The organism is Clostridium sp. D43t1_170807_H7, assembly GCF_015555905.1.
Lineage (GTDB): Bacteria > Bacillota > Clostridia > Clostridiales > Clostridiaceae > Clostridium.
In genome coordinates, this window is record NZ_JADNLK010000023.1 from 1 (window position 1) to 43,292 (window position 43,292).

Annotated in this window: 36 protein-coding genes; 5 read left to right on the forward strand and 31 right to left on the reverse strand. The window is 26.9% G+C overall.

Going from position 1 to position 43,292, the window contains the following annotated elements; translation table 11 throughout:
* Positions 1–86 precede the first annotated feature (86 nt).
* The 7 genes from I2E98_RS12795 to I2E98_RS12825 form a co-directional block, all read right to left on the reverse strand.
* Complete coding sequence (locus I2E98_RS12795) at positions 87–884, reverse strand: GTP pyrophosphokinase family protein (protein ID WP_195469286.1); 798 nt, start codon at positions 882–884, stop codon at positions 87–89.
* 150 nt (positions 885–1,034) lie between these two features.
* Positions 1,035–1,724 (reverse strand): metallophosphoesterase, encoded by a 690-nt coding sequence (locus I2E98_RS12800; protein WP_195469287.1) that lies wholly within the window; start codon positions 1,722–1,724, stop codon positions 1,035–1,037.
* A gap of 239 nt (positions 1,725–1,963) precedes the next feature.
* Positions 1,964–3,184, reverse strand: coding sequence for a tyrosine--tRNA ligase (gene tyrS, locus I2E98_RS12805; protein ID WP_195469288.1), 1,221 nt, complete (start codon positions 3,182–3,184; stop codon positions 1,964–1,966).
* Between the two features lie 232 nt (positions 3,185–3,416).
* Positions 3,417–3,830: a hypothetical protein gene (locus tag I2E98_RS12810; RefSeq protein WP_195469289.1), complete on the reverse strand. Its 414-nt coding sequence runs from the start codon at positions 3,828–3,830 to the stop codon at positions 3,417–3,419.
* A 182-nt stretch (positions 3,831–4,012) separates the two neighbouring features.
* Complete coding sequence (locus tag I2E98_RS12815) at positions 4,013–5,158, reverse strand: RNA-binding domain-containing protein (RefSeq protein ID WP_195469290.1); 1,146 nt, start codon at positions 5,156–5,158, stop codon at positions 4,013–4,015.
* 247 nt (positions 5,159–5,405) lie between these two features.
* Complete coding sequence (locus tag I2E98_RS12820; RefSeq protein ID WP_195469291.1) at positions 5,406–6,533, reverse strand: Ger(x)C family spore germination protein; 1,128 nt, start codon at positions 6,531–6,533, stop codon at positions 5,406–5,408.
* On the reverse strand, positions 6,520–7,941 hold the full coding sequence (locus I2E98_RS12825) for a spore germination protein (RefSeq protein WP_195469292.1): 1,422 nt from the start codon (positions 7,939–7,941) through the stop codon (positions 6,520–6,522). The genes I2E98_RS12820 and I2E98_RS12825 overlap by 14 nt, the downstream gene beginning before the upstream one ends.
* 103 nt (positions 7,942–8,044) lie before the next feature.
* Between I2E98_RS12825 and I2E98_RS12830 the strand changes: the two genes are divergently transcribed.
* The gene (locus I2E98_RS12830; RefSeq protein ID WP_195469293.1) at positions 8,045–9,115 is read left to right on the forward strand and encodes an endospore germination permease; all 1,071 of its coding nucleotides are present in this window, start codon (positions 8,045–8,047) and stop codon (positions 9,113–9,115) included.
* Positions 9,116–9,285: 170 nt separating this feature from the next.
* Entirely contained in the window at positions 9,286–9,450 is a 165-nt protein-coding gene (locus I2E98_RS12835) for a zinc-ribbon domain-containing protein (protein WP_133016848.1), read from the forward strand.
* Positions 9,451–9,530: 80 nt separating this feature from the next.
* Here I2E98_RS12835 and I2E98_RS12840 read toward each other — a convergent pair whose 3' ends face one another.
* Positions 9,531–10,217 (reverse strand): sugar phosphate nucleotidyltransferase, encoded by a 687-nt coding sequence (locus I2E98_RS12840; RefSeq protein ID WP_195469294.1) that lies wholly within the window; start codon positions 10,215–10,217, stop codon positions 9,531–9,533.
* Between the two features lie 234 nt (positions 10,218–10,451).
* On the opposite strand from I2E98_RS12840, the gene trpS reads away from it, so the two are divergent.
* Both trpS and I2E98_RS12850 read left to right on the forward strand, forming a co-directional pair.
* Entirely contained in the window at positions 10,452–11,450 is a 999-nt protein-coding gene (gene trpS, locus I2E98_RS12845) for a tryptophan--tRNA ligase (protein WP_195469320.1), read from the forward strand.
* Positions 11,451–11,956: 506 nt separating this feature from the next.
* Positions 11,957–12,784, forward strand: a complete 828-nt coding sequence (locus tag I2E98_RS12850; RefSeq protein WP_207737621.1) for an O-antigen ligase family protein — start codon at positions 11,957–11,959, stop codon at positions 12,782–12,784.
* Positions 12,785–12,904: 120 nt separating this feature from the next.
* Here the strand turns inward: I2E98_RS12850 and galU are convergent, their stop codons facing one another.
* From galU to I2E98_RS12950, 20 genes are all read right to left on the reverse strand, one after another.
* Positions 12,905–13,774 carry a UTP--glucose-1-phosphate uridylyltransferase GalU gene (gene galU / locus I2E98_RS12855; RefSeq protein ID WP_195469296.1) on the reverse strand — a complete coding sequence of 290 codons (870 nt, stop codon included), beginning with the start codon at positions 13,772–13,774 and terminating at the stop codon, positions 12,905–12,907.
* A gap of 86 nt (positions 13,775–13,860) precedes the next feature.
* Positions 13,861–14,910, reverse strand: a complete 1,050-nt coding sequence (locus I2E98_RS12860) for an alcohol dehydrogenase catalytic domain-containing protein (RefSeq protein ID WP_195469297.1) — start codon at positions 14,908–14,910, stop codon at positions 13,861–13,863.
* A 4-nt stretch (positions 14,911–14,914) separates the two neighbouring features.
* Positions 14,915–15,616: a 2-C-methyl-D-erythritol 4-phosphate cytidylyltransferase gene (gene ispD / locus I2E98_RS12865; RefSeq protein WP_195469298.1), complete on the reverse strand. Its 702-nt coding sequence runs from the start codon at positions 15,614–15,616 to the stop codon at positions 14,915–14,917.
* Between the two features lie 26 nt (positions 15,617–15,642).
* On the reverse strand, positions 15,643–16,782 hold the full coding sequence (locus I2E98_RS12870; RefSeq protein ID WP_195469299.1) for a CDP-glycerol glycerophosphotransferase family protein: 1,140 nt from the start codon (positions 16,780–16,782) through the stop codon (positions 15,643–15,645).
* Between the two features lie 32 nt (positions 16,783–16,814).
* On the reverse strand, positions 16,815–17,906 hold the full coding sequence (locus tag I2E98_RS12875; RefSeq protein ID WP_195469300.1) for an EpsG family protein: 1,092 nt from the start codon (positions 17,904–17,906) through the stop codon (positions 16,815–16,817).
* A 13-nt stretch (positions 17,907–17,919) separates the two neighbouring features.
* The gene (locus I2E98_RS12880) at positions 17,920–19,044 is read right to left on the reverse strand and encodes a glycosyltransferase family 1 protein (RefSeq protein ID WP_195469301.1); all 1,125 of its coding nucleotides are present in this window, start codon (positions 19,042–19,044) and stop codon (positions 17,920–17,922) included.
* A gap of 75 nt (positions 19,045–19,119) precedes the next feature.
* Positions 19,120–20,220 (reverse strand): glycosyltransferase, encoded by a 1,101-nt coding sequence (locus I2E98_RS12885; RefSeq protein ID WP_195469302.1) that lies wholly within the window; start codon positions 20,218–20,220, stop codon positions 19,120–19,122.
* A 1-nt stretch (position 20,221) separates the two neighbouring features.
* The gene (gene wecB / locus I2E98_RS12890) at positions 20,222–21,346 is read right to left on the reverse strand and encodes a UDP-N-acetylglucosamine 2-epimerase (non-hydrolyzing) (protein WP_195469303.1); all 1,125 of its coding nucleotides are present in this window, start codon (positions 21,344–21,346) and stop codon (positions 20,222–20,224) included.
* A gap of 3 nt (positions 21,347–21,349) precedes the next feature.
* Positions 21,350–22,459 (reverse strand): NAD-dependent epimerase/dehydratase family protein, encoded by a 1,110-nt coding sequence (locus tag I2E98_RS12895; RefSeq protein ID WP_195469304.1) that lies wholly within the window; start codon positions 22,457–22,459, stop codon positions 21,350–21,352.
* 13 nt (positions 22,460–22,472) lie between these two features.
* Positions 22,473–23,534 (reverse strand): polysaccharide biosynthesis protein, encoded by a 1,062-nt coding sequence (locus tag I2E98_RS12900; protein WP_195469305.1) that lies wholly within the window; start codon positions 23,532–23,534, stop codon positions 22,473–22,475.
* Between the two features lie 16 nt (positions 23,535–23,550).
* A complete protein-coding gene (locus I2E98_RS12905; RefSeq protein WP_195469306.1) occupies positions 23,551–24,747 on the reverse strand; it encodes a glycosyltransferase family 4 protein in 1,197 nt (398 codons plus the stop codon).
* A gap of 2 nt (positions 24,748–24,749) precedes the next feature.
* On the reverse strand, positions 24,750–25,646 hold the full coding sequence (locus tag I2E98_RS12910) for an NAD-dependent epimerase/dehydratase family protein (protein ID WP_195469307.1): 897 nt from the start codon (positions 25,644–25,646) through the stop codon (positions 24,750–24,752).
* 24 nt (positions 25,647–25,670) lie between these two features.
* Positions 25,671–26,240: a sugar transferase gene (locus I2E98_RS12915; protein WP_195469308.1), complete on the reverse strand. Its 570-nt coding sequence runs from the start codon at positions 26,238–26,240 to the stop codon at positions 25,671–25,673.
* A 4-nt stretch (positions 26,241–26,244) separates the two neighbouring features.
* Positions 26,245–28,140, reverse strand: coding sequence for a nucleoside-diphosphate sugar epimerase/dehydratase (locus I2E98_RS12920; protein ID WP_195469309.1), 1,896 nt, complete (start codon positions 28,138–28,140; stop codon positions 26,245–26,247).
* Between the two features lie 42 nt (positions 28,141–28,182).
* The gene (locus I2E98_RS12925) at positions 28,183–29,385 is read right to left on the reverse strand and encodes a hypothetical protein (RefSeq protein WP_195469310.1); all 1,203 of its coding nucleotides are present in this window, start codon (positions 29,383–29,385) and stop codon (positions 28,183–28,185) included.
* A 183-nt stretch (positions 29,386–29,568) separates the two neighbouring features.
* Positions 29,569–31,041: an oligosaccharide flippase family protein gene (locus tag I2E98_RS12930; protein WP_195469311.1), complete on the reverse strand. Its 1,473-nt coding sequence runs from the start codon at positions 31,039–31,041 to the stop codon at positions 29,569–29,571.
* A 2-nt stretch (positions 31,042–31,043) separates the two neighbouring features.
* Positions 31,044–31,859 carry a LicD family protein gene (locus I2E98_RS12935; RefSeq protein WP_195469312.1) on the reverse strand — a complete coding sequence of 272 codons (816 nt, stop codon included), beginning with the start codon at positions 31,857–31,859 and terminating at the stop codon, positions 31,044–31,046.
* Between the two features lie 104 nt (positions 31,860–31,963).
* Positions 31,964–34,618: a glucosaminidase domain-containing protein gene (locus I2E98_RS12940; RefSeq protein ID WP_195469313.1), complete on the reverse strand. Its 2,655-nt coding sequence runs from the start codon at positions 34,616–34,618 to the stop codon at positions 31,964–31,966.
* 12 nt (positions 34,619–34,630) lie between these two features.
* The gene (locus tag I2E98_RS12945; protein ID WP_195469314.1) at positions 34,631–36,430 is read right to left on the reverse strand and encodes an N-acetylmuramoyl-L-alanine amidase; all 1,800 of its coding nucleotides are present in this window, start codon (positions 36,428–36,430) and stop codon (positions 34,631–34,633) included.
* A gap of 175 nt (positions 36,431–36,605) precedes the next feature.
* Complete coding sequence (locus I2E98_RS12950; RefSeq protein WP_195469315.1) at positions 36,606–38,081, reverse strand: flippase; 1,476 nt, start codon at positions 38,079–38,081, stop codon at positions 36,606–36,608.
* Between the two features lie 318 nt (positions 38,082–38,399).
* Between I2E98_RS12950 and brnQ the strand changes: the two genes are divergently transcribed.
* Entirely contained in the window at positions 38,400–39,680 is a 1,281-nt protein-coding gene (gene brnQ, locus I2E98_RS12955) for a branched-chain amino acid transport system II carrier protein (protein ID WP_195469316.1), read from the forward strand.
* 46 nt (positions 39,681–39,726) lie between these two features.
* Here brnQ and I2E98_RS12960 read toward each other — a convergent pair whose 3' ends face one another.
* From I2E98_RS12960 to I2E98_RS12970, 3 genes are all read right to left on the reverse strand, one after another.
* Positions 39,727–40,662, reverse strand: a complete 936-nt coding sequence (locus I2E98_RS12960) for a DMT family transporter (protein ID WP_195469317.1) — start codon at positions 40,660–40,662, stop codon at positions 39,727–39,729.
* 3 nt (positions 40,663–40,665) lie between these two features.
* Positions 40,666–42,519, reverse strand: coding sequence for a phosphocholine cytidylyltransferase/choline kinase family protein (locus tag I2E98_RS12965; RefSeq protein WP_195469318.1), 1,854 nt, complete (start codon positions 42,517–42,519; stop codon positions 40,666–40,668).
* A 137-nt stretch (positions 42,520–42,656) separates the two neighbouring features.
* Positions 42,657–43,292: GDP-mannose 4,6-dehydratase (locus I2E98_RS12970; protein ID WP_195469319.1), on the reverse strand; the 636-nt coding region annotated here is incomplete at its 5' end.

Genomic DNA, 43,292 nt, shown 5'->3' on the forward strand with positions numbered 1-43,292 from the left:
AACTTCACTTCTTATTTTTTCCATATAAACTTTTAATAATCACTTAATCCAGCCGTCGCTTTTAGCGATTTAGTTCTATTATTCAATTATTCGCTTTCTTTGTAGCGTATAATATCTTTCTTTATGCTGCTTAAAAGATTATTTAACTCCCAGACTTCACCTTCATCTACAAGCTTATTTAACATAACCTGATATCTACTTGCTTCTGCTATTTTTCCTATGGACATTAAAGTCATTATATTGTTCATTATATTAGTTATTATATCTGACTTAACCTCAAATAATCTTTGGGCATCTTTTATTTCGTCCTTTATTTCTAGCATTTGCTCATCCAAATTAAATGCTGAATCTGCTGCTTCTTTTAATTTTTCTTGTATTTCTTTAGGAATATGCTGTTTATACTTATAATTTAAAGAATGCTCTATTGTAGCCCAGAAATTCATTGCTAGAGTTCTTATTTGAAACTCCGCTAATATATCCCTTGGCCCTTCTGCCATATAAACAGTATACTTAATAATCATATGGTAACTTCTATATCCACTTTGTTTAACATTTCTTACATAGTCTTTTTCATAAAGTATTTGCATATCTCGTCTTGCTCTAATAAGTTCAATAACTGTATCTATATCATCAACAAACTGGCACATTATTCTTATACCAGCTATATCCTCCATTTCCTGTCCTACTCTATCAAGAGGAATTCCAAACTTATTTGCTTTCTCTAAAAGACTTGAAACTTCCTTAACTCTTCCTGTAACAAACTCAATTGGAGAATATTCATTTCTTTTTCTATATTCTTTTCTTATACTCTTTAGTTTAACCTTAAGCTCATCTACCGCTTGTTCATAAGGCATAAGGAAACTCTTCCAATTTTGCATTGCCATAAAACATCACCCTTATATTTAGTACAAATACATTATATCAAAAACACCAAAAACTGTAACTAAAAATCACATAATTGCAATTTCAAATTTTTGTTTTAAAAGTATAATATCTATATAATCTATATATTTTATATCTTAATTTATATCTCTTTAATCTAATATTTTAATAGGATCAAAATCAATAAAATCACATGAAGTCATTATATATTCTACTCCATTAATATCCCCTTCTATTGCTTTCACATTAGATGGTCCATGTAAGTGTCCATAAACAACTTTTTCAACTTTATATTCTTTGAAAATTTTCATAAACTCAGTTTCTTCATTTTCATTACCGAAAGGTGGATAATGAATCATTACAATAAATTTATTAAATCCAGCCTTTTTTGCTGAATCTAATGATAGTTTTATTCTTATTTGCTCTCTTGCATATATCTTTGCATCTTTAGAATTAAATTTATCACTACTCGGATCAATCCAACCCCTTGTTCCACAAATGGCATAATCATTATACACATAAAAATTATTTTGTACGAATTTCATATTATCATACATAGCATTTAATTTTGATATACTACTCCACCAATAATCATGATTTCCTTTACTTATAATTTTTTTACCTGGTAAATTGCTTATCCATTCTAAATCTACTTTACTATCCTCAGATTTCATAGACCAAGAAATATCTCCTGCAATTAATACTGTGTCTTCTTCTGTTACTTTATCTGTCCAATTTTTCTTTATCTTTTCATCATGGTTAATCCAATGGCCACCAAATATATCCATAGGCTTATCTGTACTTAATGCAAGATGTAAATCGGAAATAGCATATAAAGCCATAGTACTCCCCCTTATCTCATGTCAAAATTCATACATCTATATATTATAACCACATAATATAGTTTAAACAATTATAATATTTTATACTCCCTCACCGTAAGTGAATATATTACATGGATATAATAAACTTTTCTCAAAAATGACTGAATCAAAATTATTGAGCTACTCCTTGCCGAATATATAGTAAAATAAAGGGGCTGTCGCACTAAATAATTAGTGCGACAGCCCCTTTTATTATATTATTCAACAACTATCTTGTGGTAGTTCTTCTTTCCTCTTTTAATTAAAGCTGCTCCATCTTGTATATCTTCTTCAGTAAATAATCTTGCTACTTCTGTAACCTTTTCTCCATTTATAGAAAGACCACCTTGTTGGATTAATCTTCTTCCTTCAGCTTTTGAAGGAACTATCTTAGTTTCAGCAATAACATCAAGAACAGTTTTTCCAAAGCTTTCAGCTGTAACTGTAACTGTTGGAACATTACTCATATCAACTCCACCAGCAAATAATGCTTCTGCAGCTGATTTAGCTTTGTTTGCTTCCTCTTCACCATGAACAAGCTTAGTTACCTCATAAGCAAGAATTGCTTTTGCTTTATTTATTTCTGCACCTTCTAAGGCTCCAAGTCTTCTTACTTCATCCATAGGTAAGAATGTTAATAACGCTAAACATTTCTCAACATCAGCATCATCTACATTTCTCCAGTATTGATAGAAATCAAATGGCGATGTCTTTTCTGGATCTAACCATAATGCTCCACCAACTGTTTTACCCATCTTTTGACCTTGGCTGTTAGTTAATAATGTACAAGTCATTGCCATAGCTTGACCTTGAGCTTTTCTTCTAACTAATTCAACACCAGCGATCATATTTGACCATTGGTCATCTCCACCTAGTTCCATTTTACAGTTGTATTTTTGATTTAATACATAGAAATCATATCCTTGCATTAACATATAGTTAAATTCTAAGAATGATAATCCCTTTTCTAATCTTTGCTTGAAGCATTCAGCTGTTAACATTCTATTTACTGAGAAGTGAACTCCTACCTCTCTTAAGAAATCAACATAATTTAAGTTTAATAACCAATCTGCATTATTTACTAATATAGCTTTATCATCTGAGAAATCTATAAATTTCTCCATTTGCTTCTTTATGCAAGAAACATTATGTTCAATTTGCTCTTTTGTAAGCATAGATCTCATATCAGTTTTTCCTGATGGGTCTCCAACCATTGCAGTTCCTCCACCAAGTAAAGCTATTGGTCTATGACCAGCTTTTTGCATATGTGCCATAAACATCATTGCTATAAAGTGACCTACATGTAAACTATCAGCTGTTGGATCAAATCCTATATAAAAAGTTATTTTCTCCTTTTCTAACAATTCTCTTGTTTCTTCTTCATGAGTAAATTGCTTTATGTATCCACGATCTAATAACTCGTCTAAAACGTTAGCCATCTCCTTACCTCCTATAAAAATTCATATATTATTTAGTATATATTTATTACAACGTTTTATCAAGAAGATTTAATTTTCAAAGAATATATTATTTAAACTTCTCGAGAATCCATCTAAACTCTTTAAAACTAAAAAGCCGCCCATTTTGAAGTGTCCCTTGTCAAATAGACAGAGGCACTTCATTTCTGAGTAGCTTTAATTATAATTTATTTAAATTTAATTATTTTCAATCCTATGCTACGTATTCTTTAATACATGATGGTACTTCTTCAGCAGTATCAATATTAACATTAATATATACATTGATACCGAACCTATCTGTTAATCCAGCTATCTTTCTAAATAATTCTGTGGAATCCTTCATAGTGCACCTAACAATATTTGATAATCCATCAATATAGATATTTTCAATATCGTAATTGGATGAAATTATCCCACATAACATGCCATAAAAACTTTGACAATCATCAACTTTATATTCATTAGTATCAACAAACCTTATACCTCTTACTAACTGTAACATTGGTCTAGAATCATCATCAATATAAACGGCATCGCCTTTAGCACTTATTTGTTGGTGGTTGGCTAATTCTATTAACCTTTTTGTCTTTCCAGAGCCTCTTCTTGCACAAAAAACTTGAATCATTGGAACCACTCCTTCTTTTTTAATTATTTTTATAGTTAAGTATCTTCAAAATTTTGTTGAAGATATAAGTTAAACTTTTTACATATAATTTAAAATTCTAGTAACATACCTTTTAGCAAATTAAACTTTAACTAAACTTTCTACACCTTTCTTTAAAGTTATTATTAGCCATATAAATTTTATTATTCCATGCTTATAGGCAAAATAACCTTAAAACAATCATCTAATGTTGAGTTTATTAACCTTACCTTTCTTTTTCCTTTGAATGCTTCCTTTATTCTTACTAATCCATTACCATCATTAATAAATCTCTTACCTTCATCTAAAGATATTAATTTATCATAAATCCACATATTTCTCTTATTATATCCCATATCTCCAAACATATTACTCTTAGATACTAATTGTCCAGGACTTATAACTATGATTGAGTTCTTTGTTAATATTACTTCTATCAACTTATTTATAATTGAATACTCCCTATACATTACTGAATTCTTTACAGCTTCCATAACAGCAAAAACTGGATAGTCTTTTGGTAATAACGTATACATTTCTTTTTCAGTTTTATCTATCATATCTAATAGATTACCATTTATCATAATTGATCTAGGATAATTCTCATTTACTTTATTTATTATTCTTATTGCATTATTGGGAATACATATATTATTACTATCACAAAATACTAATAATCCACCAAAAGTACATCTAACTTTCCTATTTCTTTTGTCTAAATAAGTTATCCCTGCACTTTCTAGTAGAAACTTTTCATTTTCTCTATTAATCTCTATTCCTTTACTTTTGAAATACTTTTCTATTAGTTCCTTATTTAAAAACTCAGCACTACTATTTACTATTTTGCATGTTTCAACTGTTAATAGCTGATTTTCTTCAAATGCTGCCACTAGTTCTGATTTTCTCATAGTATCCGTAATAGACCCTCTTCTTATATGGAATGCTCCAGTTTCTTTTATCTGATAAGGTTTTTGTCCTCCATCAAATATTGTTATTATTCCAATATCAATTCCATCTAAATTTACAACCTCTACTGTTATTGGAATTGGTGGCTCACATCTTGAACTCACAACCTGTTGGATTTTTTCTTCATCTAATGCTTTAAGCTTATTAATTCCAACTAATCGTTTCGTTCTGTCTTCAACTCCTATTATTAGATACCCTCTTCCCCCTTTAGAATTTGCTATAGCACATACATCTTTTGCAAGTTCCTTCTTACCAGATTCTGATGAGATATCTATTTTTAGTTTGAAATCTAATTTAGTACCTTCCCTCTGTTGTATTAAAGATAGTAGCTTTTTCTTATTCATAATATTTTACCTTAAACTCTCTCTAAGATATAATATTCAACTTAAACTAAAACTGCTAATTTTAGCATTAAATTTTAGTAAAAACTTTATAGTAATATATTATATTTATAATAATAAAAAAAAGAACAAAGAAAATAATTTTATTATATATTTTCCTTTGTTCTTTAACACTTAGCAATTTTTAGTTTTATCTCTTTAATTTAATAATACTCTTCTATATTTCTTTTATCATTAATACTTTTAAATATTAAAGGCTATCCTTTGCAACTCCTGTTCCTTTTATAATTAATTTAGTATTAACTTCTAATTCAGTAACACTTAAAGGATTATCTATATTTTCATTTGGATAATACATTTCTGCTAATCTATCAATATCAAAAATATCTAGATTTTCTTCTTTATATTTATTAAATAAATATTCAGCATATCCATTTATATATGCTTCCTCATTTACTTTAATATAGTCTAATGCATTAGTATCTACTATCAATTCTCCTTGTATCTCACTTACTGATACCTCAAGATTAACATCCTTTATTAGTTTATATTTTCCATCTTGGAATTCTAACTTATCTTTCATGCTACTATCTAATATTTGTAATGTAATAAAATTTTCTTTACTTTGGGGATTGGTAATCTCTAAGGTTCCACTCTTTGCATTTCCCATCATAATGTTATAAATCAAACTATTTTCCATATCTATTCTCACTACTAAAACATTATCTTTAAAAACAGATGAACCTTGTATTTCAATCTTTTTATCTATAGCATTATCCTCTAATGATATTGATGTTAATAAGGCTGTGTTACTTCCCATTAAGATATTGCTTAAATAATAGTTTATATTTGAGCGTACAGCCCTAGAATTATACTTTGCCTTACCAACTAGATCATTTAAAAACAATCCTAAATACTCTTCATCTGTAGATACAGTCTTTAATAATTCATCTACATCACCATAATATACAAAGGCACTTGGCTTCATTGAAAATTCACTATTATTATTAATTAAATCTAAAAACTTTTTAATACCTTTTCTAGAAGCTTTTTCAGTAAAAATATAAGCCCTTGTTTGACTATAATCTAATTTAAAACTTGATGCCCTATTTATATCATTTATGGCTTCTAAAGCAGTTTTACCTTCACCTTTATAAATTATCCTTCGTCCTTTATCTGAACTATCGTTAGTGCTTCTATATGGCTTAATACAATCTAAATAAACTATTTCTTGACCTAAATCATCTACATCAAAAATAATACTTGTTGGAAATGTAACTTTATTAATATCATGATAATCGAAACAACCAGTTAAAAGTAATGGTAGAAGTAATAAACTTAATAATATCGAAATTTTTCTTCTTTTATTTTTTAGCATCCTTCTTACCCCCTGTTCCTATTATCTTTCTTGAAATTCTGTCTAATTTACCTCTAAAAAATACATCTCTAAATCTATATTCACTTAAGCTACCTAGAGGGAATAAGAATGGATATCCCACTGATTCTAACTCTGATATTTGAATAATATAAATTAATGATGCACATAAAAATCCTGGTATTCCAAGCAATGATGAAGATAACATTATTACTATTGACCAAAATGAAACAGCACCATATACCTTAGGAATTAAGAAATAACTTAATGTACTTACTGCAACTACTATTATTGTAATTCTTGATGCAATTCCAGCTCCTACTGCCGCATCACCTAAAATAAGAGCAGAAACTATACTCATTGCCCCACCTATTGGATGAGGTAACCTTAACCCAGCTTCCTTTATAAGTTGAAAAGCTATAATCATAACAAAGACTTCAACAACTGTTGGTAATGGCACACCAGCCCTTGATACTGCGAGCCTAAATACAAAAAGACTTGGTATCATTGAAAAATGATATGTAATAATTGCTACATAAAGTCCCGGTAAAAATGAAGCAACTAAGAAGGCAAACCATCTTAATATCCTATTAAAATTTGTATAGTATCTATTTATATAGTAATCATCTGGCATTTGAAAATTTTCTAAAAAGAAATATGGTACTGTAATTACAAATGGTGTACCATCTACTAAAATACCTATACGCCCTTCGAAAATCTTTGCTGCAACTTCATCTGGCTTTTCAGTATATCCTACCGTATCAAAAAATGAATGCTGATGCTTTAAATTTGCTTCTATATAATTTGAATCTAAAACAAATCTTAAATCTAAATTTTTAAGTTTATCCTTTACTTTATTAACTAACTCATCTGGTGCAATCCCCTTTATATAAGCAATTGCAACTGCTGTTTGTGACTCTTCTCCAACTACAACTGTTTCAAACTTTAAGTCTGGATTCTTAACACGCCTACGAATTAATGCAACATTATCTACTATAAGTTCATTAAATCCCTCTCTAGGTCCCTTTAATACAGCTTCAGTTTCTGGAACTCCTATACCTCTTCTTGGGAAATTTTTAACTTCACAAAATATAATTTCGTTAAAATCCTTTAAAATTAGTATTACATCTCCAGATAAAACATGCATAAGCGCATCATCTAAATCTGTTGCCATTCCTGTTGCACTTATATCAAGTACCTTCTCTAATAAATCATTTGGAGATTTTATACTTGTATTTTTTAATTCTCCGAATCCTCTTAATGGTAATATTAAGTATTCCATCATCCATTGACCATTACATAAGTCATCTATGAATACTAAAGTACCATCGCCTATTATTGTTTTGACATCTCTATATTTAACGTCAAAACATCCTTCAAATCGTTCTTTTACATAACTTAAATTATCCATTTGCATCACCTAAGAATATTATTCCTCTCACCATGTTTAATATTCATTTTTTTGAGAATAATAAAATAGACTTAGCATATTTTTAGAAGTTGGAGGAAAAGAAATGAATAAATTATCAGCAAAACACTTTATACTTTTTGTCTTTGGTGTTACATATATATCTTTTAAGACATATCCTTCTCTGTTTATTGCAGAAGGGGGAAGAGACACATGGCTATATACATTAATTATTTATTTAATTTTCTTTGCATTTGCCATGTACTTAATTTATGTTATGGATTCTCGAAAAGTTTATAATATAAATGAAGTTTTTACACAGGGCTTATCTAAACCTTTAGGTAACATATTTTTATTTTTGTTTGCCCTTGGTTTATTTCTAGCTGCCCTTGAGTCTGCAGCAGTAGAAACTAATATAGTTAAATCTTGCTTTTTCCTTGAAACTCCTAGTTGGTATATAATTATATTTTTTCTTCTACCATCAGTTTTTTTAATAGGAAAAAGTATAGGTTCATTTTTAATTTTTGTAATAATTCTTGTATCTTCATTAGGTGTTAATACTTTTATCTTATCTGCAATTACTGAAAAGTATAAGGATATAAAGTATATTATGCCTGTTTTTGCAGGTAACATAGCAGGTGAATTTTTATCAACATTTTTATTAGTTCTAGGTTCACTTTCTGCTTTTGTTATTGCTTTACCATATTTAAGATATTTGAATACAGGAAAAAATTTAAGAAAACATAGCTTTATAGCTTTAGGTATACTAGGTGCTATATGTATTTATATTCTTATTGGAATACTATCTACATTTGGACCTCTTAGAGCTGCTAATCTCTTTTATCCTGAATTTGTTCAAAGTCAGAGAGTTCAACTTTGTGGCTTCTTGGAGTTTGGAGATTTCTTTTTCTTATATCAAACAGTTGCTGGCTTTTTCTTAAAATATGCAATTGCAACCTATGGAGTATATATAATTTATAAAAAACATATAAAAAATCATAAATACTTTACTACAGTTTATACTCTAGCAATATTTATATTTGGAACATTTTTATCAAGAAATAATTACATTCTATTTTATATTCTTAAATATTATCAATATATTAATTTAGTATTATTTGTGGCTGTTCCAATTATTGCATTTACTACCTTTAGCTTAAGATATAAGAAAAAATAACTTTCTTTCAAAGTATGTTTGTTGCATTTTTACCAAATTATGCTATAATAATAGTGTAATAAAAATCATTAGGAAATTCTATGATAATATCATTAAAGTACCCCTTTTCCTTAGGTGTATAGTTAGTAGTTATCAAGATTCACCCTATGGATTTTAAGGAGGTATATGAAATGGAAGATAAGAAGATTATCTGCAAAGACTGTGGGAAGGAATTTATATTTACTGTAGGAGAACAAGAATTCTACAAAGAAAAAGGGTTTGAAAATGATCCTGTTAGATGTCCTGATTGCAGAAGAGCTAGAAAAGCTCAAAAGATGAATAGAGAAAGAAGATAATTCTTTTGAATTAGTAAGGAGCTGCGTTGCAGCTCCTTTTTTATGTTATCTTTTATTTGAAAATGGCAATATATTATATCTTATTTATTCTCGACAATACTTTTTACCATATTAAGCTCTTCTATATTATCTATTTCATAAATATCATCATCATTTATTTCTTCAATTCTTACATCTAAATCTTTTAAATTATTCTTAACTATGTCATCCCAATAAAGATTTGTAAAATCACCTGTTTTAAGAGCTTCTTCTATTCTATCCTTAATTAGAATTCCATCATTCTTGCTCCAATAAGAAACACCACATAAAATAAAACCATCACCATTAATTATTTCTATATCATTAACCTTTTTATTTTCATCAAAACATAATTTCCATTCATTTTTAACATTTCTTTTATATGCTGAAAAATAAGTAGATTTATTGATATCAGTTACAATAAAATTTCTATTGATATAAACATCAGCATCTATTACATATGAATCAGCTAAATATTCTCTCACAAGATACATGCTATATATATTGTTATATATATCATACTTATCATTAAAAACTAATTTTACACCATACTTTTCCTTAAGATATTTAAATTTCTCATTTAAATATCCTGTAACAACTATTATCTCATTTATTCCTTTTTCTTTTAAAAACTCAACTTGTCTCTCTAATAATGGCTTTCCATTTACCTCAATTAAAGATTTTGGCGTTTCTAAGGTTAATGGTCTTAATCTTGTTCCCATTCCAGCTGCTAATAATATTGCTCTCATTTATCTCCACTCCTAAATATTTATAATAAAATTTAATTTTCCATATATTAATTTACTTAATATTACTATAATATCTATATAAATTCAAATACTCTAATAATTAAGTAAATTTGCATTTATACTATTTTAAAGTATATAATATAGATATAACTTACATAAAGAAATTTATATTTAATTTATATATTATACTTAAAACGTTTATATAAAAGAGAAGAGGTGCTATCTTTGGATAATATATTAGATAAAAAGAAAATTATTTTCAGCGGTATTCAACCTTCTGGAAATTTAACCTTAGGAAATTATTTAGGAGCATTAAAAAACTGGGTTAAACTTCAAGATGAATACGATTGTTTCTTCTGTGTTGTTGATTTACATGCCATAACAGTTAAACAAGTTCCTGCTGATTTAAGAAAGAGAACTTTAGAAGTATTAGCTATTTATATAGCTTGTGGAATTGATCCAGATAAAAATACATTATTTATTCAATCACATGTACCAGCTCATTCAGAAGGTGCTTGGCTTTTAACATGCAACACTTATATGGGTGAACTTTCAAGAATGACTCAATTTAAAGATAAGTCTCAAAAACATGGTGATTCTATTCCTGCAGGATTATTTACTTATCCAGTACTTATGGCTGCAGATATATTATTATATAATACAGACTTGGTTCCAGTTGGAAGTGACCAAAAGCAACACTTAGAATTAGCTAGAGATTTAGCTAATAGATTTAATAATGCTTATAGTCCAACATTCAAGGTTCCAGACCCATACATTCCACCAGTTGGCGCAAAAGTCATGAGCTTACAAGATCCAACTAAGAAAATGTCAAAATCAGATGATAATCCAAATAGCTATATCTTAATTATGGATCCACCTGAAGTTATAAGAAAAAAAATAGCTAGAGCTGTTACTGATAGCATTGGTGTTGTTAACTACTCCGATGAACAACCAGGAGTTAAAAACTTACTTGATATTCTAATTGCAATTAAAGGATATAGTAAAGAAGAAGTTGTAGCTCTATATGAAGGAAAAGGATATGCAGATTTAAAGAAGGATGTTGCAGATGCAATTGTAGATGAGTTATCTCCTATTCAAGAAAAAGTTAATAGCTTACTTAAAGATAAGAAAGCTTTAGAAGAAATTTATAAATTAGGTGCAGAAAAGGCAAATTATGCTGCAATTAAAACTCTAAGAAAAATGCAAAAGAAAATTGGACTTATACCAAGATAGAAATACTTAACTTTAACTTAAGGGCTGTTGCATAAAATTAAATTATATTAATGAATATGTAACAGCCTTATATTTTTAATATAATGAGGTTATTTATGAAAATATATATTAAAATAATTCAGATTATAACATTATTATTTATAATGTTAAATCCATTAATATTGAGCTCTAGTAAATTTAATACAGATCTCTTAATTTACTTGCTTATAATGATTCAATTTATTGGATTTTTATTTTTTAAATCTGAACAAAAAAGAATCTTTAACTTAATTAAAACAATATATTCTCAAAAAATACTCTTTAGCCTAATAATATTAAACATAATATTATATCTATCTACTTTAATTGCATATGATAAAAGGCTAAGTATTACTCATAGCATACGGTTTTCACTATACATATTTATTTTCTATACTATTTCTTATATATGTATAAATAAAAATAATATACGACTATTCATAAATAGTTTCTTAGTTACTAATTTAGTAATTACATATTATTCGTTAATGGAAATTAAATCACTTTATAGTGCTGGTTTGACTATTAGTAGAGATAATAGAATTGCATCACTTTTAGAAAATTCAAATAACTTAGGAATTTTTTCATTAATGTGTTTATTTATTTCATTAATGTTACTTATAGATTCAAAGAAAATATTCCTAAAAATATTTTATGGACTTATATTTGCTTGTAGTTCATTTAATATAATAGTATGTCAATCACGTAATGCAATTTTAGGAATAATTATAGGTATAGCAATAATTACAGTTATTTATAATAAAAAATTATTATATTTATATATATTATCACCATTATTATTACTTATACCTCAAATAAGAATACTAGCATTAACTCTTTTATCACTTACTCCTGATAGCTCAAGATATAAAATTTGGAAAACAACAGCATTAATGATAAAAGACCATCCTCTATTTGGAATAGGGTATGAAAATTATTCAGTTTTATATCTTGATTATGTAAATAAATCAAAAGAAACCCTTACTACTATGGAGGGATATGGTTGGGTGGCACAACATCCTCATAACATGTTTTTAAAATTTCAAGTAGAAACAGGAATTTTAGGAAGTATTTCATTATTAATCTTCCTAACAATAACATCTATTGTACTATTTAAATATATCAATAATAAAAACAATAAAATAAATAAATTAATACTATCTATATTTATTGTATTTATTACTTTTAATTTATTAAGTATTTTTGATTGTTATTATAGTGCACAAAAATTATCAACAGCAATATTTATTATTTTAGGTTTTGGTATGTCTCTAATAAATATATATAATAAAAATAGTTTTTCATATTCTAATTAAACTATGTTAATTATACACATCATATAAGTAAAAAATCATGCAAATACTAGATATGTTTTATCTAGACATGCATGATTTTTTATTTATATAATTTCTTAAAGATTTATATAAATAACTTTATTATTTTTGCCATGGTTCAGTCCTTAGATATTCTATAAATTCTTCTCTTAATTCCGGTCTCTTTAACGCAAACTCAATAGTTGCTTCTAAAAATCCTAGTTTATCTCCAACATCATATCTTTTTCCATCAAAATTATAAGCATACATGGCTTCATTAGCAATTAATGTTTGAAGGGCATCAGTTAATTGAATTTCATTTGCCTTACCAGGCTTAGTATTTTCTAATATCTCAAAAATTTTAGGTGTTATTATATATCTACCTAAAATAGCTATATTACTTGGTGCTTCTTCTAATGATGGCTTTTCAATTAACTTCTTAACTTTATATACCTTATCTTCAATATGAAGGCCATCAATTATACCATACTTGTTAACATTTTCAGAATCTACAGTTTGAACACCTAATATTGTTGTCTTATACTCATTAAAACAATTTATTAATTGCTTTAAACAAGGAACCTCACTATCAACAACATCATCACCTAACATAACTGCAAAAGGTTCATTACCTACGAAAGACTTTGCACAATGAATAGCATGACCTAATCCTCTAGGTTCCTTTTGCCTTATATAATAAATATCTACCATATCAGATATCCTTTTAACTACTTCTAACATTTCTTGCTTTCCTGCTTTTTCAAGTTCCATTTCTAATTCAACAGACTTATCAAAATGATCCTCTATAGACTTTTTATTTCTACCTGTTATTATTAATATTTCTTCAATCCCAGATTCTACTGCTTCTTCAATTATATATTGAATTGTAGGCTTATCAACTATAGGTAGCATTTCCTTTGGCTGAGCTTTAGTAGCCGGTAAAAACCTTGTACCAAGTCCAGCTGCAGGTATAATTGCCTTTCTTACTTTCATACAATACCCTCCCTAATTATTATTATGTATTACTATTATACTATTCTTTACATATAATTAAATTAATAATATTTTTTATATTAATTTTATAAATTAAATCTTAAAATACTTTTACCTAGTTTTCTATTTTTATTTGCTTCTTCAAAAGCATTATAATAATCTACAATATTTCTTATTTCAACTTTTTCAGTTATTAATTCCTTGATTTTACTTCTAAACTCATGATTTTCTAAAAGCTTTATAGACTTTTCAAAATCCTTTTTAGTACTTCTTGTACTACCTGTTATAGTTAAACCCTTTTCTAAGATTTTTCTAGTATTAATTAATATATCATTTTCAGATACACCAGTTAATACTATCTTTCCTCCAATTTTAATACAATCTATAATTTGATTAATTGCAAAGCTTGATGAATCTCCACCAACACATTCGAATGCCATATCAATATTAGTTCTTTTTATTTGTTTTTCATCAACTATATCATATTTTAAATCAGTAGGAAATTTATCTATCTTCTCAATATTTTTTCCAACTATAACTAGTTTGCATTTTGGATATAAAATTCTTATACTACTTGCAAGAATATATCCTAAAATACCATCCCCCCAAATAGCAATAGTACTATGCTCTTCAATTTCTATTCTTCTTATTGCAGCCATAGCAACAGATATTAACTCTGAAAATACAGCTACTTCTAATATTTCTTCATCATCAGGTATTTTTACTAAACTATTTGTTGGATATGATATTATTTCAGTTGAAAAACCATCTGAATTACTTGATGCAAACTTAGCACTTGGGCAGTAATTTTCTCCTAATGAATCATCCTTGCAAAAATCACTTTCACAAGTATCACATTTTTTTACTACATTAGGTACTAATACAACTTTATCTCCTACATTAAAGCTGCCATCTTCACATCTTATTATAGTTCCAGTTGCTTCATGTAATAATCTCATTGGATATTTAAGTCCTAATAATCTTGAATCTCTATTTCCTAGATAATACCTTAAGTCTGCCTTACATATGCAGCCATTATCAATTTTAATAATAGAATGTCCCTCTTTATACCTTACTTGCTCTATATCCACCTCAAACCTCTTAGGCGATACTATCTTAAAGCCTCTAGTTAACATTAAATTACCTCGCTTTACCTATTTTTACTACAGATTTCAATAAAAGTAAGTCTTCAAATGTAGTTACCTTAAAATTAAGCTTATCCCCATTAACTAAATGAACATCGTGATTTAACTTTAATACTAATTGACAATCATCAGTTGCATCAATAGTATTATTATTTATTGAAAACTCATGAGCCTCTTTAATTAATGAATACTTGAAGCTTTGTGGAGTTTGACCTAGATATAACTCACTTCTTACAGGTACACTATCAATTGTACTATCATTAGTACTTCTTATAATTGTGTCTGCTGAAGGTATTACTGTATCAACAGCTCCATATTCCTTTGCTCCCACTATGTTATCATTAATTATTCGTTGTGATATTAATGGTCTTGCTGCATCATGAATTATTAATATATCTTCATCTGTACATACATCTTCTAATGCTTTTATTGCTCTATATGTTGATTCTTGTCTTGTATTTCCACCTGAAATAATCCATTTAACTTTATTAACACCAAATTGTCTTATCCAAATATTTAAATCTTCTTTCCATTCATCTTTACATACAACAGCAATACTATCTATTTCACTATTTAAATCAAAGCTTTCTAATGTATGTATTATAAGTGGTTTCCCATATATATCAATAAATTGTTTTGGAATATCGCTCCCCATTCTCGTTCCACTACCACCGGCTAAAATAACTCCAATATTCATTTTATATCCTCCTACAATCACTTACTTTATTTATTTTCTCCACTAAATAATAATTTATATACTCTTTCCGTTGATCTTCCATCTTTATAATCATCATAATCCTGCATAAAATTCTCTAATCTTTCAGAAGCGTCTTTTAATATTTCCTTATTTTTTATTGCTTCTGCAAGTTCATCTGTACTATATAAAATTGGTCCTGGAACATAAGAGTCATATTCCTTATAAAACCCTCCCCAATTTTTAATATATTCATCTTTATCATATGCATAAAATAATACTGGTTTATTCTTTTGGAATCCAAAATCATAAAATACTGATGAATAATCAGTAATCAATATATCTGATATAACTAATAATTCTTGAATATCATCATAATATGAAACATCATAAACAAATTCTTTTAACTTATCATCAATCTGTATCTTTTCACTAATAAAATAATGACTTTTTATAAGTAATATATATTCATCATTTAACTCTTTATATAGCTTATTAACATCTAATTTAAAATCAAATTCCTTTTCTGCTGCTCTATGTGTTGGTGCATAAAGAATAATTTTTTTATTTTGAGGAAATATATCTTTGTATTTATTTTTTATTCTTCTTAACTTATCTTCATCATAAAAAATATCATTTCTAGGTAGACCATATGGATAAATTTTATTTTCATCTATACATAATGCTCCTGAATAAATACTTTTAATATTTTCTGATGAACATACTAAATAAGTAATATTATTACCATCATTTTTTAAATCTTCTAATCCTTCCTTTGGTCTTTTTATATCAGCTCCAAATTTTTTAAAAACACCAACTCCATGCCATATCATCATATAAATTTGGTTTTTCTTTGGCGCAATATGTCTATTTCTATGTGAGTTAGTTACCCAATACTTTGATGTTGCATTATAATAAAAATACTTAAGTGTATTTCTTTTTACAATTATTAAGTTATCCCCTGTTATTGGACACTCTTCCTTATTATAAACCCATACATATTGCATATCATTTCTTTTAGTTTTCATATATTCATATAAAACTTTTATACTATCCGAATATTTTTCTCCATGAAATGATTCAAAAAATATTCTATTTTCTCTAACCTTAGTTCCCTTTAATAAAGTAAATATACACTTCTTATATAAATAAGCTATATCGATTTTCATTTTAATTACTCCTTATAATAATAATTTAATTATCATTTAAATCCAAAACTCTCATTACTACTAAATATACTTTTATATGGTGTATATGGCTGATTTGAACTGTTTCCATGCTTTATAGGTCCCATCATAGTATTTATTGATAATAAAATTACTGTTGCGAATATAGCTAACTTTAATGGCTTTCTTTCAGTTCTTCTTATGATTATAGCAAATAAAAATACTTGCATAAAGTATAATCCCATGGAACCTCTTCCTCCTATTATATCTACACTAGAGAAAAATCCCATTACTAATATAGATAAAAAATAACCATTTAAAAATACTAACGCCTTTTTATCTTTTATATTCTTTCTTTTAAAGAACTCAACGAACAATACTAAAAATATAATTCTTTTTATTAAAGACATAGTTAAATTACTTTGATTACTATTTAAATAATAATTTAATTTATATGATATAGTTCCTAATGGTAACATAGCCAATAATCTAAAAATTATAGTAGTTATTTTAAACATAGAAAATAATAGTGCAACAAAGGATGCTCCATAAATTACTTTTCTATCAAATTCTATATAACTTAAGAAATATAGTGGAATTGTAACTACAATAGTTATATGGAAGAGAGATCCACATAAAATTACTATTAAAAATTTCTTTAAATCTCTATTAATAATATATTTAACACTAAGTAACATAAACATGATAGCAATTCCTTGTCTAATTACCCCCATGTCAAACATAATAAATACACTTGTAAAATACATTATTAAACTTAATAATCCATCTTCACTATATTCACATATTAATTTTATTTTCATAGGTATAGCTATAAGTGCACTTATAAATATAACAACAGTAAAAGAATAGCTAATAACATTTAACAAATAATATCCCCATTCAACATTACTAGATCCTTGTGGTACCTTATCTATAGTAATTAAATTAAATATTCTTTTGTAGTTTTCATAATCATAACCTATTCCATCTCTAAATGCTGCAAGTAAAAATAATATACTACCTATTACTATTAAATACATAGTACTTAAATATTTATATTTATAATTAGTTAATATATTAATATACTCACATAATATTAATAATATTAATATTGAAAAATATATCATTTACTGTTCCCCTTTATTTACTCTTGTTTGTATAAATGTTCATAAGCATTTTAATATTATCATTTAAATAATATCCCTTTACTTTTAATTGTTCTTTTATTTTCTCCTTATTAGTTTCTCTTGTCATAGTATTATTTATTATTTCATTAACCCACTTCTCTGCAGACCCATCAATACTTAAGAATTTTACTAATTTTAATCCTAAGTCAACATCTTGAGATATCTTATTAGAAATTATGCAAGGTAATCCCGTACTTTGAGCTTCTACTAATACAACTGGTAATCCTTCAAAAAGAGATGGAAATATTAATAAGTCCATAATATTAAGCCATATATTTATATTACTTTGTAATCCTAAGTATAAAATATTATTTTCTAAGCCTTCATTTTTAATTGAATTTAATATCTCTTCTTTTAGTTCACCATCTCCAATAAATAAAAACTTAAAATCATCATTTTTTTTCTTTAAATCCTTTAATATCTCAACTATAAACTTATGGTTCTTTTGTATATTAAATCTTCCTATATGTCCTAATATTAATTTATTATTTAAATCATATTTGTCCTTTAATGCCTTAATTTCATTATTCATTTCTTCATCCTTAGGTTTAAACTTTTCTATATCTACAGCATTGTTTATAACCTTAAATTTCGCATTTTTTCCAAAGACAAATTTACCTGCTTCTTTTCCACATGCTAATAAGTTAGTTGAACACCTATGCATTAAATTTCTTAATACGGCTGTTTCTGTTTTTCTTTTTAATGTTTGTTCTGTTACATCCTCTGTATTATGTGCATGGCAAACAATAGTCTTTACTCCTGCAAGTTTTGCTGCTAAAGCTACCAATCCACCATGATAATTCATATGAGAATGAACAACATCGTAAGGACCATTTTCCTTTATACACTTATATATTGCTTTAAAATGATTTAAATTTCCTACTTTTGCTCTCGGTGGTACATATATTATTTTTCCACCCATACTTTCAATTTCATCATCATATGCACAACGATGTTCCTGCATAGTTGTAAAATCAAACTGGACCTCATTTTTATCTATATTCCTATACCAGTTCATTATTACAGATTCTGTTCCGCCTCTTTCCATTCCTCCATGAACTTGTAAGACTTTAACCATATGCATCCTCCTAAATTTCTATATAATTAATTTAAAGCACCAATAGGAATTCCCCCTGGTGCTATTAAAATTATATTATATAGATTTATTAATTAAATTAAAAAATTCATCCCATGTTTCTTGTACTAATTTATCATTATTTAAACTTACTTCTGTCTTATCAAAATTAATCATATTATTAGCCCACTCTTGATAATTATCATAAGTTATGAATTTTACATTAGAGTAACTTTTAAGTACCTCTCTTGAATACTTACAGTCTGAAACTAATATTCTTTTTCCAAACTTTGCTGCTTCAATTAATGGTAAACCAAAAGTTTCAATATAACTTGGAAACAATACACAATTACAACTTTTATAATATTGTAATACTTTGTCATATGTCAATGTAGATTTAAATTCTACTACATCTAAAAGCCCATTTTCCTTACAGTAATTATAAGAGTTAGAGTTTTCATCTAATGTAAATATTACTTTTATATTATTAATTTTATCTTCATAATTTTTCTTAATGTAATTTAAAGCTTCTAATATTATTCTATGATTTTTATATTTATATTCATCTGCTGGATAAAAATAAGTATATTTCTTATTATCTAATGATAACTTTTCTATATCATTTACATTAAATTGCTTTAACTTTGGTTTAGATATTATAATTTTATCCTTACTTATTCCCTTTTCAATTAAAGCTTCTTTCATCCAGTTTGTTTGAACTGAAATATACATATCTTTCTTAATTGAATTATGAATTAAATGCTTATAAACATTTGTATAAAACCATAATTTTCTCTCATCAGATTTAAATAAGTTCCACTTAGAATATTCAGAATAAGGCAATGATTGATGTAAATATATTATTTGTGGAACTCCTTTATAACTTACAGCTATATTTTGTAATGATATTACTAAATCTGGCTTTATATTATTCTTCTTTGCCCAAGCCTTCATTCCAAACTTATCCCACTTCATTCTATCTAACATTTGACGACCTTTAATATCATCAATAATTTTTATATATTCACATTCATATTCTTTTAAGTCTGCCGTCACAAAAAAATAATATATTTTACTTTCATCTCTTCTTTGCTTTATTTCTTCTAAAAACTGTTTTAGAACAGTTAAAGCTCCACCATTAATAGCTGCTGTATTGTTCACAAAGATTACTTTTTTCATATTATTTTCTCCAAATAAATCTGTTGATTACATCAGTATATCCTTGAACTATGTTAACAACCTTAGTTGAAACATTTATATCTGTATAATCATGAACTTTTACAGTATCTTCACCTAAAGCTTTTTGCTTAGTTATTACTTCTATTGCTTGAGTAATTGAATCAAATGTAATTCCACCTAATATTACAGAACCTTTGTCAATTGCTTCTGGTCTTTCAGTACTAGTTCTAATAGATACAGCTGCAAATCCCATTATATTTGATTCCTCAGCTAAAGATCCGCTATCTGAAAGCACACAGAATGATTCCTTTTGAAGCTTATTATAATCATAAAAACCAAAAGGTTTTAATTGTCTAATATTTTTATGAAATTTTATATTCATAGCTTCTATTCTCTTCCAACTTCTTGGATGAGTTGAATAAATAACTGGCATATCATACTTTTCTGCTATTGCATTTAAGGCATCTGTTAAGCTCTTAAAGTTAACATCATTATCAATGTTTTCCTCTCTATGGGCACTTACTAATATGAATTTACCTTTTTCAAGATTTAACTCTTCTAACACCTTACTATTATCAATTTTATCCATATATTTATGGAATACCTCTGGTAATGGTGATCCAGTTACAAAAGTATATTCTTTTCTCATTCCTTCAGATAATAAATATCTTCTTGCATGTTCAGTGTAAGCTAAATTTACATCTGAAGTAACATCTACTATTCTTCTATTAATTTCTTCAGGTACATTCTGATCAAAGCATCTATTTCCTGCTTCCATATGGAATACTGGAATTTTTAATCTCTTTGCTGCAATAGCACTTAAGCAGGAATTTGTATCACCTAATATTATTAAAGCTTCTGGTCTTTCTTTTGCTAATATCTTATAGCTTTCTGCTATTATATTTCCCATTGTTTCTCCAAGATCATTTCCTACAACTCCTAAGAAATGATTTGGTTCTCTTAATTCTAATTCCTTAAAGAATACATCATTTAAAGTATAATCCCAATTTTGTCCTGTATGAACTAATATATGTTCAAAGTATTCATCACATTTTTTTATAACTTCTGCTAATCTTATTATTTCTGGCCTAGTGCCAACAATAGTCATTACCTTTAGTTTCTTCATTTTTTATACCTCCAAAAAGTAAGTGTCTGGTTCATCTGGGTTAAAAATTTCATTTACCCACATTACTGTTACTAAATCCTTATCACCTGTATTAACTATACTATGTGTATAGCCAACTGGTATATCTACTACCTCTAATTTTTCTCCACTTACTTTATATTCAATTATATTATCTTCATCAGGCTTTCTAAACCTAATTACACCTTCCCCACTAACTACAAGGAACTTCTCATTTTTTGTATTATGCCAATGATTTCCCTTTGTAATTCCTGGCTTTGAAACATTAATTGACACTTGCCCACTATTAGGAGTCTTTATAAACTCTGTAAATGATCCTCTATTATCAATATTCATTTTTAAAGGATAACTAAATTTTTCCTCTGGTAAATAACTTAAATAAGTACTATATAATTTTTTAACTAATGGATCAGCCATATTTGCAATCATTAAACTCTTTCTACTATCAGCAAAAGATTTTATTAAATCTACTATTTCACCTAATGTAGCATTATGTTCAACATCAACCTTAACATATCCATCTTCTTTATTTACAGTATCTATCATTGTATTAACTAATGAATTTACAACATCATCTATATATACTAAAGTCATTTCTCTACTTGGATCTGATATCCAAACTTCTTCACCTCTAGCTATATTATGACAGAAAGTTGCTATAGCTGAATTATAATTTGGTCTACACCACTTTCCAAATACATTTGGTAATCTAAAAATAAATACCTTAGCTTTAGACTCATGTTTATAACTTAATAATACTTCTTCTGAAAGCTTTTTGCTTTTTCCATAAGCATTATCTAAATCTGCTTGTATTGATGATGTTATTACAATAGGAGTATTTTTATTATTAGCCTTTAAAAAATCTACTATTTCTCCTGTTAATCCTGAATTTCCTTCAAAGAACTCCTCTTCATTTTTAGGCCTATTAATTCCAGCTAGATGAAAAATAAAGTCAGCTTCTAATAATCCTTGTTGTAATTCTTCCTTTGAATTCTCTCTATCAATTAATATAACTTTACAATTTTCTAATCTCTTTAATGTACTTACTAGGTTTTTACCTATAAACCCATTAGCACCTGTAACTAATATATTCATATATTACTCCCCATTACATATGCTCTGATAATTTATCGCATTCAGTTTCTTCTTCTACTTTAAAAGTTTTTAATTCTTGTTGTATATATGGAAGTTTTAATAACATTTCCTTAACTTGCTCAACATTTATTCTATTAGTATTATCAGAATTATACTCTTCTTGATTTCTTCTAGACCCTTCACCTTCAGTAAAATACTTAGCGTAGTTTAAATCTCTATTATCTGATGGAATTCTAAAGTAGTTTCCACAATCATTTGCTTTAACAAACTCTTCTTTTGTTAATAATGTTTCATATGCTTTTTCTCCATGTCTTGCACCTATTATCTTAATTCCTACATTTGAATCAAAAACTTCTTTTAATGCAGTTGCTAACTCTAAAACTGTACATGCAGGAGCCTTTTGAACAAATATATCTCCTTGTTCACCATGTTCAAATGCATATAATACTAAATCAACTGATTCTTCAAGAGACATCATATATCTTGTCATATTTGGATCTGTAACAGTTAAGTCTTTACCTTGTCTCATTAAATCAATAAATAGTGGGATAACTGATCCTCTTGATGCCATTACATTACCATATCTAGTTCCACAGAAAACAGTATCTCCTGGTTGTGCAGCTCTCGCTCTAGCTATCATAGCTTTTTCAGCCATAGCCTTTGATATTCCCATTGCATTTACAGGATAAACAGCTTTATCTGTGCTTAATAATATACATTTTTTAACGCCATTCATTAATGCTGATTTAAATACATTATCAGATCCTTCAACATTAGTTTTTACAGCTTCCATAGGATAAAACTCACATGAAGGTACTTGTTTTAATGCTGCAGCATGAAATACATAGTCTACCCCCTTCATTGCATAATTAATACTATCTAAATCTCTTACATCTCCAATATAATACTTTACCTTATCACTTTTAATATATTTTCTCATATCATCTTGTTTCTTTTCATCTCTTGAGAAAACTCTTATTTCCTTTATATCTGTATTAATAAATCTTCTTAAAACTGCATGCCCAAATGACCCTGTACCACCTGTAATTAAAAGAACCTTATCTTTGAATGTCATATTTACCTCTCCTTTATTATTTAGTAATTATATTCTTTAAATCTTGTAATAATTTAGTTCTAGTAAATTTGCTATTAAAATATTGCTTTCCAAATTCCCCCAGCTCATTTCTTTGCTCTATATTCATATTGTATAACTTTATTACATTTTTATACAGCCCCTGGAAATCTTCTGCTTCTGCAACTAAGCCACTTTTACTTTCTTCAATTACTTTTTTTCCTTCTCCACTTATAGCAGCTAAAATTGGCTTTCCTGCTGCCATATAAGATTGTACCTTAGCAGGTAATGTAACTCTTAATATTTCTTCATCTCTTAAAGTAACTATTAATCCCTGTGATTCTGAAAAATATTTTGGCATTTCCGCCGATGGTTTTCTTCCTATAAATTTGACAGTATCAGTTAATCCAAACTCATTTGCAAGGTTTTTAACATTTTCAAACTCACTTCCATCACCAATTATTTGCCATATAATATTCTTATTATCTTTTGATAAATTAGCAGCTTTTATTATTGTATCTACACTTTGAGCTTTTCCTATATTTCCTGCAAATGTTACAATAAATTTATTGTCTTCGCTTTCATCCTTTATATTAGAATTACTATAAAAATCTTCAGCCCACTGTGGCAAATAATGAAGTTTTTTATTACTTATTCCCTCATTAATTAATATATCTTCATATCCTCTTGATGCAATTAATAAATTATCAAATGCATTATATATTTTATTACATACCTTTTTAAATACTTTTCTTAAAGTTGAATTATTTATGTTTATAATAGAATAAAATGTTTCTGGCCATAAATCTTGAATATAAATATAAGATGGCACTTTTTTTATTTTAGAATAAATTATTGCCGGTATAGCAGAAGTTATAGGAGATACTTGAAAAACAAATACTCTATCATATTTTTTTAATAATAATGGAATAACTTTTATAGAAGCGCTTATCATAAATGATAAATAGTTTAATGCTAACATAAATGCATTATCTTTACCTCTAGGAATCATCGCACATCTTTTAATTTTAATACCCTCATACTCTTTTGGGCCTCTATTAAAAAATGAATATCCATCATATATTTTACCAAATGGATAATTAGGCAATCCGGTTAATACAGTAACCTCATGCCCTTCTTCCTTTAATCCCTTACAAATATCATTTATTCTAAAATCCTCTGGCCAAAAATATTGTGAAACTAGTAAAATCTTCATTTTTATATATCCTTAATTGTATATTTTAAGTTTGCTTTTTTATTTATCTTATCTGCTGAATAAATGTTATTACTTATTAACTTAATTGAATTTTCATGAATAAATTGCTTCTTAAGAGTAAAATCATTTAATTTATATAAAGATGTTAACAAAAATTTAGGAATAGTAATTTTACTTTTTCCATTAAACTTTTCAACTAATTCTTTATACTCATAAACTATTGAATCTCCAATATTATATATTTCATTGCCTTCATTTTCACAATTATTAATTAAATAATTAACAGCGTGATATATATTTTTAATATTACATAATGTTAATTTATTCTTTCCATCTCCAACCTTATATGTAATACCTTTAATTAAAGTTCTCCTTTGTATATTTAATAAAAAATCCTTTGAATAAACTGGATTTAATCTTAAAATAGAGTATTTACCTTTATATTTATTTATAATATAATCTTCAGATTTCTTTTTAGCAACAGCATATGGGCTTCTTGGATTACAAGAATCATCCTCAAGATAATACTCTTTATTTAAGCTCTCTCCATAAACAGAAATTGTGCTTATAAATATAAAGTCCTTTAAATTTAAATACTTATTACTTAAGTCAATTAAATCAGCCGTTGCCTCATAATTTACTTTAATAAATCTATCATAAGATAAATCATTTCCTTTGTTATGTGCTAATGCTGCACAATGAATTATAAAATCTAAGTCTTTATTTTCCTTAATAATCTCTTCTATTTTGTCTTTATCAGTAATATCACAACTATAATACTTGTGACAACCATCATAATTTTCTCTTCTACCTATACCTATTACTTCGTGTTCATTCATTAAATTGGCAGCTAAAAAGCTACCAACTATTCCATATACACCAGTAATTAAAATCTTCATATTAATTCACCAGCCTCTATCTTATTAAGCCTTTCCCTCTTTAACACCTTCACTTTTTAAAACCTTAAATAAAGTTAAAAATATTATTTTTAAATCCATTGAAAAACTTCTTTTATCTAGATACTCTTTATCTAATTTAACTTTAACTTCTAATGGAATTTCATCTCTTCCATTAATTTGAGCCCATCCTGTTAATCCTGGTAATAACCTATGAATTCCAAGCTCTGTTCTCTTTTCCTTTAAATCTAATTGATTATATAAAGCAGGTCTTGGCCCTACTATACTCATTTCTCCCTTAAGTATATTAAACAATTGTGGCAATTCATCCAAACTAGTTTTCCTCATAAATTTACCAATTGGAGTGATATATTGATCTGGATTCTCTAATAAATGCGTAGCCACATTAGGAGTATCAACTCTCATAGTTCTAAACTTGTATATATAAAACTCTTTATTGTCCTTTCCTATTCTTCTTTGTTTAAATAATACTGGTCCTTTAGATGTTAACTTTACTAAAACTATCAAAACTATAATTATAGGTGATAGTACTATAATTCCAAGTAAACTCATTATAAAATCAAAAGCCCTCTTCACTATATTAGTCCTCCCCTTGCTCAGTTATAGCAGCTTCATCTTTATTTATATTGTTTGATGTTATTTCTGTTATTGTATAAGTAGGTACTATCTTTCTTATTCCTTTTTTAATCATTTCTTTATTACCGGTCTTTACAACCTCTAAAAGCTCATTAATTTGAACCTTTAATTCATCTAAATCAAATTCAGATAATTTTCCTGTAAATATCTTTTCATGAGCTGTATTTTCTAATCCTTCTTCACTCATTAGCAATTCTTCATACAACTTTTCACCTGGTCTTAATCCAGTTATTTTAATTTCTATATCTTTATTAGGCTCGAATCCAGATAATCTTATTAATTTTTCAGCTAAATCATAAATTTTAACTGGCTTACCCATATCTAATATAAATATTTCTCCACCTTTTGCATATGCACCTGCCTGAAGAACAAGTTGCGCAGCCTCAGGAATAAGCATAAAATATCTTATAATATCTCTGTGTGTTAATGTTACTGGTCCACCTTCTGATATTTGCTTCTTAAATAAAGGAATAACTGAACCATTACTTCCTAATACATTTCCAAATCTAACAGCTACAAACTCTGTTTTACTTTTTTTATTTAACGCCTGTACAATCATTTCACATAAACGTTTAGTCGCTCCCATTACATTAGTTGGGTTTACAGCTTTATCCGTTGATATTAAAACAAATTTTTCTACCTTATATTTATCTGAGCATTCACCTAAATTTAATGTTCCGCAAACATTATTTCTTATTGCCTCTTGAGGATTATCCTCCATTAATGGAACATGCTTATGAGCAGCGGCATGGAATACTACTTGTGGTCTATAATGTTCAAAAATACTATCAATTCTATCTTTTTCTCTTACTGAAGCAATTATTACTTCCTTTTGTAAATCAGGCTCACTTCTAGTTAATTCATTTTGCAAATCGTAAGCGTTGTTTTCATAGTTATCTAATATAAGTAATTTCTTTGGCTTAAATTTTGCAATTTGTCTACATAACTCTGAACCTATTGATCCACCCCCACCAGTAACCAATACAACCTTTCCACTTAGGTATTCATTAATTCCGTCCTTATCTAACTTTATTTCTTCTCTACCTAATAAATCTCTTAAATCAACATCTCTCATTTTATTTAGGGCAACTTCATTATCTATTAACTCATTTATACTTGGAACTAACCTCACTTTTACATTAGCTTCCTCACATATATCTAATATCTTATATTTTTCTTTTGCCTCTATATTAGATATAGCAAATAAAATTAAGTGAATATTTTGCTTTTCGCATATTTCTGGTATTTTATTTCTGTCTCCTAAGACTTTAACACCATTTAAATAACTTCCTTTTTTAGCTGGATTATCATCAATTAATCCGATAGCTTTATACTTAAAATGCTTATCCTTATGTATTTGGTCAATTAATAAGTGTGCACATGTTCCTGCACCTATTATAAGCACTCTTTCTCTATCATTACTTATCATTATATTTCCATATACCATTATTCTTCTAATTAATCTAAATGATAATCTAACCCCTAAAATCATAAGTGTTATAAATATAAATGATAATATAGTAACCACTCTTGGAATTCTTACTGGAACTATTTCCATAAATATAAAGTTTAAAATTGCAGCAATACTACAAGCAGCTGCTCCATAAATAACCTCATCTATACCAGCTATTCTCCATGTACTTCTATACATCTTAAAAAGTATTAACATAGATATATATATCAAGAGTATGACAGGAATATACTTCCAGAAAACATCTAAATATATTTCATCAAAACTCCATCCTAATCTTATATATATACTTACCATATAAGATAACATTATTATAATAATATCAATTAGCACAAGTAAAAATGTTTTTAAACCTTTTATACTCTCCATCTTTTTGCTCCTTCTATAAATAAAAGCAATAAACTCTAATATTTATACTTCTATATTATTTAGCACTACTCCAATTATATTGTTATTATAGGCTTTTAACTCATTTACTGATCTTAAAATAACTTTTCTCTTATTTTTATATCCCTTTACAATATAAATTGTTCCATCAGCTTCTTTTGCAAAACTTTGAGATAATACCTCATTATTCATTGGAGTTCCATTTATTAAAATATATTGATATTTTTGATCTAAATTATCAAATAAATTTTTTATATTACCTTCTGATAAATCATCATTATTAATAATTAATAAATCATATTCTTTTTTAACTATTAATTTACCGAAATCTTCAATTTCCATTGACTTCATAGTTTCATTAATTTGACTTAAAGCTTTTTCAGTATCAATAACTAATACCTTACTTCCCTTTTCAGCAATAGTAATTGCAATTTCTTCTACAAATTCATTTTTACCTTCATTATTTGTTGTAGATGATATTAATATCTTTTTTATATTTTTATAATTATATAAAAGATTTGTAGCTATTTTATTATAAGTAACTTTCTTATTCTTATCTTTTTTAAAGAATATTGCTAATACAGACTCTTTTAATGTTTTTTCTATTTGATCTTCATGCTTAAATGAATCATCTAAATACTCAAGAGTAACAGCTAATAATAATGAAATAAATGTCATTGCTCCAAATATTAATATTACCTTTTTAACATTACCTCCTGCATTAATTGGAGATATTTCTGAAACTTTAACTGTATCTATAGCACTCATTTTAGAATTTGGAATATAGTTTGTTACTGTTTTTTCAGCAATTTTAACTATATCTTCTAAAACCTTTGCTATTTCTTCTTCATTTGTACCAGTTAGAGATAAATCTACAATATTACTATCTTGAAAAATCTTCGCATATATTTTTGAAGAAACCTCTTTAACAGTTAAAGTTGAATTAGTATCAATTAAAGCTTCTTCAATAACATTATTAGTCTTTAAACTTTCTACAAAACTATTTAACAAATTATATTCTATACTTCCCTTTGGACTACCTGCAATAGTTTCTAAGTCTGTTCTAATAACATATAATCTTGTACTTGCTTCATATTCTGGAGTAATAATAGCCTTAGGCTTAAACAATACAATTAAAACAGGAACTAATATTAATACTAGTACCATTATCCATCTTTTCTTTACCGCAATATAAAAATCTTCTAATATCATTCCTTGTTCTTCCACATCTATTCCCTCACTTTTGTTAATATTTATATAATTATAGCACTTATTTTACGTAATTTATATAATATATAATATAATTTATTTATTATTATTTTTAATAATGACCATAAGTATTATATCACATTAGGAATAAAAATCAAAAAGCTTCAAAGTACCTAAGTCTTCATACTTGCTTATATTTAGTTATTTAATCTTTTTCACCATTTCCACAATCTTACTTTTACCAATATCTATAATTTCATAAGTTAATTGATCATTATTAATTAATAAAACACTAAAATAATAAATTACATTAACTATAATTCCAATCATAATTATTAATACATAATTTGAAATAAAATTTCTTATTAACATAGTGATAGGAATAAACCCTAAACTAATAAATAAATATTTTAATTTATCAAATCCAAATATATTAATTTTAAGTTTCATTACCATTCTTATATATATATACTCCATAATAAGGAAGATACTATTTGCAATCATAGTAGTTATTACTGAGTTTTCTGCATTAAAGATTCTTAGTTTAATTAATAAATAATTTAAAAGTAAATTTATAATTCCTCCAAAAAGTAATAAACTTACTTGTATCTTTTCTTTTTTCTTTAGATATAGAACTTGATTACTTAAAATATATTCGTATCCCATAGTAATCATATATACTCCAAAAACCATCAAAACAGCGCCCGCATCTATATAATCATTACCTCCATAAAAAGGCATTATCTCTTTTCCTAAAACGGCTATTCCAATAGACATGGGAAACAAAAAATAAAATAAGTATTTTGCCAATTTATTTACTAAATATATATATTCACTTTCTTTATTATTAAAAAGATAATTAGACAATCTTGGTAAGCTAACCGTTATAATACTTAATGCAATACTATTAACTATAGTTACTACATTTTGAGCCATAACATAATATGATACAGATGATTTATTTACATATTCACCTAACATTATTTTATCTAATTGAGTATATAGAATATTTGCATTAGATAAAATAACTACAAAAAACATCGGCTTTATATGTTTCTTTAATTCAATATTAGAAAAATCAAATTTAATTCGCCTTTTTATATATATAAAACTCAACATATTATTAGCAGCTATCGAAAACACCAATAAAAATACATAATTTTTCCAATCTTTTGCTTCTCTAACCATTATAAACAAAAGTATTAAATAAATAATTCTAACAAATATAGTTTTTATAGAAATAAAATCATAGTTTTCTAACCCTTCATTTACCCATTCAGTATAAAATATATTAAATAAAAATATACCACTTAAAATCATGGCTGCAGTAGCTACATCCTGTCCTCTATATTTGTTACTTACAAATACTATATATGCAATTCCGCTTAAAGTGTTTGTTATTATTGTAAATACAAATAAACTTGTAAATGTTTGTCTTACTTCTTTTTCATTTTCTCTTTTTCTGCTTATTTCTCTTAATCCATAATTATAAATTCCAAAAGATGCAAAAATATAAAAGTAACCATTAATAGATTGAGCAAAATTAATAGTCCCTAGCAAATCTGACCCTAATTTTCTAGCTACATAAGGCCCTATTATTATCGGTACAATTACATTAAATAAGTTAAGTAATAATTTAAAAAATGCATTTTTTGCAATTGAATTATTTTTCATTTTTAAATTACCTTTCTTTTATCTAGTAACTCAACTCCTATAAAATGTGAAGGAATTCTATCTTCTTCCTTTGGTAATTCCATATAACTTTCACCATATTCAGCGACTAATACATTATGTACATTATTGGGTGCCTTTACCTTTATATTATCAAACTCCATTTCTCTAATTGGATAAATATCTGTATATTTAAAAGTAGTTTTCCAAATACTATCTAGGCCATATGATATTAAATCTCTATTATTGCCTGTGAGACTTCTCAACTTAGATATTAATTTTCTTCTTTTTTCAAAACTTACCTTTTTGCTAAAAAACCAAAGTATTGGATATAAAACCTTATTTTTAAAGCTTATATTTTTAAAGTTGGCATTAACAGCTGCATCTGCTCCTGCTATTATTAATGATAAATTTCTTTGCAAATTTCTAACTAGTTTATTATTAGGCACATAATCCATTGCAAAAATATCTACAAATACTCCTTGATGATAATTATGTTCTTTTCCATCATTCACCCTTGAATTATTATGTCTAACTTTTAATTCTACATGAAATATATCATATCCTGGATCTGTTTCCTTAGTTTGAACAAAGAATTCATCCCCCAATTCCTTTTGAGCAATTTTTAAGAACTTATTATAATTTTCTCTTGTCATAGCAATATCTATATCATCATCCCATGGAATAAAGCCACCATGTCTATAAGCTCCTAGTAATGTTCCCGCACAAATAAAATATTCTATGTTATTTTTTCTACATACCCTATCTATATTTTTCAAAGTATAACAAGCTATATTTTGAGCAACTTTTAAATTATCCATTGAAAACCTCCATAAATTATTATTATTATTTTATTTTTTATTATACCATAGGCTATTAAATTAATACATAATTAAAAGGAGCTATGAACCATAGCTCCTTTTAATTACTTTATTGCAGCTCCATCACTACCTATCTTTATACCATCTATAATCGTATTAACTGCCATTGCTCCATTTGAGTATAGGTAGTATTTTTTTCCGCCATCTTCAATCCATCCAGTTTTCATTTTACAACTTGAATCAAAGTAATACCATTTTCCATTATCATTTAGCCAACCTGTTTTTGCTTGTCCGCTAGCTTCTAAGTAATACCATTCTCCTGATATTTTTTGCCATCCAGTTAGCATTTTACAGTTTGAATCAAAATAATACCATTTTCCATTATCATTTAACCAACCTGTTTTTGCTTGTCCACTAGCTTCTAAGTAATACCACTCTCCTGATATTTTTTGCCATCCAGTTAGCATTTTACAGTTTGAATCAAAATAATACCATTTTCCATTATCATTTAACCAACCTGTTTTTGCTTGTCCACTAGCTTCTAAGTAATACCACTCTCCTGATATTTTTTGCCATCCAGTTAGCATTTTACAGTTTGAATCAAAATAATACCATTTTCCATTATCATTTAACCAACCTGTTTTTGCTTTTCCAGTAGGTTCTAAGTAATACCAATCACCATTATATTTTATCCAACCAGTTTGCATAATTGCAGTATTAGCATCAAAATAATACCAATACATGCCTATAGCTTTCCATCCCCTACATAATACACCTGAACTATTGTAATAATAGTAATTTCCATTATCATTTTTCCACTTATTTGCGTAATTTGGATCTATAGGAAGTATATTTGATTTTCCTGTATTTAAAAATTCTATATTCTCCCCCTTAATATATCCCCTACTATCCCAATTATATTCACCTGGATACTTATTAGCAGTTCCACCTGACCCAACAGCTGTATTACGCTCAGCGTATATTTCCTTATAATAGTTACCACCTATATTTTTTTCATTATTATCTGTAATAACTGCTACTGTATCAATATATCCGCCGCGTTTAGAAAAATCAGTATATATATTATATAGCAACGTATTATTACTATTTATTACTCTATTCTCACCTGTATACTTAATAATAGTAAATGCATTATAATCTTTTAAATTACTTATATCATTTTTAGATAAAAACATATCTATTGTAAATGCATGGGCTGTTGCTTTTTCTCCCCAAAAAGGATCTGATGCATATTTTACATTAGCACCTCTATATTTATTTCCTAAAAATCCACCATGATATCTCCAATCTGCTGGGTCTGCATATCCTCCAGATATATAATATTTTGCAAATTCATTTATACAAAGTTCAACACTCTTATAATAATTAGCTGATTGCCCTGGACTAGAGTCTACAGCATTCATTCCAAAAATATTATTTTTATTTTGCGCTATTGTAGATTTACCCCAATTTGATTCATTAATAGCTATTCCTAATGCTAATAGGGCATTTACTCCATATTTTTCTTGTGCATTAATAAAATATTCTCCTGTATCTCTTAACTTACTATTAGAAATAGTTTTTTCATTAATAAAATCATTTAATTCATTTGCTGTATAGGATGTTCTACTTCTAAAAGGTAAATAATTAAAATAATTGTAGCATGGATTGCTTTTATTTATAGAATTATTTTTAGTATTTGCCCTTAAGTCACATATTAAGTTTGTTAATCCTGTAGAAATATTCGATCCATCATAAAAATAATTTCCATCATAACTTAAATACTTAACACCTTCTTTTAAATAAGTAGGAGCTAGTCCTATTCTTATAGTGTTTCCAGTTTCGGTTGTTGCTCTTAAGTTACTAGAAATAAAATGATATAAAACTCCACCTTTATTCATATAATAACTTGGATTAGTTACTTGATTAATAGGAACTATAACCAAGTCATAATCCATGGAACTTGTATCCTTATTAACCCATCCTGTATATCCTGCTACTTGAATTTTAGCAACATTACCTAAATCCTCAATTACAGGAACATCATCTACATATCCGTGATTTATATATGTAAATGCATTACTTAAGGACGAAGTTGTATATATATTAGTATTATTTGAAAAGGTTGGGTCAGCCTCTCCATTTATATGTTTTAATATTCTACCCATAGATAGAGTTGAATAGGTAACTTGTCCATTTTCATCTAATACTACTGGAACTATTGAGTTATCAGATAAATTAGATTCAGCTTCTAAAACTTCATTTTTTGCCTCTTCAATACTATTTGTTGAATCAACAAATCTATAGGTTCCATCACTATATGCTAATGCTATTTCATAATCTTCTTCTGTTTTCTTTTTTAATTTTAAATCATCATATAAATTTTCATATTTTAGTTGAAATTCTTCTCTTTCAAACTCTGAATTCTTCACAGTATATGGAACATGATTTTCTATAACTTCATATAGTTCGCCAGCTATATCTTCATTATTAGCTTCATTTCCATCTACACTTATCTCATTAATATCATTATCTTCTTTGACATCTTCTATATTTATTTCTTCACTTATATTCTCTTGCCCGTTTATAGATTCATCACTTTCAATTACATCCTTATTTGATTCATCTATTAATATCTCTTCTACATTTTCCTCAATTACTTTATTACTATCAGTTGCATATGCATTAACTGATGGCACTATTAGCAATATAGTTAAAATCAAAGATATTATAGATTTTAGCTTTTTATTTTTTTTCATTTTTTCCCCTATCTATTTCCTAAATAATTTATTTATTTGTTTTGCTATACTTTCAGCTAACTTAGTTTGATTGCTTTGATTTGCAGCCTTCTCTGCTTCTCCAGGATTACTTATAAAACCACATTCTAATAAAATCGAAGGCATTGTAGTATTTTTTATAACATAAAAATCATTATCCTTAGCCCCTCTATTTCTATAGCCTAACTCACTGCTAACAGCATTAACAATATTCTTGGCTATTTCTTTTGAAATATCAGTAACCTTATCATCTCTGCCTGTTGAATTTCCCTTAATAGAGCTATAAAAAGCTGTAAATCCACTAGCACTTGAATTACTACTTGAATCATGGTGTATACTTATAAATAAATCTGTATCCTTAGAGTTTGCATAATCTACTCTCTTTTTTAAACTTTCTTTCACTGTCTCATAAGTTTTATCCTCAGGATTTCTAGTTAAAATAACATTGTATCCTTCAGTTTCTAATTTTTTCTTTAATTCAATGGCTACTTGCATATTTAATTCCCTCTCAACATACTGAATTCCATTATGTTTTGAATATGCTCCATCATCTCCCCCATAATTATGCCCAGGGTCTAATACTATTGTTATTTTTTCGCCATTAGAAAGATTCTTAAAGACTCCCTCTTTTCCATAATACTTACCTGATATAAATTCAAATCTAGCCATAACTCCATCACTATGGAAATAATATTCTTTATTATTTATCATTTGACTTCCTGTAACCATAATACTATCATTGTTAAAATAATAAGTGTTAACTCCTAATGTAATAAACCCTTTAACAAGTTGTCCACTACTATCGCCATAGTACCAAGTACCATTGTTACTGATCCATCCAGTAAGCATTTCACCTTTATCATTTAAGTAATACTTTTTATAATTAACTTCAATAATACCAGTAGCCATCTCACCATTTTCATATAAATAGTACCATTTACCATTATCTTTTAACCATCCACTCTTCATAGAGGTTGTAGTTTCTGCATAATACCACTTATCCTCAAATTTTATCCATCCACTTAAAACTAAGCCATCATCATTTAGATAATAAATCTTATTATTATTCTCTACTTTACCCGTTGACATTTCTCCATTTTCATATAAGTAATACCATTTGCCTTTATAACTTAGCCATCCACTTTTCATTGCTCCTGATTCTTCTGCATAGTACCACTTACCATTATCTCTTATCCAACCTGTTGCTACTTCACCGTTATCTCTCATATAATATATTTTACCTTCTATATCAGTAAACCCAATAGCCATTTCCCCATTTGCCTTTAGGAAATATAATTTATTCCTATCATTTAACCACCCTGTTTTCATCTCGCCTGATTGCTCTAAATAATACCATTTCCCGGCATCATATAACCATCCGCTGACCATCTCTCCACTATTATTTAGGAAATACCATTTATTATCCAACTTTAACCATCCTGTTTTCATGGCTCCAGACTGCTCTAAATAATACCATTTCCCAGCATCATATAACCATCCTGTAGCCATTTCTCCATTATCTTTTAAGTAATACCATTTACCACCATCAATTAGCCAACCTATTTGTGGATTCCCATCTTTATCAAAATAATACCAGTTATTATTTTCATATATCCATCCAGTCTTTCTTATGATATTATCTTCCATATCGAAATTAACATCATTAATCTCATTAGTCACTAAATTACTTTTTTCTTCACCTTTATCATCAGCAATAACAGTTTGTCCCCTTCCAACTATCATTAAAACAAAAATAAGAAATATAATAGATTTATTAAATATTTTTTTTAGCATAACTTCCCCTCCATAACATATAATAATTTAATTATATATTTTATTCGAGTTAATTTCTATAATAGGTAGTAAATTTTACAATATAATTATTAATATTTCTTACATTTTAAATATTAAACTTTAAAATTAACAAAAAAATAACCTTCAACTTCTAAATTGAAGATTATCTCAAATATTACCTTTTTATTTTATTTAACATTTTATTCTTAACTTCTTTTAGATTTTCATCCTTTATAATAAATAAAACTAAGAAATATAATAAACCATTAACTGAAACTGTAATTAATGAAATAACTATAGCATTAAGTTCTTGTGATTCAAAGATATTACCAGTAAATTGTCTTATTATAAAAGTAACTGGAATAAATAATAAAGAAACAAACATATATTTTAACTTATCCATAGAGAATATATTAAATTTAACCCGTAGCACTTTTCTAACATAAATATTCTCCATTACTATTACACATATATTAGCAAAAAGAGTAGTTGCTACTGCTGTTGTTCCATTATATTTTCTAAATACAACTAATAATATATTTAATAATAAATTAATTAATCCACCTATAAATATTATTTTAACCTGTTGCTTTTCTTTTCTTCTTGTATACATAACTTGATTACTTAATATAGTATCATATCCTAATGATATTATATAAAGTGAAAATACCATCATAATTGGAACAGATGCCATATATTCACTTCCGCCATATAGTAAGATTATTTCTTTTGACAATAAGAACATTCCTATGGATGCTGGAAATAAAAATAAGAAATATAACTTACTTATCTTATCTAATAAAGTCAGGTATTCTTCATTACTATCATTTGCTACATAATTAGATAATCTAGGTATTGTTACTGTTATTACTGTTAACAATAACGTATTAATCATAGTACTTATATTTTGTGCAGTAGCATAATAAGCTACTGAAACAGTAGATACAAATTGCCCTAGCATTAATCTATCTAATTGAGTATATAATACATTAGCATTAGATAAAATAACAACTAAAAACATAGGTTTTATATGTTTTTTTAACTTAATATTAGAAAAATTAAATTTTATTCTTCTTTTTATGTATATAAAGCTTAATAAGTTATTTAATAATGTATATAGTACTAACACAATCATATATTCTTTTAAATTATCACTTGATCTAACTGTTGTTAGTAGCAATATTACATATATTATTCTTACAACTATAGTTTTTATTGTTATAAATCCAAAATTTTCTAAAGCTTCATTTAACCATTCAATATAAAATACATTAGCAACTAAATTAAATGTCATTATCATACATGCTATATATGTTTGAGATCCATAATAACTATTATGTATAAAAATAACATATATTGCTACAGTTATAATATTAGTTATCAATGTAAATATAAACAAGTTAGTAAATACACTTGATAGCTTTTCTTTGTTATCTCTAACCCTACTTACCTCTCTTAAACCATATTGATAAACTCCAAATCCAGCAAATATATAAAAATATCCATATATAGTTTGAGAAAAGTTTACAGTTCCCATATTTTCAGGACCTAAAACCCTTAATGCATATGGCCCTATTAATATAGGTATTATTAAATTGAAAATATTTAATAATAATTTAAAAAATATGTTTTTTGAAATAGATTTATTCATAATACACCTTTATATAATTATAATTTTAACTTATATTTATCTATATATTAATAATTTTACTTAAAACTATATAAATATACCAATAATATTATAAGCAAAGATAATTATACCATAATTTATATATAAATCAATTTTCGCTCTTTTTATTAATTTTTTTCATTATTTATTCATTTTTCATACTATAAATTCATATTTTAATATCTTGTATTCTTTTCCATTGAAAATTATCAATTTTTATATTATTATATCTATAATTATATTACTAATACAGATAAATAATTAACTATTTATCAAAATTACATAAAGGATGATTTTATTATGAAAAAAAATACAAAAGATGCAATTGTAATAGGCTTTGCCCTATTTTCCATGTTTTTTGGTGCAGGTAATTTAATATTCCCTGGATTTCTAGGTAATACTCTTGGTTCATCATTCTTTACAGGAATGATTGGATTTGTTATTACCGGTGTAGGACTTCCACTACTAGCAATATTAGCCTGTTCTAAAGGAGACGGTTCCTTTGAAAGTATAGCTTCAAAAATAGGTCCTAAATTTGTAATAATCTTTACAACATTATTATTTATGGCAATTGGACCTCTTTTAGCAGTTCCAAGAACAGCTGCCACAACCTTTGAAATGTCAATTAACCCATTTTTCCCTGGAATTCCAGCAATAGTTGTTATAGCAGCTTACTTTATAATAAACTTAATATTTGTTTTAAAAAGATCTTCAATAATAGATACTATTGGAAAGTTTTTAACTCCAGCATTACTTATTCTTTTAATAGTTGTAATAGTTAAAGGAGTATTTATGCCAATAGGTGAAATAACTACTACTAATGCTCAAAATGTATTTTCTTCTTCACTTATAGAAGGATATCAAACTATGGATGCAATTGCTGCCTTATTATTTGCTGCAATTATCACTACTTCTTTAAAAGATAAAGGTTATGAAAAGAAAGATATGCCTTCAATGATTCTTAAATCTAGCTTAGTAGCTACAATAGGACTTGCATTTGTTTATGGTGGATTAATGTATATTGGCGCACAAACTACTACTATTGCTTCAAGTGATTTAGGTAAGACAGGATTATTATTATTTATAGCTAAACATATTTTAGGTTCTGCAGGCCCTATAGTTATTGGAGTGGCAATGGGACTTGCATGCTTAAGTACATCAATTGGTTTAATTACTGCTGGTGCAGACTTCTTTGAAAAAGTTTCTAAAGGTAAACTTACATATAAATTTAATACAATTGTTATTTCTTTAGTAAGTTTCTTAGTAGCATTATTAGGTGTTGATAAAATTATTGCTTTTTCATCACCAATATTAAACTTACTATATCCAGTATCAATAACAATAATAGTTACAACACTTTTATCTAAGTGGTTAACTAATGTTAAAGCAATAAGACTTGGAGTTTATACTTCATTAGTGTTTTCATTATTATTATTAATACCTGGATTAAATCTTTCATTCTTACCACTTTCAAAAGTTGGATTTGGATGGGTTGTTCCTACAATTTTAGGAATAATAATAGGATATATAATATTTAAAGATAAATCTGTTAAAAATTCTGATGGAAAACTAGCTTATTAATATAAAAAATCGTGTATCAAATTTAAATGATACACGATTTTTTATATTAAGATTCTAACTGGCTTTTAAATATAGATTTTATATCACCTGATGCCATAATTGATCCTATCATTATGAATAAACAACAAATTATAGATTTTAAATCTATAGAATTTCCTAATAAAATAACCCCAAAAACTATAGCCCATGCTGAATATGTTATATTTAAAGACATAGCCTTTGTAGCACCTATTTTATGAATCCCCTTATAATAACATACATAAGATGCAGTTCCTGCAAAAGCAGTCAATAATATTACCATAGTTGCAGTAGTTGGTATTACTTCTGTAGTAAATTTAATCCCTCTTATTATTGGAATAATTAAAAATCCATATATAACTGCTGATGTTAATTGTCTAACTTGCAATGACTGTTCTGGTGTTATTTCTTCTTCCTTCATCCCATAAGCACATATTACTGCTTCAGATGCCCATCCTATAACACACATTATTGCAAATAAAAATCCAACTACTAAATTATTTACTTCTCCCCCTGGTACATAGCCTAGAACTATTATTCCTCCAACGCTTAAAAATAGCCCTACTACAGCTGATGGTTTCATTTTTTCCTTTAAAAAGATAAATGAAAGAAATGCTCCTACAGCTGGATATAGAGAAGAAATAATTGCTGTATATGATGGTCCAATATATTTTATAGCAAGTAAATATCCTGTCATACCAACTGGACCACCTAATATTGCACCTAACATTATAAATCTACCACTTCTAGTTTTAGCAGCTTTTATAGTCTTACCTATTTGTCTTTTAAACATCATATATATAGCCATCCATATAGATGAAAATAAATCATGTAAAAAAGTACTAACAAAAGGAGCTAAAAATATTGCCTGTTCTGTTGAAACAAAAGGAGTCATTGCAAGTGCAATACCAAGTAATACCGTATCTAATCCCCATAATATCCCCGACATTAATCCATAAATCATATCTTATACCTCTTCCTTTAATATAGCTTCTAAGTTTTTCTTTGCTCTAGTATATCTATCTATACCATAAGTTCCAAAGTCATCACCTTTTGCTTCTTTAATAATTGTCCAAGTACTCCATAGGAAATCTTGATAAATTTTATTTATTAAAATTCTTTTTTTGTATTTTTCTTCTACTTTTCCATTAAAGTATATATTTAATAATAACTCCTCTTCATCTTCAGAAAATTTATTTTCTAAAGAGTGTGCTGCTAAATCCCACATAGGATCATTCATTCCCGCATATTCCCAATCAATTAAATACATTTTATTTTCTCCACTTTTTATAAAGTTTTCAGCAATAGTATCATTATGACATGGAGTTAATTTAACATCTAATTTATCCATAATATTTTTTAAATATAATACTTTATTTTTAACTTCGTAATAATCCTCAAAAAATACTGCATTAACTTCATTAGCAAGCTTTTCATACTGCTCTATCTTTCCGTATATATCAAAATCATTAGACATTTTTTTATTATAATTATGAAGTTTTCTTAATATTTCACACACCATAGTCATATTATTTTGCTTTTTAGTTGCTTCTGGACTTAATGTTTCTGCATTTTCTATGAATCTTGAAATTTTTATTCCACTTTCTTCATTAAAATATACTAATTCAGAATCAACACCTACTTCATTAGCATATACAGCATTTTTAATTTCATCTTCTCTACTTATCATTTCTTCTGTACCATTACCTGGTACTCTTAATACATAGTACTCATTATCTATTTCTATTTTATAATTCTTATTAGTCATACCTCCAATAGGAGAAATACTATTAATTCTATTTATAGAAACATCCATTGAATTACAAATTATTTCTTTTAAGTTTTCTAGATAAATAGATTTTTCCTTTTTATCTATTTTTTTTAATAATACCTTACTTACATATTCATGGTGTTCTTTATTATCTATTTCATGCCATAGTAAGTTATCAATTTTAACATATCCTAATGAATAAGTCCTTGAAATATCAAGCATCATATATTCATAATTCATATAAGGATTTTTATTAAATTCATATGCTTGCATCATCTTTTCAAAAAACTCAAAAGATACTTTACTTATTCCTATCATTTCACCATCGATTTTATTTAATTGTGCAATATCCTTTGATATCTTATAAATTTTGTTATCTTTTATTTCAACAAAAGCTTCATCACCTGAACCACTTTCAGCTGTTATCAGCACGCAATCTCTACAAGGATAATTAATTATTTCCCTAATTCCACTTCCCTCAACTACTATATCACTTTCCATTAAAATAAAATCTTCATTTATGTAACTTTCCACAACTGCTAATGAAGCCATAGTACCTGTCCACTTAAAATTATTATTTTCAACAAAAATTATATTATTATCATTTAATTTATTTTTTATTTCTTCACTCTTGTATCCAGTAACAATGATTATTTTTTCTATACCATTATATCTAAGTATATTTATACTTTTTTCTATTAAAGTAAGATTATTTATTTCTAAATTACCAACTGGTTTATCAAAATTTCTATTTCTTCCTGCTGCAAGTATTACTGCTGTTTTTATAGGAACCTTTTTTTCGGAGTGTAATTCTAGATGCACTTCCTTATTATCCTTAAGTTCATTTTCCAATATTATTAGCCCTTTTTTTGTAATGCTATATTTATGCTGTCTACCTTTTATTTCTTTTACAATAAGTTCATCTTTTTCTAAAGTATCAACTATTGAATTTACCTTTCCTAAGGATATCTTACATTTACTACTTAATGTTCTTTGATTAATTCCTGAATTTTTATTTACTTCTCTTAAAATTTTAATTTTATCCTTCATAAATCCTCCTTATGTTCATTTTTTGAACATATTCTAATTGTAATACATATTTCTTATACTTTCAATACATTATTTTACTTTTTTGTGTTTTTATATTGTGTAAATATAAATAAAAAAAGAGGTAATTACCTCTTTTTTTATTTATTATACATTTCATTATAGTAATTTAAATACTCACCTGAAGTAACACTTTTCATCCATTCTTGGTTATCTAAGTACCATTGAATAGTCTTCTTAATCCCAATTTCAAATGTAGTTTCAGGATACCATCCTAACTCATCTTTTATTTTAGTTGGATCTATTCCATATCTTCTATCATGACCTTTTCTATCTTCAACATATTTAATCAAGTTTTCAGTTACTGCTTTATCAACATTTTCATTTAAGTAAGATATTACTGTCTTAACTATTGTTATATTAGTTCTTTCATTATGTCCACCAACGTTATAAACTTCACCACTTCTACCATTGTTTATAACCATATCGATAGCTTTAGCATGGTCTTCAACGAATAACCAGTCTCTTATGTTCATTCCATCACCGTAAACTGGTAAATCCTTATGAGCTAAACAGTTATTTATTAATAATGGTATTAACTTTTCTGGGAATTGGAATGGTCCATAGTTATTTGAACATCTTGTTATGTTCATTGGCATCTTATAAGTATCATGATAAGCCTTAACCATTAAATCTGATCCAGCCTTACTTGATGAATATGGACTATGAGGATCTAATGGAGTAGTTTCCATGAAGTATCCTGTATCTCCTAATGA

What these genes read in the sequence shown, in the direction of transcription:
- I2E98_RS12795 (WP_195469286.1), bottom strand. Translation starts at nt 884, where the DNA reads ATGGCAATGCAAAATTGGAAGAGTTTCCTTATGCCTTATGAACAAGCG.
- I2E98_RS12800 (WP_195469287.1), bottom strand. Translation starts at nt 1,724, where the DNA reads ATGGCTTTATATGCTATTTCCGATTTACATCTTGCATTAAGTACAGAT.
- tyrS (WP_195469288.1), bottom strand. Translation starts at nt 3,184, where the DNA reads ATGGCTAACGTTTTAGACGAGTTATTAGATCGTGGATACATAAAGCAA.
- I2E98_RS12810 (WP_195469289.1), bottom strand. Translation starts at nt 3,830, where the DNA reads ATGATTCAAGTTTTTTGTGCAAGAAGAGGCTCTGGAAAGACAAAAAGG.
- I2E98_RS12815 (WP_195469290.1), bottom strand. Translation starts at nt 5,158, where the DNA reads ATGAATAAGAAAAAGCTACTATCTTTAATACAACAGAGGGAAGGTACT.
- I2E98_RS12820 (WP_195469291.1), bottom strand. Translation starts at nt 6,533, where the DNA reads ATGCTAAAAAATAAAAGAAGAAAAATTTCGATATTATTAAGTTTATTA.
- I2E98_RS12825 (WP_195469292.1), bottom strand. Translation starts at nt 7,941, where the DNA reads ATGGATAATTTAAGTTATGTAAAAGAACGATTTGAAGGATGTTTTGAC.
- I2E98_RS12830 (WP_195469293.1), top strand. Translation starts at nt 8,045, where the DNA reads ATGAATAAATTATCAGCAAAACACTTTATACTTTTTGTCTTTGGTGTT.
- I2E98_RS12835 (WP_133016848.1), top strand. Translation starts at nt 9,286, where the DNA reads ATGGAAGATAAGAAGATTATCTGCAAAGACTGTGGGAAGGAATTTATA.
- I2E98_RS12840 (WP_195469294.1), bottom strand. Translation starts at nt 10,217, where the DNA reads ATGAGAGCAATATTATTAGCAGCTGGAATGGGAACAAGATTAAGACCA.
- I2E98_RS12850 (WP_207737621.1), top strand. Translation starts at nt 11,957, where the DNA reads ATGGAAATTAAATCACTTTATAGTGCTGGTTTGACTATTAGTAGAGAT.
- galU (WP_195469296.1), bottom strand. Translation starts at nt 13,774, where the DNA reads ATGAAAGTAAGAAAGGCAATTATACCTGCAGCTGGACTTGGTACAAGG.
- I2E98_RS12860 (WP_195469297.1), bottom strand. Translation starts at nt 14,910, where the DNA reads ATGTTAACTAGAGGCTTTAAGATAGTATCGCCTAAGAGGTTTGAGGTG.
- ispD (WP_195469298.1), bottom strand. Translation starts at nt 15,616, where the DNA reads ATGAATATTGGAGTTATTTTAGCCGGTGGTAGTGGAACGAGAATGGGG.
- I2E98_RS12870 (WP_195469299.1), bottom strand. Translation starts at nt 16,782, where the DNA reads ATGAAAATCGATATAGCTTATTTATATAAGAAGTGTATATTTACTTTA.
- I2E98_RS12875 (WP_195469300.1), bottom strand. Translation starts at nt 17,906, where the DNA reads ATGATATATTTTTCAATATTAATATTATTAATATTATGTGAGTATATT.
- I2E98_RS12880 (WP_195469301.1), bottom strand. Translation starts at nt 19,044, where the DNA reads ATGGTTAAAGTCTTACAAGTTCATGGAGGAATGGAAAGAGGCGGAACA.
- I2E98_RS12885 (WP_195469302.1), bottom strand. Translation starts at nt 20,220, where the DNA reads ATGAAAAAAGTAATCTTTGTGAACAATACAGCAGCTATTAATGGTGGA.
- wecB (WP_195469303.1), bottom strand. Translation starts at nt 21,346, where the DNA reads ATGAAGAAACTAAAGGTAATGACTATTGTTGGCACTAGGCCAGAAATA.
- I2E98_RS12895 (WP_195469304.1), bottom strand. Translation starts at nt 22,459, where the DNA reads ATGAATATATTAGTTACAGGTGCTAATGGGTTTATAGGTAAAAACCTA.
- I2E98_RS12900 (WP_195469305.1), bottom strand. Translation starts at nt 23,534, where the DNA reads ATGACATTCAAAGATAAGGTTCTTTTAATTACAGGTGGTACAGGGTCA.
- I2E98_RS12905 (WP_195469306.1), bottom strand. Translation starts at nt 24,747, where the DNA reads ATGAAGATTTTACTAGTTTCACAATATTTTTGGCCAGAGGATTTTAGA.
- I2E98_RS12910 (WP_195469307.1), bottom strand. Translation starts at nt 25,646, where the DNA reads ATGAAGATTTTAATTACTGGTGTATATGGAATAGTTGGTAGCTTTTTA.
- I2E98_RS12920 (WP_195469309.1), bottom strand. Translation starts at nt 28,140, where the DNA reads ATGGAGAGTATAAAAGGTTTAAAAACATTTTTACTTGTGCTAATTGAT.
- I2E98_RS12930 (WP_195469311.1), bottom strand. Translation starts at nt 31,041, where the DNA reads ATGAAAAATAATTCAATTGCAAAAAATGCATTTTTTAAATTATTACTT.
- I2E98_RS12935 (WP_195469312.1), bottom strand. Translation starts at nt 31,859, where the DNA reads ATGGATAATTTAAAAGTTGCTCAAAATATAGCTTGTTATACTTTGAAA.
- I2E98_RS12940 (WP_195469313.1), bottom strand. Translation starts at nt 34,618, where the DNA reads ATGAAAAAAAATAAAAAGCTAAAATCTATAATATCTTTGATTTTAACT.
- I2E98_RS12945 (WP_195469314.1), bottom strand. Translation starts at nt 36,430, where the DNA reads ATGCTAAAAAAAATATTTAATAAATCTATTATATTTCTTATTTTTGTT.
- I2E98_RS12950 (WP_195469315.1), bottom strand. Translation starts at nt 38,081, where the DNA reads ATGAATAAATCTATTTCAAAAAACATATTTTTTAAATTATTATTAAAT.
- brnQ (WP_195469316.1), top strand. Translation starts at nt 38,400, where the DNA reads ATGAAAAAAAATACAAAAGATGCAATTGTAATAGGCTTTGCCCTATTT.
- I2E98_RS12960 (WP_195469317.1), bottom strand. Translation starts at nt 40,662, where the DNA reads ATGATTTATGGATTAATGTCGGGGATATTATGGGGATTAGATACGGTA.
- I2E98_RS12965 (WP_195469318.1), bottom strand. Translation starts at nt 42,519, where the DNA reads ATGAAGGATAAAATTAAAATTTTAAGAGAAGTAAATAAAAATTCAGGA.